Origin of the sequence: Solibacillus faecavium, from assembly GCF_014836905.1 — a bacterium.
Lineage (GTDB): Bacteria > Bacillota > Bacilli > Bacillales_A > Planococcaceae > Solibacillus > Solibacillus faecavium.
This window is the reverse complement of sequence record NZ_JACSPZ010000002.1, coordinates 57672-113262: the sequence shown is the minus strand read 5'-3', so window position 1 is coordinate 113262 and position 55591 is coordinate 57672. Positions and strand designations below refer to the sequence as shown.

Sequence of the window (55591 nt, the reverse complement as noted above, 5' to 3'; positions counted from 1 at the left end):
TCAAGTAAAGCTACACATTTAGACAAGATAATATTCGACTGGTCACTATCCTCTAACCTAATTGAATAATTGGATTGGAGAAAATGATGATAAGCATGTTTGTTGTCCAGTTCGCGATATTCTGTATCTGCATAAGCGTAGATTAAGTCTATAAATTCCTTCAATAATCGATTTTCTTGAAGAGATGGGTTGATGGGAGGTTGAAAGATGCTTGGATCCTCTAACGTCCATTTAATAATCTCTTCTAATGGCTTTTCCTTTACTACATCTAATGTTAATGCGTTATTTATTGAAGTTTCTTTGAATGTAAATTGTTTTATCAAGTTACCTTGCTGCGCTAATATTTCCATTTCTAACGGAAAATCAAAATTAATTAATACATCGTTAATTATCTTTGATAATTGGTATTTCCCACCGAACCCCCCTTTCTTTTTACCATCGCTGTAATAGACGTGTAAAAAAGTGAGCTCCTTGTCATCATGACTTTCAATAATCAGTGAAGCTTCTTCGCGATTATAATTAATTTCTATCATAAGTTCCTCCTCAGAATAGCACTATGTATATTCAATTGAATCAATTAGATATGATTATTACCATTAGACAGATTTGGTAAATTGAGTTAGATATTCTACCGGACTTATTTTTAATTTTGCCTTAATCCGTTTCATGTTCTTTTGCCCACGATTGGCCGGCTCCTCACGAATACGACGGTAGCCATAACGATCTTCGTGTTCATCATAAATCGCCTAATTTTCAGCTTTTAAATACGCGTCTCGATCTAGTCGCTCCATCTTGTTCACGATATCGTAGTACATGCTGAGTTTGATTTAGAAAGCAATCAACCGTTACTAATTTATCTTCCGGGCTTATTTTTCCCATAGAAAAAAACGCACCTCTTTGTTAGTATTTGTCTAACAAATGGGGTGCAGTTCAACTGCCATTTGGGAATATATAATTAATTCTTATAGGTTAGAACGATTTATTTAAATACTTCTACCTAATCGTTGCTTTAAGGAAATAAAGGAACTATAGAACATTAATGGCACAAGTATAAAAGTGGGAATTAACAACGGTTGTGTTAAATTTCCAATCGGTAATTGCACAAAAAAGGATAATATGTAGCTCATTATGAATAGAAAAGCAAACAAACAGATATTTAACACTATAAAATAAATTAATTTTTCTCTATTTTTTTTATAAAGAAATAGCGCTCCTATCAAAAATAGACCTATAAATAAACTTTCTAAAACAGTATTCCAATATGCTAACTGTTGGATAGCTTGTACATCTTGTAATGTTAGATTATTTATGGATTTCCATTTTTCAGATTGATGATGACGGTAATTTTCTAATAAAATATAACTCAAATAAAATAGTAGCATAGCTCCAACATAAAAATATCTGACTAAAGTGGATTTTCTATTAGTTATTTCTTTATATTTTTTTGCTTGTTCCATAGAAGCGAAAACCCCCTGTAATTCAAAACTCATTTCGGAAACTTATAACTGTATATAAATCTATTTTTGTTCCTTTAGTAATAAAAGGAGCTGTTCGTTTTGTTCAATTAGCTTATCCATTTTTTCACTTAAATCACTCGAATTATTTGCTTTAACCGCGGAATTAATTAATAACCGTCTAATAAAAAGTACAAAGGAAATAAAGAACAAAATAACTAACAGCAACACGATTACTGGAAATAAGACCATATTAACCCTCCTATTATCCATTTTTTAGCATTATACCATATAAATCAATGCACTCCCAAAGAGTCGTTAAAGAGATTTATTTAATACTGTGGAAAATAAAAGATTTTGTTTTTGAAGTTGCTTGATTAAATTCCCAATCTCCATAAATTTGAACCTGCGAAAACCCTGCTCTTTTTAGTGATTCATATATTGCTTCCTGTGTTCTAAATTTCAATTGCATCTTTTCATGAATAACTACTTCTTCCGTGTGTTTTCTTTTCACCGTTTCATAAAACGTAAACACATCATTAGCTAATCCTTCATATTGTGTCCAAATTTCAAGTGGCTCACCGTTCAACAAATCTGTTGCTAAATCAGGTGTCGTATCTTTTTCCCACTCTTCCCACACCTTTACTAATGGATTACGTGTATCGAAAATAAAATGGCCTCCAGGTTTTAACGCTCGGAAAGCATCAGCAACAACCTTTTCCCAACTTTCCTCTGTAAGAAATACTTGTGCAACATTCGCAGTCATAATGACTGTTTCATATGTATTCGTTTGTAGATTTGTACTATCACCAACAATCCATGTTACTTCACTGGAATGTTGCTTATTTTTTGCATATTCAATTGCTTCTTCATTTGGGTCAATTGCTGTAATTTGATAGCCTGCTTTTGCAAAGTGAGTTGTTAATCTCCCTGTCCCACATCCTAAATCAGCTATTGTCTTTACATTGATCTTCTTTAATAATGTTAGAAAAAATTCATCGTCTATTCCCCAACCATTTACTTGGTCATAAACTAACGGAATCATTTATTTACCTACTTTCAAAATATACTTAATACTCCAGGAATTCATTCTCCGATTAGCCATTTATAATAGTTATATTTGAGGGTAATAGCATGGCTAATCAAATGAATTTAACAGGTAAAGCAATTTTATATAGCTACCGAGAGTTAAATAAGCGGAGGATTTACCCTTATTTGAAAAATCGAGCTCATTTCTATGAAAATAAGGGTAGAAATTCCACTTATGGTACATTAACATCTCTATATTTTATGGATTTTTATGAAATAGACGGAATTTCTCCGTTTATTTTAGTGGTTTTTCGCTAAATTTTCTTAATAAGCGGAATTTCTCCGTCTATTTTGGCCGTATAAGCTGGTTGCATTTACTCTCTGCTCTACTATTTTCACGACGGCTCTACCTGTTCCTGCTTTTCTTGAAACTCCATAGATTCCCCGTACTTCATCATCTTATAACAGTATACGAAAAACATAATAACTCCAATGACCGCTACTATGCCTGCCACTAAGAATAATAATCCAATAATGAGATTTCGGGTATGTTCAGCAATATAAAGGAATGTAATCATAAACCATAAACTCCCTACTACTAGATGTTTAATCTTTTTCGTGTAGTTAACGTGCGGTGTGTCTTGAACAAAGCTAAAGAAAACCCCAAAAATATAATAATAGAAAAGAAGTTGAATTATGTTCGATATAAATACGTAAAGCAGATTTACTTCGTATGGAAAACTCTCTAATACACTATAAAGTAAAGGCATTTCTATAAGCGAAATGATGCCTGAAGCATAAGAAAGCAGGATCGCTGTCTTATTGTACTTCGACGTGGCATACTTTTGAATCGCTCTTGCAATGATTATAAAACCGATTATATCCGGTACAATATCAATCCCAAAGTTTAGGTCAATAATAATAAAAATATAGCCAATAAGTAGTTGATAGAAAAATTGTCGCACTCAGTTGTTCCCCTTTTCTACCACAAAGTCTTCAATCCACTTTTCAGGAGGAGTCTCAGCTATGTAGAGCTCAATTTCCTGAGTAAATTGCTCTCTAGACTCAAATTTCCCGTGAAGAATAGCATTCTGATACACAGAATCCCAAATGCGGTAATTTGGAGAGATCTGAATCGATAGCTTCTCGCCTTTTTGCGTATTGTATGGAAGTGTCAGCGGCTTACCCTCTTTAAATAATTTTATATCTGCTGAAGGAAATACCGTTTCCATTTCTTCTATTGTTCCAGCTTCTGTAATAGTAAATATTGTTTCTGATCCACTATCTATTGTTTCTCTACTCTGTACACTCACAAACAAGTATTCTTTCTTTTTTGTTATATTCTCGACTTTCAAAGGGAACTGCTGAATGACGCCATTAGAAAAAAATGCTGTTGCAGTTTGGTTGGATGCAGCAGTTACTGTACTGTATTTATTTTCACTCACTCTAAATTCAACCGAGTGTAAATCATAATACTGATAACTTTGTAAAAATGAATCTTTCTCTTCAATTTCTGTAAAAAAGAATGGATTCGTTTTTTCATTTCCCGGTAATAGCTTTATATCTCCCACTTGAATAGATTTCAAATCAATATCTTCGTTACGGTTTGTAACATAGCTTATTCGAATGAAGTCCTCTTCCCCTTTAAGTAAATACTGTGTTTCAGTTGGAATAATTATTGGTTCTGCAATTTTCTTATTAAGTAAAATAATGCTACTGGATATAAACACAATGAACGTTACAGCAAGCATCATCATAAAACGTTTACTCATAATTTCATCCCTCCCCAGCAAAATTATACCATATTTTGGATATTAATAACCTTTCTATAAAATATATCCCCGCAAAGTGAGCAACTCTTCGCGAGGATAATTATTTAAACAGCATGTTGGGTACGTTTTCTCAAACGAATGAATCTCTAATTCAATGTAAAAATAATATCTCTTTGAATATTTGGTTTCACTTTTACATAGTTCATTTCAATAACTGGACCGGTATTGACTAGGAGGTAAGAGTTTTCAAATTCAAAAACGAGCGAACTTAAAATATCATGATTAGTGTCTTTATAACCGTAACCAATGACTTGATTAATAGTATTGTCATTAAAACTGAATCTAGAATTTAGTATAAAATAATCGTTAGAAATAATTGGTTCTGTCGTATAGTGTAATGGCTCAGGAGTTTCCTGCTCATGAATAATTAACGTATCTTGCCCACTTGTATCTTCAAACCATTCTAATCGCCAATACCAAGTTTCCAATGTGATAGGATTTCTAAGACAAATCACAAATTCACTAGATGTAAGTTCTAATTTCTCATTAATAATTAGTTGATTTGCATAGACACCTACCATCAAACAGTTCCTGATATGTTTTTCAACTTGAAAATTTTGAATCATGAATCCTACTCCTTTTGGTTAGCGATAATTGCTTGCTATATAATCCTGAAAATACCCCTAAAAGTTACATAGTTCATAATAATAAAGCTCTTTTTCTCCATATGTAGCATCGGTTTCCAACACCCTTTCCATCGATCCTTTTACAATGCGGTTAACATGCCATCTATACTGCATTAATAAAGAAGCGACCTGGTGAAGCTTTTATTTCAAAAAAGTATTTTTCTTTCCTTTTTAAACCTTCTAATTTAACCCCTTTTCCAGGGGATATTGGAAATTCATCAATAATTACATCGCCCTTTTCATCTTTTACTCTTAGATACACATTACTATCACTATTAGCATCATTAATAATCTCCTTCTTCCAAAAAACGCTATCATATATCACATAATCTTGAGTATTAATTCCATCGGCAGAGAATCTAATACTTTGCCATTCTTCGCTGTCATCCGTTATATGTGCAATTGCTGTAACCTTTGGGAAAAAGAATTGATTAACAACCCCTACATCTTGTATTACTAGAGCACTTATTGAAGTAATTATAAAGGTCATCAAAATAGCTGTAATAACTTGAAGTCGACGCTTTTTGTTAATGAGGTTAAACGGTTTTTTCGCAACCTCTACATTTGTTTCGACTATTTGTATGGTGGGTTGCTGCATCAGTTGCATAGTTTTTTTACATTCTTGGCAATGCTCAATATGTTCTTCAATTGCAGCACCTGTTTCATCACTACAAATTCCATCTATATAGGACGGCATCAAATCCTTTATAATATTACAGTTCATCCAAATCCACCTTTTCTACTAATTTGCATTTTGCGCGATAATATGTAACCCTTGCCCAGTTTTCACTTTTCTCATAGATGTCACCTATTTCTTTAAAACTTAAATTCATAGTTATTCGAAGTAAAAAAATTTCAGAATACGGTTGTTGTAATTGCCGAATTTCTTGATGGATTTCACGTAGAGTACTTTCTTTAATCATTGCGATATCAGGCAAATCTTCTTTCGAACGTATATCTACACCTGTTTTAATTAAGTAATCAATACTCGTATGATTTCGATGCTTTGCCTTCTTTAAATAATCAAAATAGCTGTGCTTAGCAATTTGACATAACCAAACTGAAATTTTGCATTCGCCATTGTAACGATGAATCGATTTAACCGCTTGATAAAACGTTTCCTGTGTTAATTCTTCTGCTAAATCCTCACTTGATGTTAAACAAAGAAGAAAAAGTTTTACTTCATTTGCATAGGATTTATAGATTTCACTTAAATCCTCCACTGAATACCTCCCTCCAACATCCTTAAATTGAGTTCACTTATATATAGAATGAAACAAAGATTCGTTACAATTAATGCTAAATTAATTTAATGAATTTTATAATCTAATATGTATTGAAATTTCCCAAAAGCGTCGTTTCGGGACATCCTGAACATAAGCAGCTAAAATTTAACGAGGCTGATACAGAAGTAGAAATTTCTTTGTAAAAGGGAAATACTCTTATTAATGAATTGATTTGAGTGAAGAGTCGACTCCTGTCTCAAGAGAGTTAAATAAGCGGAGGATTTACCCTTATTTGAAGAATTGTGCTCGTTTCCATGAAAATAAAGGGAGAATTTCCGCTTATATACGTGAAAATCTTTAAATTCTATGTTTTTTTACTCAATAGACGGAATATCTCCGTTTATTTTGGTGGTTTTTATTTTATTTTTTTTAATAAGCGGAATTGGTCCGCCTATTTTGGTTACTTCTCCTGGTTGCCCCTGTACTAAAACCCCCATAACCTGCAAAATTATACCATAATTTAAATTTACATTAAAAAATCCCCGCGAGGTAAATTACTCTTCGCGAGGATGATCTTTTATACGGTTTGTTTCACTTGTGGCGCAACGGTTTCCCACACCTTTTCTATGCGGTCTACTGCTGCCTGATCCAATGTAAAGCCGTTTTCTGTTTTTGTCACTTGAGAATCTACTATATAGATTGGACTCGATATCGTTGTAGCTCCTAAAATGGAAAGTATCGGCTTCAATGAGTATTCCAAAGCCAATAAATGCGCAATTGATCCGCCTATAGCTACCGGAATCACCGTCTTATTTTCTAGCCCCTTTTGCGGTAATAAGTCGATGAAAGTTTTTAATATCCCTGTAAATGAGCCTTTATAAATTGGGGTTAAGAAAAATACAATATCCGCCTCCCCTACTTTGACGATTTCCTTTGCGATTTCCTTACTTGCAAAATTGGCTGTTATTAAATCCTTTGCAGGCAGTTCGTGTACTTGAATCGTCTCATATGAGATACCGTCTTTATCTAGTACTGATTCAATATATTGCTGTATTCCCGTTAATCGTGACGAAATACTATTACCGCCATTAATTAAGATTGCTTTTGTCATCTTTCACTCCTCCTAAACTTGTTGTAATGCATATCTTGATGGCACTTGCTGTAAGCCTAAATTTTCTCGTAATGTATTGCCCTCATATTCTGTACGGAAGACGCCGCGCTTTTGAAGTTCCGGAATGACCAGGTCAATAAAATCCGTAAATCCTCCTGGGAAGTATGGCGGCATTAAATTAAAGCCATCCGCCGCATCGTTATCCACCCATTCTATTAACTGATCAGCAATTTGACTAGGCGAACCGAAAATAATTCGGTGTCCACGGGAACCGGCAATTTTCAAATACAGTTCACGGATTGAAAGGTTCTCACGCTCAGCAAGCTCGATAATAAGTTGCTGACGACTGCGGTTGCCGTTAGTTGGCGGAATATCTTTTGGAAGTGGACCATCCAAATCATAGCCTGATAGATCAATACCTAGATAATCTTCCAAAAAGTCCAGGCCAATTTCCGGTGTAATTAATTGCTGCAGCTCCTCGTATTTTGCTCGTGCCTTTTCCTCTGTTTCAGCTACATAAACCGAAACACCCGGCATGATTTTTATATCTTCACGGTCACGACCTGCTGCGACTGCCTTATCTTTTAGTTTTTTATAAAAGCTTTGTGCATCTGCTAATGTTTGCTGGGCTGTAAAAATAACATCGGCCTGTTTTGCGGCTAATGTTGTGCCTGCTTCTGAAGAACCTGCCTGCACTAATACTGGTCTTCCTTGCGGTGGTCGGGATGAATTTAATGGACCGCGCACCGAATAATATTCGCCTTTATGATTTAACGTGTGCAGCTTCCCTTTTTTAATATATTCGCCTGTTTCTTTATTACGTGCGAGTGCATCATCCTCATAGGAATCCCATAAGCCTTTTACTACTTCAACAAATTCATCTGCCCGCTCATATCTTAATGAATGGTCTAAATGCTTATCTTGATTGAAGTTACTTGCCTCTGCCTCATAATAGCTCGTGACAATATTCCAAGCTGCTCGCCCTCTACTTAAATGATCCAGTGAAGAAAATTTCCGTGCGATATGGAAAGGCTCATTATACGTAGTCGATGCCGTACCTGTTAAGCCTATATTTTTTGTTACCGTTGATAGAACACTTAATAATGTCAGTGGCTCAAAGCGTACTTGTTCAGCCGGATGTGACAGTTCATTAAAAGATAGGCCGTCACTCAAAAACAGCATATCAAGTTTTCCTTGCTCTGCTTTTATAGCTACTTCTTTAAAAAACTCTACATTCTCACTAGCATCTGTCTGGGCATCCGGGTGACGCCAAGAAGCGATATGATGACCCGTTCCCATAAGAAATACACCTAGTTTTATTTGCTTTTTCGTCATGATGATCCCCCTATACTACTTGCTTTTCGCGTTCAGCCAAAATTTCATGCACAAGTGGAATTACTTTTTCACCAATGTCGGTAATGACCTCTAAATGAGGGAATCCACGAAGTAATACTTTATCAAACCCTAAATCTACAAATTCCACGATACGCTCTGCAACTTGCTTTGGCGTTCCGACTAAGGAAATCGAATTCCCTGATAATACTTGTGTTAAGCCGGCCCAAATATTTGGTGCAATGACAAAGTTATTATCCTTTGCCTCCAGCATTAGCTGATGCAGACGGTTCACGCCAACTGCCCCATTTTTTAATGTGTTTTCATGTTTTGCGGCTAAAACTTCTGGCTCGATTTGACTTATAATTTTATTGGCATTTTTAAATGCTTCTTCTTCCGTTTCACCTAAAACGACCTGGAATGACACACTGTATGATAAATTGCGGTTTTTCTCTTTTGCGAGTTTGACAACCGACTCCAGCTCTTCTTTTGTCGTTTCCAATGTTTCCCCCCACAGCATGTAGACATCCGCTACATCTGTAGCGACTTCTTTTGCAATTGGTGAGGAGCCCCCAAAGAAAATCGGTGGTGCTTCTTTTACCGGTAACGGCAAGTTCGCACCTTTTAATGTGTAAAACTCACCATCATAATCAAACGTCTCTCCATTGAATAAACGTTTTAAAATTTCGATATACTCACGCGTACGCTTGTAGCGATCCGTGTGTGATAAAAAGTCGCCGTCATTTTCCAGTTCCTTTGGTGCCCCACCTGTTACGACGTTTACGAAAACGCGATTATTCGTCCAGTAGTTAACTGATGCGAACTGCTTCGCTAATTGAGTTGGAGCTGTTGAACCGGGACGTACTGCAAATAGGAAATTTAATGTTTTCGTATGGGCAGTTAAATGCGAAGCTGCGACTAAAGAATCGACGCAATTTCCGCCAATTGGTAACAGTAATGTCGAGAACCCGGCTTTTTCTGCAGCTTGAGCGATCTGTGTAATATACTCTACAGAAGGTTCACGATCTGAATCTACGCCAACGCCAGACCATGTTTGCTGGCCTTTATTCGAAACTTGATTCCCTATATACTTACTATCTCCGGAAGTTGGTGCCATTGTAATGAACTCTACATTTGCCATGTTATTTCCTCCTTATTGTACAGCCGGTGCGCTTGGTACTACTTCTTCAGCCGGCAGTTCCTTTGAAATTTGAATTTCACCTGAATTTACCTGTTCTACAACCTGTGCAAATGATTGGTTTGCTGCGATATTAATAAACGAAATCTGTTCTTCCTGCGCTTTTTTATAAGAAAGTTCACAAAACGTTTCAGGCGGTGCGATAAATGTTGTTGCCCCTTGTTCAATGGCTTTACGTAATGTGGCACCGCGTCGACCTTCTGTTAAATCGAGTGCCGGGTTACGAAAATCTTCTATAGAATGGTCTTTTTGAATAATACGTAAAATCGTTCCTTCCACGATTGGTGTTACAATACCTTCATCATTCACTACTACTGCAATTGTCATATTCAAATCCCCCTATTATTTTGTAATGTGCGCGACTTCGGCAGCCTTTTGTAGGCTTTGTGCCAAGTCTGCTTTAATATCTTCAATGTCCTCTAAACCGATGGATAAACGGATTAACCCAGGTGTAACACCACTTGCAAGCTGCTGCTCAGCCGTTAATCGGGAATGTGATGTACTTGCCGGATGAATGACAAGTGATTTTGAATCACCTACATTTGCCACATGTGAAAGGAGCTGTACATTGTTGATAAATGTTTTTGCCGCCTCTAACCCGCCTTTAATGCCGAAGCTGAAAATTGAACCTGCACCTTTTGGTAAATATTTTGCTACTAAGTTTTGCGGGTCATTTCCTTGTAATGTCGGATAATTTACCCATTCCACTAATTCATGCTGTGCTAAATACTCGGCTACTGCCTGTGCATTCACTACATGCTGGCGTACGCGAACAGCCAAAGATTCAAGACCTTGAATAAATAGCCATGCATTGAACGGTGACAATGTTGCCCCTAAATCATGACCTAATTCAAAACGTGCTTTCGCGATAAACGCTTTTTCACCGGCTGCTTCAACAAATGAACGGTTATCAATTAATTCATTTGGTCGTACAAACGTTGGAAAGCGCGTCTCTTTCCATTCAAATTTACCTGAATCAATAATTGCTCCACCTAGAGAAGTTCCGTGTCCACCAATAAATTTTGTTGTTGAATGAACAACGATATCTGCGCCAAATTCGATTGGCTTTGATAAATAAGGTGTAGCAAATGTATTGTCAACAATCAGTGGCACGTCATGGCGATGTGCAACTTGTGCCAATCCCTCTATGTCAGCGATTTCTAAGCTTGGATTCCCGATTGTTTCCGTAAATACGGCACGTGTCTTTTCGTTGATTGCAGCTTCAACTTGCTGTAAATCAGATCCTTCTACAAAACGTACTGTCACTCCAAAACGAGGCAATGTTTTGGAAAATAAAGTATAAGTACCACCATAAAGCGCATTTGTTGCAACAATTTCCTCACCCGCCTGTGCCAAAGTTAATACGGCAATTAATATAGCCGCCTGACCTGACGAAACAGCAAACCCTCCAACTCCCCCTTCAAGTGCAGCGAGACGCTCTTCAAAAACGGCATTCGTTGGATTCGCATTGCGGGAATATAAATAGCCGCTGCCTTGTAGTTTAAAAAGGCTTGCCGCATGCTCTGTATCATCAAATACATAAGAAGTCGTCTGATATAGAGGAACGGCACGTGATCTTGTTACTGGATCTACTGTTTGCCCTGTATGTAAGGCAATGGTTTCTTGATTAAAAAATGTCATAGTTGATGCTCTCCTTTAGTAAAGAAAATTTTTAGTTAACGTAAGCAATTCCTGTTCACTTAGTTCACCCTTGACGGTGTGTACAACTTTTCCGTCTTTCACAAATAAAGTTGTTGGTAATGTTAATATTTCATAGACTTCTTTTAGTTCTCCATTCCGATCCAACAAAATAGGAAACGATAGATTAAATTGTGCTAAATACCGGTTAACTAGTTTCGTTGGTTCCTCCACATTCACCGCAAACAACTCGATATTTTGTGCTTGCAGTGTTGCGTAAGCTGCTTCAAACGCCGGCATTTCCCGCTCACATGGAGGACAATACGTTGCCCAGAAATTGAGAATGTAGCTTCCCTCTGAAGGAATGGTGACTTGTTGACCAGTAGGCGTCAGAAGTTCAATATGATCGATTTTTGCTTCTGCATGACCGCTCGTTACGTTTGATAAAATGGCGTAACTGAGCCCGATAATTAGTACAATAACAAGGGCTAGCTGTGTAGCTTTTTTCATTTCAGCGTAACCTCCACTTCAGGCATTTCATGTAATTCTCCGTAGCTGACATGCGAGATGATTTTATAGGTACCTTGACCATCAAAGCTCGTTTCAATTGAATAAAGTCCCTCGCCTTCATTTGTAGGCGTTACGGTTCCAATCGAAGTACCATCCGGATTGATCAATTCAAACTCAATTTCTACCCCGCTGCTAATCGATTCGTTATTGAGTGTTACATGTGAAGTGATTTTCACTGGCTCAAAGGCTTCCACTTCTTGTTCTGATGCCTTTATCGTCACTTCAATTGTTTCAGCAGACGGTGCGCTACAGCCGGCAAGCAGTAATACGAGTAAATAAAGTAATTTCTTCACTTACTATCCGCCTTTATATTCGTCCAAAACAGCAGACGTTTTTTAATCTTTTCAAAGGCGATCATAACCGTGACGATAATAATACTGTTAAATATAATGCCGGCTAACACATAGTGGTATTGTGAAAAATCACTGTAGTATTGAATGAAGAACCCCATTCCCGATGAAGCACCGAACATTTCAGCAATCGTTAATATGAGGAAGCTCATTGCCAATGACGTACTTGCCCCGCTTAAAATATGAGGTGCACTCGCTGGTAAAACGACTTTCAATAAAAATGTTGGACCTTTTAAACCAAGTGATTTTGCATTATCCAAATAATGCTTTTCTATTAAAAGAACTCCGTGAATCGTTCCTAAGAAAACGGGCCAAAATGCGCCAATAAAAATAAGAGACATCGATGCTGTTTGAAACGTCGGTAAAATCGCGATGACATATGGAATAAACAATGTCGGAGGAATCGGGCTTAATGCATGGAAATATGGCATTAACACTTCTCGCGATCTTCTGTTTAATCCGAAGAACAGCCCCCCTACAACTCCTATGATTAATGCTCCAAAAAAGCCTGGAATGAGCAGCTTCATCGAACTCACAACACCGTTCAAAAGTTCGCCGATTTTTACACTAAATGACTGGATAACCGTTATTGGCTGTGGGAATATAACCGGATTAATCCACGTTGCATATTTTGTGACGATTGCCCAAACCGCAATGAATATAATTCCTATCAAAATAGTAAGATTATAGCGTTTAAAAAATGTGAGCATTCACTCTCACTCCCTACTTAAATGTTTTGTTCATTGAAACGAACTAATTGCTCTTTATAATAAGAATCATCCGGATACTGTTCGATTAATTCACTTAATGCTTTTTCATAAAGATCGATATTGACATAGTCATTCACATCAATGTCGTCAACATTTTCTACATAGCCAATTTCCTTCATTTGTTCCCACATTTGAACGACTTTTTCTTTACTAGGATCTGAAGAATAATGGGAATGTGATTCATTAACAATTTTATTAATTACCTCTTCATCAACATTCATATATTCTTTCGCAGCGGTAATGGCAGCTTCAGGATCTTCAATTTTTTTACGCTCTGCACGGATTATTGCTTTTAAAAATCGCTTATACGCTTCGCCATCGTCTTCAGCCAATAATTCTGAACGAGTTACAACACGGCAGCAAACATGACCTTCCTGTAAGTCATTGCTCCAAGCAACTGCTTCTAGCCCCATCTCAACACCCTGTGCATAAAATGAGTTGGCAGATATGGCAACATCCACTTTCCCGGATGCTACAGCTTCAAGCAGCATACTACCTGTTTTAAATTCGATTATTTCCAAGTCTGTTTTCCAGTCAATACCTGCATCTTCAAGCGCTGATCGGAACACTATATCCGAAGTGAAAATTCGGATTGTACCTACTTTTTTTCCTTTATAGCTTTCAAGAGATGTATACTGTCCGGCATTTTCCTTTTTCGTTAAAATCGGATGACCGCCTTCCAAATGTCCTCCAATAATCGAAAAATCGGAGCCATTGGCGATAAATGTTAAGGGACCTGCAGTACCAAATGTTAAGCCAACATCAATTTTCCCAGCCTGCAAAGCATTTAGCCCATCTGCTGAATTCGCAAAGCCTACCCGATTCACCTCGATGTTTTCCTCTTCAAAATAACCTTCCTGGTGAGCTATATCGACTAACACTCCACCCGCAGATTGACTTAATCCAACAGTAATTTCATAATCATTCGACGCCTTGCCTTGTGAAATTTGCTTTTCATCCCCGCAGGCACCAAGTATCCCTGCCGTTATTGCTAAAGATGCCAGCCATTTCAGTTTACTTTTTTGCATTATCCATCCTCCTAAATTCCTGCTCCATCAGTTATTTCTGTTTTTAAACTGTTAATGATTTGCTCATTCATTTCGTTTAATAATGATTCCCGGAATGCCCGGAATTGCGGGTCCTCAAAGAGTTTTTGACGATTTGTTCCTTTTTTCTGAACCGGTACTTCGATGCTTTTTGTAACTGCACCGTTTTTTCCAGGGGCAAAAATGATAATTCTGTCCGCTAAGTAAATCGCTTCATCGACATCATGTGTTACAAAAACTACTGTGCGCTTTTGCTCAGCACTAATTTGAACGATTAAATCCTGAAGCTTTATACGGGTTACCGGATCCAGTGCCCCGAATGGTTCATCCATTAACAGCAGATCTGAGCCGAAGCTTAAAGCTCTTGCAATAGCTGCACGCTGCTTCATGCCGCCTGACATTTGACCAGGATATTTTTTAATGGCATGCCCTAAATTAACGAGTGTTAAATATTGTTCTGCAATATGCGCGAGCTCTTTTTTCGGCATTTTCTTATTGCGCTGTTTTAAGGCAAGCATGACATTGGATTGTGCAGTCAACCAAGGGAATAACGAGTAATCCTGAAATACTACACCACAATCTGGGTGCGTTTGCCTTACTGATTTTTCATTAATTTCAATGTCACCATGGGAAAACGGCTCCAGGCCAGCAATCATCCGAAGTAATGTGCTCTTCCCGCATCCGGAAGGTCCCATAAATACAAGGAATTCACCTTCTTTTACTTCGAGCTGAATATTATTGAGTATTTTTGTCTTGTCATCATAGCTAAAATCAATATTATGCACTTTAATTTTTGTTTTCTTCTGAGTCTGTTCCAAAATTGGTAATTCCGGTTCTTGAACTGTGCGCTCTAATAGTTGAACCATTAAATCACTCTCCCAGTAAAAATTTTTTACCTAATGCTTGAAGCGATGTATCGACTGGAACATGCAATGTCATCGTTCGAAGGTTGCGCCAATAGCGATCAAATCCATAATGACTCGCTGTAGACCGGCTTCCCATCACTTCAAATATTTTGGAAGTAATATCTAACCCAACCTGCGTAGTAAATATTTTCGCTGTCTGTAGGGCATTATCCAGTTCACTTCGGTCATCTGCTGTTATCGTTTCAGGATGATCCCATAGCTGCTGCAGTAATTGATCCGCTTTTTTTACAACCAAATTCGCTGCTTCAATCTGTACATAAAACTGTCCGTAGTGATGTTGAATGATTGGATCTTCAATTGCAGAAGTCTGTGTCATTGTACGCGGTCTTGTTTGTTCTCTTGTATAAGAAAGAGCTGATTTCAATGCACCTTCTGCAATACCAAGATACACATGGTTTAATACAAATGTTGCAATATTTAGGCGGAGCTGCGAAAACTCGCTTGCATAAAAACCGCGTTGCAATACTTCTGAAGGAAGCACTTCCACCTGCTGAAATTGTATGGACCCACTATCAGTTTGCCGTTGCCCCATATTATCCCAGTCTCCATTTATTTCTACACCTATCCGATTACTCGGAATAACGGCCAACAAAGGTTCATTTTGGCCATCCAGTAAAGCCGATACTAATAAAATATCCGAATCGACACTGCCTGAACAAAATGGTTTAATCCCGTTTAATACATAACCAGTCGGAGTTCTTTCAGCTTTTAGCTTAATATCTACTGGATTGAAAGCATTTCCCCAAAAGTAATTATGCTTAGCTGTCTCTCTGTAATAGTGATCCTTTTGCTGCGTAGTTCCACATAAATGCGGTGTAACTAGATTAATAAAATGGTAACCAAACACATGTGCAAGCGAGCTATCTACACGGGCGAAAGTTCTTATAACATTAAATACATCATGCCAATTACCACCTAAACCACCGTATTCAGTCGGAATTATAAGTTTTAAAAGCCCGCTTTCTCGTATTAAATCCCGCTCGTGCTTTGCATTACCCCCATCTTTATCCCGTTTCACTGCAGTTTTCGCAAACTGAGTGGCGAGTTGAAGGGCTATCTCTTCAAAGTGTGCAACTGCTGTCATCATACCTGCTCCTTTAAATAAGTAATAGAATTTTCTTGCAATTCAGTAATCTTAATTCGTAAGTTTACAGAGGCATTTACCCAAAGTCAATAGCGAATTTAAACAATTCATACAGGAATAATATGTTTTTAGCGAATCAGTGTATTAAAACGCTTTACAATGTAATTTTTAACAGTTATTTAATTTTAATGGTGCTTTGCATGCCAATCGCTCTTCATCTGCAGAATTATTTTATTACCGGCAAATTTACTCGAGTAACCCAATCATGTATAAACCTTTCTTGATGTGAGTTCAAATGAGGCAGATTATTTCGTGAAAAGAACCGATGCTCGTGACTTTCCTCCGTGCTTTGAAGTAACTCACCAGAAAAACAATTTGAATAAAAAATGATCTGCACACTAAAAACTTTATCGCCATTTTGATATTGTGAGAATCCCTCTTCACCTGAATAAAGACCAAACAACTTTAATTGCTCGACTTTTAACCCTGTTTCTTCTAAAGTTTCACGCATAGCAGTTTCATAAAAAGTTTCCCCTGGTTCCATAACGCCACCCGGAATTCCCCAAACATCATGATCTTTTCGATGTTGTAATAAAATCTGATTATCTTTTTCAATAATAATGCCGCAGCCTACAGTCATAAGCATTTCATTTCCTATTAGCTTCCGCATTTTTTGTATGTAATTCATAATTCCCTCCTTGAGTCTCTTTCTTATTAAGTTGGAAGATGCATTCTATAGTTACCGAGAAAGAGTTGAAGTTGTGTTCGATATTCTAATCAAGCGGTAATTAAATCTTACCTATAAATATTCCTATATTTTACCATATGGTAATCAATAAAATAGGCACTATTATTGGTATTTAATGGTATAATTTTGTAATCACATTTAAAGGAGAGAGGAATATGACAGTCATTACTTTTACGATCATCAAAGAATCGGAGGGTATGTTGGTTTAAAATAGTTTTGTCACTTATTCTCCGATTTGAGAGTTAACATTACTCGATAAATTCGGAGGTCATTAAATTGAACATTAAAACTGCTTACTATGTAATGACGAGTTCTCGCTCGTTTTGTATTCAAATTGTTTTTACACTAAATGCTATTTACTATGTATCGCAAGCAGGTCTAAATCCATTGCAGTTAGTATTACTTGGAACAATTATGGAGTTGGCCATTCTTTTTTTTGAAATACCTACTGGTTTAGTTGCTGATATTTTTGGACGTAAAAAATCACTAATTATTGGGACTTTCATTATCGGGTCAGCTCATCTTTTAGAAGGTAGTATTCCTTCATTTTGGGCAATTGCGATGGGTGCTGCTTTATGGGGCATTGGATGGACGTTTATTAGTGGCGCAGAAACGGCTTGGATTGCAGATGAATTAGAAAATAAAGAACTTGATATTACTTTATTAAAAGGAGCGAAATTCAGCTCGCTAGGTAGTTTCTTGGGCATCATTATGAGTGTGCTGATCGCTATTGTTTTTACAGTGCAAATAGCCATATTACTTGCGGGTGGCTTCCTTATTTTAATTGCGATTATTTCGATAAAAGTTATACCCGAAACAAAATTTATAAGTATAGTGAGTGAGGACTCTTCTAGTATTCAACAAATGAATGGAGCGCTAAAAGACAGTCTTTCACTAATTAAAGGAAATAAAATATTAATTAGTCTTGCGGCAATTACGTTATTTACCGGTTTTGCTAGTGAGGGTTTTGACCGACTTTGGGGTCCTCATTTTATTGAAGGCTTTGAAATGAATGAAGAACATGCAATTTATTGGTTTGGTGCTTTTTATGCAGTTGCTTTTTTACTAAATATTGGCTTACTTAAAATTATAGAAACATATGTAAAAGAGCGTTTTGCCATTATTTTAGTGTTACTTAATAGCTTGCTTATAATTGCGATGGTATACTTCGCAATTACTGAACTGTTTTTAGTAGCGGCAATTTTATACTGGGTAATCGCATCACTTAGAGCAGTGAACTATCCATTAATAAGTGTCATGACGAACAAACAACTACATTCACAAGGTCGAGCAACTACGCTTTCGTTGTACGGTCAATTGGATGCGTTTGGCCAAGTAGCTGGTGGACCATTAGTTGGCATAATTGCACTTTATACATCGCTGCAAGGTGGAATTATCACCTCTGCTCTTTTAATTATGCCTACATTATATTTTTTATGGAAATTAAGAAAAATCGCTTAATCACCTATGAATGATTATTAATACAGAACTTTTTAAACTATTACAGAGAGTTAAATAAGCGGAGGATTTCCCCTTATTTAAAAAAATATGTTCGTTTCACTGAAAATACGGGTAGAAATTCCGCTTATGTACACTAATACCAGTACCTTTGATGTTTATTCTAATCAATAGACGGAATTCCTCCCCTTATTTTGGTGCTTTTTTAATTTATTTACTTAATAAGCGGAATTTCTCCTTCTATTTTTAACAAGGGTTAGTCCTAATAAAAACAATTAATATTTTTCAATCTTAATTGTCATTTTTACTTTCTCTTCGCCCGTTGTTTCTCTTTCAGAAATATTTTTAATCGAATCTTCAACTAGTTGTTGAATTTCCGTACCATCAATATTAGTATCCTTCGGGAAACCTACTGATACTGTATATCCATCAGCACCACCAATTTTATTACATCCAACTAACAAGATTTAACAAAGAACACTTAAAAAAGTCACGAAATGCTGCTTCACCAGCGTTTCGTGACTTTCCTGTTCCTCTTATGTAATCCCTGTTACTGCATTACTTGATAATAAAAATAAATATTATAGATTGCTGGGACAAGCAGCGCAAAAGCGAGCGATAATACAGCGCCCCACTTGTTATAATTTAAAAGCTGCTCGTTGCCGCTTCTCATATGCTGTAAAAAAGAAAGCGTAAAATATAGACAGCTTATTAAGAAAATCGGCGTCACAAAGGATATCCATATTGCCGAATTAAATTGATTCATCATTTCCATAAAATCACCTCATTTTCCAGTATACTGTAAGTAGCACTAAATGTGACTACAAAATAAAAAAGCGCACACCTTTTCATAACGGGTTCGGAATCGGAACACGGGGGAAAAACATTAAATAGCATACAAATTGGGGACGCAACTCGCATATGAATTGGCGTCTTTGTTTTTGTTGCTATATCAACGTTATGACTTGAAATTTGGGTGAATCTGTATAGCAATTAGCAAGGTAATTCACAACACCGCATAATATTAGGTGCTGTTGCGAATTACAGTGCTAATTCTGATGCTAATAAGCAAGTTAATTGGATGTCGGGAAATCACTTTGAAATTAACTGAATACATTGAAGGGAACAAATTATTTTATGATAAAATAGAGATATACGAAGTCGGCTTGCTCAACAAACGGAGTCAGATTATGTGGGAGTTTTTTGATAGAACGAAAGTCAAATTTCACCAGGAGGTGCTCATTTGGAATCGAATAAACGATACACTTGGAAGAGCTATGTCTTTTTAATCACAAGTGTTTTAAGCGCTATATTTATGCTTTTATTGGACCTGATTTTGACTGCGACAGGTGGAAAATTCACAGGGGCTTGGCTTTTGTTAATATTATTGAGCTTAGTCGTTTCAGTGGTAATAGGCATCATTGCTTTATTCTCAAAATCGGAAGGGAAAATTATACCTATAATAGCAAGTGTTTTGACTGTAATTAACGTGAGCATAGTGGTTTTTTTCCTATGGTTCGGTGCTAATTTTGCAACTAGTTTATAATACAGTTAACGGACGGGATTGTTAAAGAAGTCACTATAATAGAATATGGCAAGTAAAAACGCACAGACAACCCTGTGCGTTTTTTAATTTTCAGCATTTTCTCCCCATCAACCGAACCCGTTAACCTTTCATGATGTGCACCGCAAAAATAATGTTAATTCGATTTTAAAAAACTCGGATCCATATAGGCTGGATTTGGGTATTTGTAGAAGCCTTCACCTGTTGAAATGCCCATTTTGCCTTGATCAATCATTTCACGTTTTATTTTGTCGGCAACAAATTTTGCAGCCGGGTCATGCTCTGCACGCATTAAATTCAGGTTATATGGTGTTTCCATTCCAACGATATCATAAATGGCAAATGGTCCACGAGGTGAGCCCGTTGAAATCATCCAGTTTTTATCGATTGTATGCGGATCGGCATTATCCTTTACCCAAAGCTCCATTGCCGCAGATAAAAATGGAACTAGTAATGTGTTTAGAATGTAGCCAGGCTGCTCTTTTTTCAGCACAAACGGAATCATGCCGATTGCACGGGCGAAATCCGCCACCTGCTCCACGTACTTTGTATCTGTTCCCGGGTGTCCCATTATTTCGGCAGTATTGTTTTGCCAAATGGAGTTGGCAAAGTGCAATGCAAGGAATTTTTCAGGACGACCTGTATACGCTGCAAATTGGCTTGGCAAAAAAGTAGAAGAATTTGAAGCAAATACTGTTTTCTCAGGCGCTACTTTCCCAAGATTTTCATAAAAACTCTGTTTAATTTCGATGCGCTCTGGTACTGCTTCTACTACGATGTCCGCATCTTTTGTTGCCTCCGCTAAATCAGTGAAAAACTTCAGACTGCTGAATGCTTTTTCAGCACGGTTAGTATCATTAAAATACTCACCATATGTTGTTTTTAATGTTGCCATACGCCCTTTTGCTGCCTCAATAGCTCCAGAATTTATATCATAAACACTTACATTAAAGCCGAAAAATGCGGACTGAAATGCTATTTGACTCCCTAAAACACCACTACCTGCAATCGTTACATTATTAAAATGCATAAAAACCGCTCCTTTTAGTAAAATCATTTCTAATATTCAAGAATAATTTATCTATTTTAAGGCGAGTTAACGGTATTATATACATATAAAGAAATGTTAATTTAAGGAGAATTGATGGAGGGATTATTTGAAGAAATATGGATTAAGCTTAGGAGTCATGTTCGTTGTAGGCTTTACAGTTTTTTTATTTTACTTTAAACAGCCGACTTCCATTATGGAATCGCTTCCTGCGGTTATTGTCGGTGAAGAATTTGAAAATGCTGCACTCTTTGAAAGAGAAACTATTAATTTAAACCAAGAACAAAAAAAGCAGCTGCTTGAGCTACTTGACGAAGAAAATTATCGAAAAAAATTAATTCCTAACTTGCCAAATACTAAAAAAGAAATTGTTTTTGACCTGTATCTCACAGGGGCCGATCGTTCATTTTTTCTATATATTGATTCAATAAAGGAAGTCATTCTTATTGAAAATAATGGGAGGCTAGAACCATTTACTATTATAGATGCTCGTGACCTATTAGCCTTTGTGGAAAGTTTAAAATAACGGGGGGTTGTCAAACGATATGACGCCCCTCCCCTAGTTTTCAAATAAATTATTGAATATCCACATGCAAAAGTTCAGTGAATAGGAAATCTTCATAGTCATCAAAAATAAAGGTCCATGGCATTGAAGTATTTGGAGGAATATTCAGTTTTGGAATGGTGAATGCTTTTGCAAAAACACCCTTAGCTGTTGTGCAGGTAACTTCTCTATTTTGAAAATTTAGCACTTCTTCACTTCTATTATGAATGAGTACTGTTAGGAGCAGCTGCTGCCGATGATTTAATGCTTTTCGTACGAAGCAGCACGAAATCTCATCCGTTTCTTCATCTTTAGAATGATGAAATAATTGTTCGATACTGAGGCGGTCTTGTTTTGCAATCGTTTTATCCCATGCCGCTTCAAATTGTAGTTTTTGTACGATAATAACCTCTCCTTCCCGTTTTTTCAGCAAATAAGCTAGAATACAACCATTCTTACAACATCCGTGTTACAGTAGAGTAGAATCTTAAAAGATAGAAGGCGAAAAAATGATTGAAATAAAAAATTCCCCAATTAGTGAGGGAGAATATACTCGCGGTGTTTTTGCGCAAGAAGCAATACCGGAAGGCACTTTATTCCACCAGGCTCCTGTCCTAAGTTACCCGAATGAGCAGCATAAACATATTGAAAAAACCAGTCTTGCAGATTATGCATTTGAGTTCGGTGTAGGCCGATCTGCGATATTATTAGGCTACGGGATGTTATTTAATCATTCTTATACGCCAAATGCTACGTATGAAATAAACTTTGAAAATGAAACATTCGATTTTTTTGCCTACAAAGATATTAAAGCTGGCGAAGAAATTTTTATTAATTATAATGGTGATATCGATGATAATGATCCATTATGGTTTAATAAAGAAGAAGAATAAGTATGGTATCGAGAACTGTCTAAAGGTAACTTTAAACAGTTCTTTTTTCAATTTTCTTTAAAAAATCTAAAATATCTTCTGCTAGCAAATCACGTTCTTTTCCTAATGAAATAAGATGTCCACTATTTTTATATAGCTTTTTGCAGACAATATTTCCGTTAACCCTCTGTTCGATTAAATCAATGCTCTTATGAAATACCCCTTCATCCAACCCGCCCTTTGCTAAAAACAACGGCTGCTTCATCGCGTGTACTTCCTTTCCGGACTGGACGATAAATTGCTGAAAGGCAATGAATTTTTCGATAGGTCTTGGAAAGTGTTGACTCATAAACTCCTGTATTTCATGTTCCGTGCTTCCATTATTTTTTAAATACCGCTTTGAAAAATGGGCCGCCCTTTTTTCTAGCTCTGCCGCTGGACGTTCCAATATAGGCGAGGAAATAATGCAAACTGCTTTAATTTGCGGAAATTCATTGGCCAAGCGAATACTTAACACACCACCTAAAGACTGACCAATCAAATAGATTGTTTCATATTTTTGCTCAATTAGATACTTAACAGCCTCTCTACTGCCGGCTGCTACTTTTTCAATGGAACTTGCAAATAGATGCTCAGGTGTAGCACCGTGTCCTGCCAGGTTTGGTGCATAGCATGTATAACCTTCCTCATGAAGCTCTTTTGCTAAATACTGCATTTCCTTCGCATTACTTGTATAACTATGTAAAAGTAAAACCGCTTTTTCGTTGCCCCGTAAAAAGATATTTTCAACCAACTGCATCGTAATCTCCTTTATGAATAGTTCAAATTATTATAGCATAGCACCCATCTATTACTTATCTTATTTGGATTAATAGGTTTTCAAAACCGAAATGATGAAAATGTTTCATGTTTCAGCTACAATGATGGGTGAGTGAAAAAAACTTGAAAGGAGAATCATTATAATATGAAAACAATATTATTATCGATTCTAGCTGCACTAGTTTTATTCGTTCCAAATGCTGCAGCACATACTTATTTGGATACGACAAAACCGGAAAATGGCGAAGTTGTTGTAGAACCGCTGCAATCTATTTCGCTTACATATGCCGGTAAAATCGAACAAGGTAGCACATTTAAAGTCATTACAGCTAATGGCGAGCAAATGGAAACTAGCAATATGACTTTAGTAGATGGTGTGTTAACTGGTAGTTTTGATAACCCTTTACCGAATGGTGATTATACAGTTCAGTGGAACAGTATAAGTGAAGACGGACATCCATTATCAGGAGAGTTTTCTTTTACTGTCAATGCACCTGAAACAGAGGAAGCTGAAGAGAACGTTGAGCAGGCTGAAGTAGAAGATTCGGCACAAGTTGATGTATCTGAATCTGAACCCGTAAGTGTAGAGGATGATAAAAATAATATGCCGTTGCTGGTCGTTGGCGGTATGTTACTAGCTATTATTTTCATTAGTATAATAATACTTTTAGCACGGAAAAAGACTAAATGATAGCTATAACGATTTTTAGCCAATTTCTGCTCTATATAGGCTTATCGATTTTAATGGGGACATTTATTCTAAGCTGTATCCCCACTTCGTTACGTCCGCAAGTTTATATTTCAAAAAAATGGTTAATGATCAGTACGATTGCTTTACCTATTGTATCGTTTGTTCCTAATTTACAATTGCTTACAATATTGACGCCGCAATTCGGATTTTTCGCCTCAATATGGATGCTCCTATCAAAATTTAAAGTCGGACATTCATGGCTTGCCATTGTTGGCTTCACGATTATTTTACTATTAATCGTTCGAATGTATGTAAAACATGAGTCGAAGCTTAGTGCTGTGATGGGAATTTTAGTCCTTATCGCAATTATGGCTGCAATTGGCTATATTAGTCACGCAGGGTCGATGTCAGGCATTGTTGGTTCCATTTTCGACTTTGTTCATTTGCTTGCTGTAAGTGTTTGGCTCGGTATTTTAATCATGATTAGCTTCTTCTCAAAAGACGCGGCAAATTGGGAAGCTTATTTAAAATGGTTTTCACCGGTCGCACTTGTGTCTCTTACAGCAATTGCATTAAGCGGTGTGATGATGACTGAAGCGATTGTTCCTGGCTATATAACAAGCTGGTCAAGCAATTACGGGCAATTTTTATTTATTAAACATGCATTGCTTGTACCCCTTACCGTAATCATTTTGGCCAATGCGCTATTAATTAAACTGAATATAAAAAAGCCGTTATTTGAGCCTCGTACGTGGGTCATAATGGAGACTACTTTATTGATCATTATTTTGTTCATTACAGCGCTATTCAGTGAACAACAGCCACCAAGCTTTACTGTACAGGAAATTTCACCATTTTTTGAGCTTTTTTATAGTAGCTCGGTTGAGACAGGCATGCGGGCATATTTGCAAATGACTGGAATCGGCTTAGGCTTTTTCTTACTTACCGTCCTATTTATTGGGCTGGTCATTGTAAGCTATATTAAACAGCTTCCTATTATAATTTCAGCAGCTATGACTTTCGCTGTTGGTTTATGTTTTTATATGGGCTTTATGTCGATTGTGTTTTTTAAATGATTTACAACTGAAATATATATGGCAATATCGAAATGTGCTAGGATAATCCCCTCAACTTCAAAAACCGTACAAATTTTACGATGAGTAAAGTTTGTACGGTTTTATTATTGTGTCTCCTTAGTAGCCGTTGTTCTCCGTTACGGCGGACGCTTTCCTGGGGGCACGAGGCCAACACGATGTTGGTCACAAAAGCGTTGCCACAGGACGTGGCGTTTTTAGCTTTTGTTCCCTGCGCTCTCCCACGTGCTCCTGCGATTACTCGTCGCAAAAAAAATTTTGCTTGTCTCCTGGGAGTCGCCGCCTTCTCTCCGAACAACTTCATTTCTTCTATAAAAAATAAATCTATAAACATTTCAAGCATAAAAAAAGGACATTCTTTGTAGAAATTTGAGTATCTCACTTCTAAATTCTAACGAAAGAAATGTCCCTATTTTATCTAGTTCACTATTCTTAAGCAAACTTCTTATTACGCATATAACGAATGAGCGATGCAATAATTAATATGATCGTTAATGCGATCGTTCCGTATTGCATTGTAGTGTCGTCTGTTTTGACAGCGATACCGATTAATGCCCAAACAATTACTAAAACAAAGAAAATATCATGGGAAAGTGCAACTGCCAAATAACCGAGGATGACTGCAACTGCTACAAGTACAATAGAACCGGCTACTTCCGAAATACCAAGGTCCACATTGTAATATTTTAATACATAGCTCATATTGGCAATTGTCGCAACTGAGATCCACGCTAAATAAAATGAAAATGGAAAGCGTTCAGATAAGGCTTTTTCTTGATTGTTGTACTGTAAATAAATCGCAATGAGTGTGAACAGTAATAAAAACATAACAATAATAGATAAAATGAATTGCTCATAATGCCAGCTAAATAACCAAGCAATATTAAATACACAACTTAAAATAAATAAAAAGCCTACTTTTGATTTAAAACGGTTTTCTTTCACCTTTTTGTAAATTGCAATTAACCAAATTACTAATAATAGATAAATGAGTGACCAAATCGAAAATACATAGCCAGCTGGTGTAAAGAGTACATCCAGCCTATTCGAAATTTCAGCTGCTGTCACCCCGTTTATTGGTAGTGTATTGGATAATGCATTGACGACAATTACGGCAATCAAGGCAATCCACATGACAATATATAACCCCATAAAGTCTCACCCTTTTTCTATAAGATTAGGTATCTATACCCTACCTATTAAAAAAGTATGCGACCGTTCCAGGCATTATAAATAATCCACCTTTAAAATATAAAAAATCGATTAAATGCCTAAGTAGCAATTAATCGATTTTTAGGATTTACTGTTTTTCTAATGCAAGTTTCATACCAAATCCGATTAACACTGCACCAGTTAACCCTTCAATAGCTGATTGTGTAGATGGTTTTTTCATAAAATTACGTATTTTGTTTAATAAGAATACATAAACAGCAAACCATACAAACGTAAGTACAATATAAATAATACCCATTGTTAAGAAAGGCCAAAATGGCTCACTGCCTGCTGCTAAAAATTGAGGTAAAAATGTTAGGAAAAATACCGCCACCTTAGGATTTGTAATATTCGTTACCAACCCTTGCCTAAAATAGGAATTCCCCTTTGCTTCGATCGTCGGAACTTCATCGATCTCTGTTTTTTTCACACGCATAGCAAGCAATGTTTTTATCCCCAAATAGCATAGATAAGCGGCACCTACATACTTTAACACAGTAAATGCTATAGCAGATTTAACGATAAGGGCTGATAATCCGGCAACCGCAGCAACTGTATGAACAGTTAAGCCTACACATGATCCGAGCATCGTCTGAAAGCCGCCCTTTTGTCCATTGACGATTGTATTTTTCGTTACAATGGCTGTATCAGGGCCCGGCAAAATAATTAACAGCACACATGCAATAATAAAGAATACGATATTCTCCATTTCCTCACCTTCGTTTTCTAAATTTTTAGTTATTTTAACATAATTAAGACGAAGGAAGCTACATACATTTTATTTTTGTTGGCTCATCACTATAGCATATAAGGGAATATTTTACCGTTATTTGAATGATGTAGATTATTTTAAGGATAAATAAAGGAACGTTTTACCGTTATTTTAAATAAAATCATGAAATTTCATGTTTTTTAGGTCAATAACGGAATTCCGTTCCCTTATTTCCGTTATTTTTTATGTTATTTTAAAAATAACGGAAATTCATTCCTCTATTTTTTTCATTAAGCAATTTATTTATTTGTCAGTAAGCTGATTTTGTCAGCAGCCTCATCTATTATGACATCTGCATTTACCTGTCCATTGTAGGAAATATACATTACGGCATTTTCTTTTACGAAAATAAATTCTTTAACTTTATCTCCTTCATGAATTAGAAGTTGGTCAAATTTTTTATGTGTTGTTTCAGTAAAAATATTTTTATCATTGCTTTCATAATTACTTTCTTTCATTAAATCTTTTACTAAAGGATCCACAAGGAATTGAAAACGTAGCTGATAAATATTTGAGAATATTATTGGTGCGTATGAGTTATTTGGATCAGTCCATTCCCCTGTTTTTTCTTCACCATTCTCAACAGTCTCATATATGATTGGGGCAAAAGCACTCCAATTAACGCTAACATAGTTACCCCATTCCTTTCTTACTAAATTCGGATTATCTTCAATCGACTCCAGTCTGACAATCGGTAATGACGTATCCTCCCTCGGTAACGTCAAATGATCCATTTTAGTTATTTGGTAAATCGGGATAATTATAGCAATTATTGCAATTACGATATTAAATATATAGGTAATTTTATTATATAAAAAAGAGAGTTCCCAAGGTTTATGGTGATCGATCAATTCACCTTCTATTAATTTTTTACGTACCCGAGTAATTCCCCACCAGCTTTTAAAACCAGATATTATATATAAGGAATTAATTACAGCTAAAATTAATGTAACTTCTAAGCCCCCGTCAATTAAAAGCAATATTTTGGTATTATCAAGGAACCAAAATCTGTATAATATGAAATGTATTAATGCTACCCCTCCTACTGTTACAAGTAGATTCAGCAGCATTTTTCTCTGAAGTGATTTTAATACAGCCATATATTCTACCGAATGGAATTCTACCTCTTTCGTCTTTCTTTCAGTCGGGGCTGAAAAAATATGGAAGTATCGGTCACTCGCTATATAATCCCAGCCATTTTCCTTATATAAATCGATTTTGTCATTTGAAATATATTTATCCTTCGCCAGTTCCAATCGGTATTCCATTTGCTTTCGTTCGCCTTTTTTAAACTTAGCAAAATGGGTACCAATATCATATATATGGAGGCCTTGTTCGGACATATCCGAAAACCAACTCTCATGTTCTCCGACTTTCCAAAAATCAGCAGGTCTTAACTTGCGTACAGTTTTCGTCATTCTTTCAACCTCCTTCTTCTGGATCTGTTCTACTTAAATAATTGACCGATTACTTTAGGTATCATCTGTATCATTTCAACAATTGAAAATGAATTCTCGACTTTATCAAACTTTTCTTCAGAATGATCTTTAATAGGCAGTGGCTTAACTGTATCGCCCTGTATTGGTTCATAATCATCTTGAAACTGAATTCGAATCGATTTTGCTTCGTTCATATCGGCTTTATCCATTACTTGAAAGTGAATGTGCGCTTCCGACGAATTGCCTGAATTCCCACATTGACCAAGCAGTTGCCCTTCTTTTACTGTATCCCCGGGTTTTACAACGATTGAATCTTTCTTAAAATGAGCAATCATACTGTACTCCTTATTAGGGTGGGCAATGACAATATAATTTCCTGCAGTATTCTCTTCATCCATTTCCCCAGGTACATTATCTTTTATGTCTGAGACAACTGTTATTACTTCCCCTGCATATGGAGCTACAACATCTGCATTAAAGGCATAGTAATTAGCATTCAATGTCGGTGAATCCGTATAGCTTCTGCCAGCTTTCATGATAATTAGATCATAGGCATACCGCTGCTGTTCATATGGATAGTGGTAATTGACGAATTCATTCGTACCGCCCCAAAATACAAACCATTCCTGTTCAATGGGCATACGATATTTATTTTTCGTAAGTTTCTGATCCGTTTCAGGAAATGTAACATATGGCTTTAAATAAAGACTTTGAATGACATTTTCCACATCAAATGCAACGACGATTGCTTTTTTCTTCTGATTATCTAGCCAGACAAATTGAGTGATGTCATCGTATTGAAATTGATGGGCAATTTCATAATGTGTTACACCTTTATTGTATTCCTTCCCAACTTCAATAAAATCATCAACAGATATTAAAGTGTGGAAATCCGCAGTAGTAGCGTTATAAATTGTTTTAAATTCATTATTAATAAAATATGTACCGAACGAAAGTGGATCCTGTATAGACATAACAATCCCTCCTAAAAGTTCTTTATACGTTTACGTTTCAAGTCCAGCTTTCGTTTCAAAAATTTGGATATTCTTCATCTATTTTTCAGCAGACGTTGCTAATTTTTGGGCAATATTTTCTATAATTAGATCAAACTCTGCATAACCGATGTATCGTACGTACATGACTACGTCACCTTTAGCAGCAACTATTTTTTTCATACCATTTTCCTCATATACCATTAGTTTATCGAGTGTGGCATGTTTTCTTTCTATATATAAATCCATTTCCTTTTCATACGAATGCCACTTTATTAAATCGGATATTAAAGGCTCTACTAAAGATTGAAAGGTTAGTTTATAAACTTTCGAAGTGATAGTAGGAGAATATGTACTACCGTCATCTAACCATACCTTATCTTCAACGATACCACTTTCATCTACCTCATACTGTACAGGTGCAAAAATCCCCCAATTCGTCGAGTAGCGGTTTGCCCAATCCACTTCATCGATATAATATTCATCACGTTTAAGTAAAGGATTCTGTTCAATATCAGCCAAACGGACAATCGGTAAGCCTATATCCTCTTGTGGCAGAGTATAAGTATCCATCTTTATTAATTGCATCACTGGCAATATAGTACTGACAAGCGCTACTCCAAAAAATATAAACGGAAGAACAGAATTTTTATGCAAACTATTTTGCCATGGGGCATGATGGTTTATTGCTTTTCCTTCCTTTAAATCTCTTTTTAATGAACGGATTGCCCTTGCTGCACCTATAGAGTAATACACATAGTAAAGAAGGATGATACCCATGATACTTTGCTGAATCATACGACCTTCTACTAATCGTAAAACTGGTGTTCCATCCAAAAACCAAGTAGCGCTCAGCAGACCGATTGATAATGGTACTATCAATGACATTGCGATTAAATTAACGAGAAGAATTTTACTTAATTGCTGTAACGTATAAGCCTGTTCCGCCGGGTCTGTATGTATTTCGGGTGCATTGCTCTCTTCCGGCGATGAGAAGACATGAAAATATTGATAGCTTGTTACATGTTCCCAGCCATTCTCTTCATACAAATCTATTTGTTCATACGAAATGGATTTTTTCTTCGTTACTTCCATGCGATACTCAATCCGATTCGGCTCCCCTTTTTTAAAATGAATAAAATGAGTCCCTATTTTATGAAGGTGCAGCCCCATTAAAGACATATCGGAGAAATAGCTTTCATGCTCACCGATGCGCCAGTATTCAGATGGTCGAATTTTACGTACAATTTTACTCATCGTTTCCCTCCTCTAAAATGCGGCTGTCATAAATTAAAGACTTCAACCTCTCGTACTCCACACGTAATGCCTGCTCGCCCTCTTTCGTAATTTCATACGTTTTTCTTCGTCCATCATCCTTTGCCAGAACAATTAAACCGTCCTTTTGCATACGTGAAAGAACTCCGTATAATGTGCCTGGTCCCATTTTTAACCGTCCGCGCGATACATCTGTAATTGATTGCATTAATTGGTATCCGTGGTTTGGACGTATTAACGCTAATAAGACGTAATACATTGCCTCTGTCATCGGTCCACCATTATAGGACATGTTCATCACTCCTTTTTATTATGTGTCGCGATATATCGTATAACATAATAGTAAAGTATGCAGAAATACTTGTAAACTTTATTTTTAAATGTAACTTTCAGGGGGTTAACTCCGTCTAACAATTATGGAGGGATTATTATATGAAAAAAATAATGTTACTCGTTTTATCACTGACTATTACATCAACGCTACTTTTTGGTTGCCAAACAAATGAAAGCAGTACAATAAACAGTGGTGGAAATAAACTTAAACAGCAGTCAGAGGTAGAAGAGGTTCCAACAATAAAGATCAATGGGCAAATTAAAGAAATTAGTATTTCAAAAACTAATGGAAGCAACAAAATTGTTCTTGAAGATAGTTCTATTGAGACGTTAAAAACTATAATTATGAGTGGTATAAAAGTAAATGGCATAGCGGATATGACTAATCCAGAATATTATATGAACATTATTTATGAGGACGGAAATATACAGTATTTTCATCTATGGATACATGAAAAAGGTGAAACAAGCACTTTGATGAACACCGAAGATACCCATACAGCTTATACAGTTGGCAAAGAAATGACGGAAAAATTAATTGAGTTTATTAAATAGCATACTTTCAAGACAGCCCAAATAAAAAGAGCTTTGTACAAAACAAAAAATACCGATCTCCCAATAGGAAAGATCGGTATTTTTCTGCTACTGCCAGAATTGTTCTCCGTTACGAGGACATGGCCCTTAATAAGGGATTTCTTCTATTCAATGAGATCTCTACTTTTGCCCCACCCTCAATGTTTTACATTACCATATTTATTTTCTTTTACTCTTTCCGGATTTTTCGTTTCCATGTTTAAAGTTACCCGTAATTTTCGCTAACAATAACTGTACTTCTAATATATTATCTTCAACTGCTTTAATTCTTGCTATAAGACGTTCTGCCTCCTTATCCTTTACAATTTTAATTTGCTTACCTTTAAAGTTAATTGCTACTGTTCCATTTTTAGTTATTTGATAAGTGAATGGCTCTTCTTTTAATCTATTTCGTTTATCTATATCGCTCACAACACCATCTCCTTAATCACTATTTTTTATATTCTACTGTTGATTTGATAATGGAAATTTCAACAAAATATTTTTAATGTATGCTGCTCCGGTTGCTACCATTATTGATACGGCAATAATTACTACCCCTGCAACTGCCATGATTGGCGGGAATGCATTTGCCGTATCAAGTATAATAAATCCTGCTACGTACAAAGCGATAATTATGAATGCACAATATTTAATATAATTTAACCCTTTTATAATGCTGCTTGAAAATAATGATTTGCGTTCAATCACATAAATCATACTCACTGACTCATAAAGCGCATAAAAAAATGGGATTGCTGTTGCGTATAATCCAAGTAAAATAGGATATTGCAAGTAGGCGACTTCCGGATGAACAGTAGCTGCTTCCTGGGCAAGGATAGGTAAAAGATATACACATAAAAACAATACGATTATGCCAATCACTACAATACCTAAACTTAAAAGAATAGAATTAATTCTCTTCATAGTGTCCTCCTTATTTTCCAATGTTTTTCATTTAAACGAATTATCTTGATGAAGGTTTCCGTAATCAAATTGTTCCCCTTCTCTTTTTAAAATGTTTTTTACTGTCATTTCAATTAGAGGAGGAGTGAATCAAGCCACTATATTGCATCCCGTTTTGTTTCTTCAGGTAAGTGCCAATGTAATTCATACACATAGCGCTTAATCAATTCAAACAAATTTTTATCAAACTTTACTATAAATGATCGAACTTAATCATTAATTATAAGTTAAAAGCGAAGTAGCTCCTTGTTTAAGGTACTACTTCGCTTTTATTTTTGGAAATCCATATTATATGTATTTTTTTAACGTTCCTAATTTTTATAATTCGGAAGCATACTTGTTTAACTCTTTACTCATAGATTCAATCTTAGTCATAATGTTTGAAATTTCGTCAGTAGAGGATGCTTGTTCACGTCCAACAACCACAACCTCTTGAATAGAAGCTGTAATCTCATTCACGGAATTTTGGATGTTCGTTAGTGTTTGTCTTATTTTTTCTGTTGAAGAAACGGTTTCAAAAGAAAGTTTTCTTATTTCATTAGCAACTACTGTGAAGCCAAGACCTTTATCCCCTGCCCTTGCTGCTTCAATAGCGGCATTTAACCCTAAAAGGTTTGTTTGATCAGCAACTCTCTTAATGAAATTTAATACTTCATCTGTATTTTTCACTTCTTCCATTGCATGAGTGGATTGTTCTAACAATTTATCACTGATTTTTGAGAGACCTTCTGAGCTATCTGTGATCGATACAACACGGTTATTAGCTTTTTCAAGTGATTGTACAATCTCATCTGAAATCGCTCTAAGTTGTTTTTCATTTTGTTTTTGTAATTGAATCGCTAGTGCTCCAATTACCTGACCATTATCTAATATAGGTGCAGCTATGCCGGTAAAAGGAAGTCCAAAGAACTCCGGTGGAACTTCATCCTGTATTAATTTGTTGTTTTTAATACAATCTGCTAGAGGTTCTTGTGGATTTATTTTAGTACCTGGTCTCGCTCCTATATCTATTTTTCGCCCTGGAAAGTAAGCGATCCATTCTTCTGTCTCAGTTAATCCGATAGCTAAGTCTGGTAACATCGAATGGAATAAAGGTAAGACATCTAAATAGTTTTGTAACGTCGGATGAATAGCTGTGTTTGAATTGAGTTTATACATTGTTGTTCTCCTTTGAGTAATTGCTAATTTTCATCTTGTCAATGCTTTTGAAAAACACGCTGCTTGTAATTATTGTATTTCTTTAAATAACATAACACGGTTTTAAAATATACGCTACATAGGTCCTATAAAATAATATTCTGGGTGAATGCGCTGACGTTATTTAAATTTTACTTTATAGAGCTTTAATAAAACGCTTATTTCATCGAAAATGTATTCAGGAATATCATCATTTAATAATCCCTCCCTTCCCTTACACTTATTACAACCCATTATTTAAGAATTATATACTTTTTACGGTATAAGAACACGCACCCAAAGCGTTTTTTGGTAAATTTCATAAAAGATTGTTAAAAACGATGGTTCTATAACTAAACCAGACTATGTATTAATATGTAGCATACGAGTGTTAATAAAATAAAAAAGCTACTCTTTTATTGAAAAATAGCCTTCGTTAGTGAAGTAGAAATAATGAGCGTGTTCAATAATTGCGCCCGCTTTTTTGAATAAGGGTGGCATCAGATTATACATTTACAATGTTAAGCAAAGAAAAACTATCAAACGACGGTTTGGTAAGGTTATACTTCAACTAACGAGCGCTTAGTTTATTAAGGAAAATTTGGAGATTGGAGGCAGAAAATGAAAAGGACAGTAATTGGCGGTTTTATAATGTTAGGAGGATTATTTACTACATTAACTATAATTGTAGTGGCAGCATTATATATTCCCAGCATGACTAGTTGGTCTGGATCACAGTTGTGGTATGCAATTTTTGGAGGAAAACAATATGGGAATGAAGTTGTTCAAAGTTTATTCCTAGGTCTCCCATTTGTTGTAGGATTGTTGTTGTCGATTATGGGGCTAGTAATACTAGTAATAGAGTATTTTACAGGTCTTTTTTTAAGTGAGTTTTTTACTAACAGGTGCTTTAGTGCAAGAAACATTTCAAAATGTGCCCAAACACCGCTTTGGAAAAACTTAAACGTAACTTATCCGTAGAAATAACAAACAACATTTTATTTTAGGAGGTGTGAAAATGACAGAACGGCAGTGTTTAGAATGCGGTAGTGCAGCAATAGGGGAAGCTAGATGGGCTGGATTTTGAGGTACTTTGCAACCAGCTAAAAAACTTGATTGGAAAGGTGGCTCTAAGATACTTGTTAGGGTTTGTACGGAATGTGGTCACATATCTATGAAAGCAGAAAAACCTCATATATTTAAATAGTACTTAATATTCCAGTCAAATTTCCGATTATCCATAATCGGGTACGATTGTTTAATAAGCGTCTCTGTTCTTATTCAATTAATCCACTCTTTAATGCAATAAGGATTTATAAAGTATACAAAACAAATCTAATAAACGTTCCAAAAAATGACACTCAGGGAACTTATAGTAACAAAGTAATTTACTTTGTTACTATTTTTAAGTCTGCACCTATAATTTTAGTAGCTTCGTAAATTACTCCATTATCATAGTTTTTAATATCAAAATACCCATTATAGCTATTCCAGAATTTTGATTGATTAGAATATTTTTTTAAATTATTTAATATTTCTTCGAATAAAGTTTGAGCTTGTTTCTCTGTTAGCGTTCCTTCGACCATAATTCTAAATTTAATATCTTTTTTACCATCAAATGAAGTAGCTACCGTATCCACTTCAGATAATTGTTTAAAATGTTCCTCTGTTTTTGTCAATGTGTCTAAAATATCCATTTCGGATTTTTCACTGCAACCACTAATTATCAATAAAACTACTACGCACAACAAAATATTAATTATTCTCATAGCTATAGTCCCCCTTGTTTAAGTATATTATAGTTTTAAATGCGGTTTATTGGTTTATTGTTTTAATTCTAATATTGAATAACAATGCAATAGTATTGAAAATAACGTTCCCCAATGACACTTTGGTAACCAACACCTCCATTCAATTAGGTAAGGGGCATTTTGTGTTAATGTAAATTGAGGATAAAATATATACATGGGAGATTTTTATGAAACAAACGATTGCTTACGGGGCTTATTTTCTCATCGCAGCCACGGTCACTTATTTTGTTGATTTTTTTTTATTTTTTTTGATTAGTGGCATTTTATTTGATGCTGCCGATGCACCACCAGGAGATATTTCAGACAATGGTAAATTACTATTAAGCGTAGGAATGCCTGTCATCTATGCCTTTATTCTTTTTGCACTATATTATCTATATAGCAATATTCTTAAGAGCTTCAATATTCACCTAATGCTAAGTGTTGGCGTTTTATTCCACATAATGGTTGCCCTTTACCTCATTTGGAATGCAGTACCATATGCCTTTTAAACGATGGCTTTAAAAATACATACATTCTGTGCTGTTGATTAAATGTACTTAAAATAGCGTGTGTTTAGTTCAACAAAGACTAATAATATATACAAAATAAAACTAAATAACGTCCCAAATAAAAGTTTGGTGTCAAAACAAAAATCGGTTAATGTTGTTGTAGCAGCATTTACCGATCTTTTATTGGAACATTGGTTATTCGAAATTTTGTGCAAGTCAATGAAACGTTACTAAAGCAGCTTTTATACTTGCTTAACATGGTGCCTTATTATTTTTGAATATCTACAATAATATCCTCAAGTTCTATTATTTCCTTTATAGAATTGCTATTATTCATAAAATACATAGCGCCATTTTCATCAATTCCGTCAGCCATCTTCAATTTGAAGAGTGGGGTAAATATTAAAGTTTCAGCATCCGGATGCAGTTTTTCAAAGGTAAAGACAAATTCCGTATGTTCATAGTCGTGTCCTATACCGCCGGTTAACGTTGATTTATACGTATTACCTAAATTATCCTTTACTTTTAAACCGGAAGAATAAGTATCCCATTTTTCTTTTAAATTCTCGTTTTTCATTGTTTCCCGGTAATTGACGATAAAGGAAAACGGTGTGTATATGATTTCATTCAATTTAATACCTAAATCATCTTTTTTTGATGCAGGAGCTTCCACGATTTGGATTTTAGGCTCAGTCGCCTTAGCATATATTTCAAAATCCCAACTCCCCTGAATCATTTCCTTTTTATCCTGACTGGAAATACTACTAATGTGAAACTCAAAATTCGCCTCCTGTAAATAATTAGATAAGTTCAAGATCGCTGTTGTTAAGCCAGCGTATTGATTTGGCCCGACTTTTTCAATCCTATGTTTCGTCCTAAAGAGGCTGTAATCCCGGCCATCCACCTTAAAAGTAGTCTCAATTTCCGGGGATTCACCTAAATCCCTGTCCGTTTCAATATAATAGCCAACTAAAAACTTTTTACTATCGAATAAACTTTCATTTACCGTAATCGTTGTCCCATTGCTTTCTGCTACAAGATGTTGTTGATCCGCGAATTCCTCATAGCCTGATATTCTTTTATCCTGGGTCGAGAAAAGCTTGATAATACTGTTCAAAATTGGAATTTCCTGAGCGAATGTTGTGTAGGATAGACCTATAATTGATGCAGTGCCGATTCCCAATGACAAGCAGACAGCTGCAGCTCCCTTCATCCACTTTCTCGATGTTGTTTTGGATGTCTGAATTCTCAGGTCCCTTTTAAATTGTGCTTTTTCAAGTTCTGTTACCTCTGCTTCTTCAAACTCAGTTATATCGATTTCAATATCATTGAAGTGTTTAAACAGATTTTTCAATGGGCATACCCCCTAAATCTTTTTTTAGTTTTTTCCTGCCATGGTAAAGCCGGTTATCAATAGCCGATTTTGTCATCTGTAATTGATGGGCAATTTTTTCTGTATCAAAATCTAGCAGGTACCTCATTATAAAAATTTTCTGATCGACAGGCTTTAATGTTGAGATGATTGCCTGAATGTTCTCCTGTTCTTCCAGATAGGTGCTTTCATATTTCAAGGAGTCAGATGGCGTAAGCTCTATATCCAAAGTGGGGCTTTCTTTTTTCTTCATTTCCATGCGGTAATAATCGATTGCTTTATATTTGGCTATCACGCATACCCATTTTTGAAAGTCAGCTGCATCTCCGTTAAACTTTTTCGCGTTTTTCCAGATAGATAATAAAATATCGTTACAACACTCCTTTATGATGTCATTAATGTCAAGAGGACCTAAAATTTTTAATACAACACCTTTTATTAATGGAAGATAGTGATCGATTACGTAATCAAGAGCGTTTTCTTTGCCGCCTTGAAGATATTTTATAAAATTATATTCATTAATCTTCATTTCTTTCTCCTTTATCTAGTATTGCTACTGCGAAAGCCTTTACATTATATATAACGTTGAATTGCATCTTTTTTTCACAAAAAACCAAAAAAGTTTAAATATAGAAATAATTATCAACTTCGTCTCAAAGAGAACATATCTTTACAAGGGTGTCACCTTTGGGAATTTTAAAATGCTACCAAAGCGTTTTATGGTATAAAATATTGTTATTAAACGATGGTCCTATAACTAAATCAGACTATGTATTTATACGTAGCATACGCATGTTAATAAAATAAAAAAAGCTACTCTTTTATTGAAGAATAGCCTTCGTTAGTGAAGTAGAAAAATGAGCTTGTTCAATAATTTCGCCCGATTGTTGATTAAAGGCACAGTAAGTTCAAAATCTTTTTAGTGATTTTCTTCCTTAATATTCTTTTTACTATTTTGCTGTTTAATCATGCTTATTGTTAACGTGGATAGAACAATAAACATGATAATAGTATAAGTACCTACAATTAAACTATTTACTCCACTATAATAAAGTGCAGGCAAAACTAGGCTTGAAAAGCTGCTTAAAACAACAATAGGTATCTCGTTTTTCTGATTTCTTGCCATATTATCATCACTCCGTTACGCCATTTTATACAAATTTAACTGTATTTCAATATCCCTAAAACCTACGTGATTTACAAAATACTTTACGAAGAAAGCTTCTAATTCAACAAGCCTGCTCCGTTAGTTTAATTACAATTCTATTTTATTTTATATTACCATAATTTTCTATTTTTATATAAATCTTTTCTTCAACAATAAGGCCCTATAAAGGAAAAATGGCGACCTTCTTATTGAAAAATCGCGCCCAATTATGGAATACCAGCAAGTTTCTAAAGCTAGTTTAGTTCAACAAGATAAAAGAGAACTACTGCGTTAAAAATAAAAAGCAGCTAAGATTTCCTCTAATTCTTAGCTACTGAATTGAACATTCCCTAAGATCGGGGACGTAGAGAGGCACTAAGCGAATCTTATTCACTTAGTGCCTCTTCGCTTTATATAAAACTAAATTTCACAGTAAAATAAATGAGTGATAGTAATATTTGTAAAAATATTTATAAAAAAAGTCACCAAACTATATTTTCAAGTGTGTTATAAGTGAAGAAAGGAGTTGATACGCTTTGCAACAATTTATTTCTACGACTGAAATAGAGATAAATATAGATCGAATTATAGATACATACGGAAATATGTTATTTCGGATATGCCTAGTTATTTTATGCAACGAATCCGATGCTGAAGATGCAGTGCAAGATACATTTATAAAATATTTATCGAAGGCGCCTACTTTTAACGATACCGAACACGAAAAAGCTTGGTTCATTACGGTAGCAACGAATCGCTGTAAAAATATGCGACGATACAATATTATTCGTAGACACCTAGATATTAATGACTTGCAGCTTTATTGTAAAAATGAAGAAAATTACGGTTTACTTGAAGCTCTTATGAAACTGCCTCACAAGCAAAAGGTCGTATTATTACTCCACTATGTAGAAGGCTATAAGGTTGAGGAAATAGCGAAAATACTTACCATTACAGTAGCAGCAGTTAAAAAGCGATTACAACGAGGTAGAGAGCTTCTTCGCCAAAGTTATCAAGAGGAGGAACAATGATGGATGAACGTAAAATAAAAGATGCTGTTAACTCAATTGAAATGTCTAAGGTAATAGAAAATCGGTTGAAAAAGAAGTGCTATGACCAAAAACGAGAAAAGTCACGTTACATCAATTTTAAAAAGTGGGGTTCAGTCGCAAGTGTGTCCGGCATTCTTTTACTACTTCTGTTCAACTTGCCGTTTACAAATTATAATGGTAATTCTCAATTAGTCAATTTTACGATTACGGCTTATGCGGCGGACAGCACAGGTCATCAACTTTTGAAAGAAAAAACGACATTCGATTTAGGGGTGTTAGATCGTTTAGATGCTATAACTTATATAATTGAGGACGGAGATAAGTTAGTTTTTACCGATGTTTCACTTCAAGTTTCCGGAGATAATATCGACGTTATTTCATATGAAATAAATAATGGAACTTTTATAGAGGATGTCATCTTGTCTAAGGAAGAAGTAGCCAACAAGGATCAGCTAGTACTAGAAAAAATTAATTATATAATGAATGAACCTAATTCAGAGATATTCTATGCTATAAAAGACATTGGTAATACCTTTACCGTTAAATATAGCGAGCAGCAGCAATATAAATACTCACTCGCGATTCCTTCTCACAATTCGATAAAAGAGGACGTATTAATTAGCGTAACTGTAACTTATACAGACGGCACTTCTGAAGAACAGGATATTGTTGTAAATCAAGAATCGGATTCTATTTCATTAATACTTAATCAATAATAAATGAGAATTCAATCCCTTTCCGTCCAAATCATTGTTGTTTTTTATACATCAATAATTAAAAATAACGTTCCCAAATCAGAATTTTGGAGCGAAATTTGCGAAAAGTTGTACAGGAGGTTTGTTATGAATAGAAAAATGGGCACTTCTATATTTGTTTATTTCTGTTTTTTTATGTGGTTATACTTTGCCATATATGAATCCTCAATCGATAACTGGTGGACAGTACTTGAAATAACACAGGAGACTGATCATATTGTGGATATCGAGGTGTCATTAGTAAAGTTGTTGATCGGGACGATTATATTTACTATCAGTGGTTTCCTAATCAATTTATTGTTGTCTAACCTTCCAATAAAAGATTGAAAAAGCATACAGAATTATTCTAAATAACGTTTCCAAATCAAATTTGCGTATGCACGAAAAAGGCTTTCCGAAAAGATACGATTTCGGAAAGCCTTTTTAATCATTATGCCTTGGTATGACACATGACAATATCTAAAACATCTTATTTAAATTCGCCATTTCTATAGCAGACATTGCACTGTCATATCCTTTATTCCCCGCTTTTGTCCCTGCGCGTTCAATTGCCTGCTCGATATTTTCAGTTGTGACAATTCCGAAAATAACCGGTACCCCAGTATCCAAACCCGCTTTGGCAATGCCTTTAGCTGCTTCATTGCATACGTAATCATAATGTGTTGTTGATCCGCGAATGACTGTACCTAACCCGATTACTGCATCATACTTATTGGCTTCTGCCATTTTCTTTGCGATAAAGGGTACTTCAAATGCCCCTGGTACCCAGGCAGTATCAATATTATCTTCATTTACACCGTGTCTTTTTAATCCATCAATTGCACCGCTTAATAATTTATCATTAATAAATTCATTGAACCGGCCGACAACGATTCCGATTTTTAAATCTGTACCTACTAATTGTGCTTCAAATGTTTTACCCATTTTATCTGCTCCTTCTTATACAACCATTGTGTTTATTTTTATATATTGAACTAAATCTTCTATCGTAATAAATTTCAGCTGATGTTTTAGTGCGAGTTTTTCAAGCTGTGGCATCCGCGCCATTGAACCATCTTCATTCATAATTTCGCAGATGACCGCCACTTCCATCGACCCGCATAATTTTGCAAGATCTACCCCTGCCTCTGTATGACCACAGCGCTCTATTACGCCTCCTTGTTTTGCAATGAGCGGAAAAACATGTCCAGGACGGTGGAAATCTTCCGGCTTCGCTGCTGGATCAAGTAATGCCAATATCGTTGCTGAACGTTCAAATGCACTGATTCCTGTCGTTGTGTGAATATGATCGATACTAATCGTAAAAGCCGTTTGATATGTATCTGTATTACTTTGGACCATTGGATGAAGACATAGTTTTTCAGCGATGGCTGGAGATATAGGTGTACATATTAACCCTCTCCCATGAAGGGCCATAAAGTTAATATTTTCCGGTGTTGCAAATTCCCCCAGCACGAGAAAGTCACCCTCGTTTTCTCGATTTTCATCATCGGCAACAATAATAATTTCACCATTTTTTAATGCTTGAATTGCTTCATCAATCGTATTCATCTTTTTCCACTCCTTTAAAACCCTGTACGTTGCAGAAAATCCTGTGTAATCGTACTTGCCGTTTGATTTTGTAAATGCTTTTTCACATATTTCCCGATCAAATCTGTTTCAATATTCACAACATCCCCGGCCTTTTTATAGCCCAACACAGTTTGTTCGTATGTATGAGGGATTAAGGAAATGGTAACGAGTGTATCTGTCATATTAAAAATCGTTAAGCTTATGCCATCGACTGTAATAGAACCTCTTTCGATACACTGTGCAATTAAATTACGGTCCATCGCTAAATCTACATAAACCGCGTTTGCAACTGGTCTTTTCCGCTGTATGATTGCGACACCATCAACATGGCCAGATACAATATGTCCGCCAAAACGGCCGTTCGCCAGCATTGCCCGTTCCAAATTGACATGCATGCCTACAGTCAATTGTTGCATACTTGTTGCTTTAACAGTTTCAGGCATCACATCCGCCAAAAATGAATTGGACGTAAATTGTTTCACCGTTAAACAAACTCCATTCACCGCAATGCTGTCCCCGAGCTTTACATCTTCTAAAATTTTACTTGCGCGAATGGCTAATTCCATCGTTTGTGTGGACTGACTAATCTGCTCCACAGTTCCTAACTCTTCAATAATTCCTGTAAACATCCTACTCACCTCTTTTTAAAAGTAAAAAAAGAACCCCGATTGAATTCGGAGTTCGATGAGAGGAAAATTTAGCAGCATCAAATAAGCCTTTTGACTACATTTTTCAAAAAACTGATGATATTGCTTCCTTCTCCCATCCAGACTATACTGTCGGCTTTGGACTCGCACCAAATCCTGCACACAAAAGTGGCTCACGGGCTTAGAGATTTACTCATCACCGTCGATTGGGAATTTCACCCGACCCCGAAGGAAATTCATATAAAATGATCAATAAAAAAATCCCGTCACGTAGGTGCGACGGGAAAAGTGTATAGCAAAAAAGCACATTTTATATCAAATTTTCAAAAATGCGTTGCTATTCCTTCTCCTATCCAGACTATACTGTCGGCTTTGGACTTGCACCAAATCCTGCACGCAAAAAGCGGCTCACGGGCTTAGAGTTAAACTCATCACCGTCGATTGGGAATTTCACCCGACCCCGAAGGAAATTATTTTATTTGAAAATTATTGTAACATAGATTATTTAGAATACTAATAGTCATTTCGGACCTTCTTGCTTCCATAACTATCATTCCATTTACCTCTACTAACTTGCTATTCCGTTAATTAAAATGAAACTTTTAAGGTGAGCATCCGTATATAAAAATATCCAGAATATTTAAAAACTAGGGAAAGAAAAGGTGTCTATAATGAAAAATATTGTCAATATAGCATATTCGTATCATAACTCAAATAAAGGCCTAACAAGGATATGGACTACTTTACCGATGGATCACCATGACGTGACTTGTACGCATTCCCCTGAAGAAAAAGTAATTGATGACGGGAACAATGAACTCTTTTATTTTACTTTAAAGGAAAATGAACGGTTTCAAATGAATTATTCCGTCGATACGTATAAACAAAATGAACAAAAAATGCTTACGGATAAAGAAAAGGCATTTTATTTGCGCAGCGGTACACTCGTTGTTGTGGATGAACAGATGAGAAATCTAGCACATGAAATAACAGCTGGGGCTGAAACGACAATGGAAAAAGCGAGGGCAATTTTCCATTATGTAGTCAGTCATTTTAAATATATGTACCCGCCTAAAGGGAGAGGCATCAAGTCTTTTTTAGAGGCGAAGCAAGGTGATTGCGGCGAGTATTCGTTTATGTTTTCTTCCCTTTGCCGTTCTATTGGTATCCCGTGCCGATCCCTTGTAGGCAGTTGGGCAAACAGCAAGATGAATGCACATGTGTGGAACGAATTTTTTGATGAACAAACGGGCTGGATTCCGGTCGATTGCAGTATGGCATATATTCAAAAGAAGAAAAAAACCCAATTTTTATTCAGTAATGTCCGAACATTAAAATGGACCGCATACTTCGGGCAATTAGAACAGCAGCGAGTTGTTTTTTCCTATGATGCAGAGTTGTATCTTTCCCCTAAATATAATGATTTGGATAAACAAACTATAGTCGATTCGAAATATCCACCCATTGTGCCTTTTCAAATTGACGGTCAGCCATTTTATTGGGGCTACGAGGCAGTAGAAGGATGTGTACCATACATGCAGCCGATTTACGTGCAGTTTGACCAGGAGAATTTATCGATAAAACCTAATAAAAATCCACATAATTATTTAGGTCAATGGAAAATTACAGAAACCGGCGCTCTAGGGTTCTTTTCAAAATTAAAAAGCTTTTCCTATTTCATTTTCTTTATTTCCATCATATTTAGCTTTCTGTTAAGTAGTCCTTTCTTTTCTGCATTAACAGCTGGTTCGGTTATTGTTATATGTATTTCATTTATAGCCAGAAGAGAAAGAGCCTTATTTTACACGGTTGTTGCACTGTACTTTTTATTGCCTTTACTTTCTAATATATCAAAGTTAGTTTAATTGCAGTATTGTAAATAACCTCTCTACCTATTTTCTTAATTTTCATTCAATTTTTCAGGAAATAAAATAATCCATTTTATTACAATTGGGTTTATAATTGATTCGTCACCATAAGTTGGGGATGACAAATGGCGCTTCGCGATAGCGCAAGCGGCTTGATCAGGTGTTTTTTACTTCACTTTATAACGAGGGCAAAATTTTGGGATTGGTGGGTCTCGCAATTAGCGATGTCTTGCCGCAGCCCACCAAACAAGTGGAATTTCATTAGAAAAGCAACCCCCTGTTATGGTGATGAGCCTTATAAATTGTAATTATATTTGATATATATGGAGGATTCTATGGCAAAAAAACCACAGTCGAATAAAAATTCTATTTTACTTGAGCTGCTATTTTATGCAGCATTACCCTATATTATTTGGAATTTTGGTAGGGAACCTTTAGGGGATTATGTTGCGATGCTGCTTTCAACCGTTCCTGGTATTGTTTATACCCTATACCGGTTTATCGTGGATAGACAATTTAATATAACGGGGTTATTTATTTTAAGCTCGATGCTAATTGGTACAACGGTGGATTTACTATCAGGTTCAGCAGAGCAAATGATTATTAACGGGATTTATTTAGGACTTTTTTATACATTTATATACTTTATTTTGTTCGTTGTGAAGCGTCCTTTTACATTATATATCGCGGTTGATTTTGCGTATTTGCAGGGCTATGACCGAAAAGACAGCAGAACTTTATTTTTTCAAAAGGGCATTTTCCAATGGTTCCAAATCATCCAAACGGTGTTTATTATTCGGGGTCTCTTTATGGCAGGTTTAACTGCATTTCTGCTAAATAAATATGGTATCGATGGATATGGGGATATGCTTATCTATAAAAAAGTAGCGGGTTGGATATTTTCCATTATCGTAATGGGACTTTTCTTTAATATTAATAACGTTATACAAAAACATACAAAACAATCTGAGGAAAACAAGCAACCGGAGACAGAAAGTTCGGAAGTAGTAACGGAATCCGTATAGCAAAACGAGGAGTGAAAAAAATTGAGTCATTCTACAAAGGTAAGTGAATGTCCAAAATGCAGTTCGACGGAATTAGGAAAAGGCCAGCACAGTGGTCATAGTGTCATGTCCCCCATCAATAAATTAGGGTTTGGGTCCATTATTGAATACATTATTTGTACGGAGTGCGGATTTATAATTGAAGGCTATGTGAAAAAGCCGGAGCGGTTTAAGGACACGTATTAATCTATAATCAGTCTGATAAGCTCAAAATGTATAACCTCGGTCTAGTTTAGGACGGGGTTATACATTTTCAATTCAATCAAAAACCCACTCAAATAATTTAGCAATCAAGTATAGTGGTGCACCAACGATTATTGCGCCAGCAAAAAAATAACAAATATATTTAAAAATATCAAATATAGCTCCAGCCATATCATCGATAAATTTAAGCATTCTCATCCCTCCTTTGAATTGGAATGAACCGCTAAGTACGTATTGCTATAAAAAAGCATATGCATTCTCTTTATATTCCATAGTTTTTTAAATTCTTCGATTGGAACTTTCCGATTATAGCTCTTGTGTTCACCTTCACTATTCACCAGATGCTTTAAAGACTCTGAAAGGTAAATATACTCCTTGTCGTAGCCTACAACCGGGACAAAATGCAAGTTATTGAAATCTTTATGTACTTTAATAAAAGCTATTACAGGGGTACCTTTACTAACTTCGTATTTTAATGTGTCGATATTCCCTTTAAAATAATTTGTTTTAAAGCCTTTTTTTCTTAACACCGTACGAATTCCCTTAGGATATACATTGCCGGCCATCGTTTTACTTGGAAAATGTGTGTATAACGCTTCCCCCTCCGCCTCCAAACCAAAATGGCGCAGAATATATGCTGTTGAAAAAGCCGCACATTCCGTATTGTTTTGGAAATCTATCCGATTATTTTGTTGAATCAGATAGTTGGCGGGATAAGCTGTTTTACGTAAAACGGGAATAGGAAATGTCATTAAATATGTATTAATAAGTGTGGATATAACGATCCATAAAATGACTGTATTAACTATAAATATAGTACTTCCCCCTTAGCATAGAGTAAAAAATCCTCGCTACTAGTAGGAGGATTTTGAATTAGTTATATATGACTTCAATCAATTTCTTCATTAAATATTTCGCCTTGATTCCCTTCATGCTGGATGATTAAGCGAGATGTTTTATGAACATAAATAGATCGGTAATTTTCACGGTCCGCTTGAATCGTAATGACACGCTTATCATCATTGTCACTTACTGTATTGAAATTATATTGGTCGGCTTCAATTTCTTCTAGGATATACTGGTATTCTGGTAAATTTGCATAATCCCCATGCAACTCAAATTGCGCTTCAATTACTTCCTTTTCAGCATCGGCGCTATTTCCGCATGCAGATAAAATAGTAGCTGCACTAAATACGATTAACATTTTTTTATACATCAAATTCACCCTTTTAAATTTATCTCTGTTTCATACTAACAAACATATATGTTATGTATCTAGGAAAGAGGCTTATATGATTGGACTTTAACGAAAAAAATGTTCATTATTTCGCTATATAATTTGCAAAACTCTTTCCCAAAACCTCAAAATTCGTTCCGGCTCCTCTAGTTCAGAAAAGATCCATTCCTTTTCCTGTTCAAGTAGATGGCACATATAGCGTGCCGCTTCTTTATGAGTATTGATGCCAATATGGTTCATAATGTTGTGCATCTGTTCTACCTTGTCCCCCGGTATGGCAGACTCCAATGTTTTCAAGCCTAATATAGCTTTTTCAGGACAGTAGTGATGCAACAAAATGGTACCGATGTTGTCGAACGACAGGTGAAGCAGGTGACAACACCATAAATCATTTCCGCGCTTAGCGCTTTGGTTATACTGATATAAAAACCAAATCGCATCATCCACTGCTTCGATAAACTGAGCAGGTGAAACTTGAAGAGATGGCTCGTAATCACTCAAATAATGCTGGGGGTCATAAAGTATTTTAATATGATCTTTTTCATTAAGCGTTTTTGAAGTAACCGTATACAAGTCGATGTGGATGAAGTCCTCATACACCCCTAATATTTGTGGCGCTACTATAAAAATATCATCCCAAAAAATAAGTTCTTTATAAGCTTTTAAATGCTCCAGGCGATCTGGCAAAAAACTCGTTACATCGTCTTCCTCTACTAGGCAATATAAGTCGATGTCTGAGAAGGAATCATGTTCATTTCGCGCGATCGATCCTTTTAAAAACACAGCCTTCACTAAAGGGTTTTCCTTTAAACTTGCAAGCAGTACTTGTACAACCTCGTCCAAATGCATATAAAATACCTCCTTATCATAGCAGACTAGATTGGGATTCATTGATCGTATCTACAATATGTATAACTTCATCTAAATCATCGATTATATAAGGTGTTGTTACTGAACCAAAGTACGGATCTCTTTTCCAAATAGTTTTCATGCCCACACGCTGAGCCCCTTCTATATCGTTTACTGGATGGTCCCCTACATATATACTTTCTTCAGGATGAACATTAAGTTGCTTCAGTGCCCTATAAAATATTTCAGGCTGCGGCTTTTTCATTTTCTCCCACTCTGACACTAAAATATCATCAAAATAGTGTGCAATACCTAGTGCATGGATATTATCCATTTGAAATTGCCCGAAACCATTTGTAATGATTGCTAATCGGATATTTCTCTGTTTCAGTTCATCAAGCATTTCATGCAAATGGGCAAAAGGGATACAGTGGGAATGGAAATGAGCTATATAATCTTGAAGCGAAACTTCCCAAGAGATTTCTATACTGAATTCTTGTACGAGCTGCTGGTACACTTTATCCTTCCATACATAACCTCTTTGTTCCAGTTCAATAAATCGGTTTAAATAATCTAGCCGATTAATAGAATGTAGTTGGTGATAGAAACGGTCATATTGATTCGCTATGAATTGCTTAACCGATGCATCTCTGTTTAATAGTGTACCGTCCAAATCAAATATCACTGCTTTGATCATTTACATTCCCCCTATCGATTTGGCGTGAATAACTGTTCCAGCTAGGAAATTGTTTAAAATCCAGAAAGCTGAATAATGAAAAGGCGCTGTTATCTGTTGTATCTATTTCAATAGAGACCTTCTTTATTCCTTCACGCTGTAACAGTTCCATTTGTGTTTTGAAAAGAGCTGTCAGTTTCCATTCATCATCGGTGTTTCCTTGAAACCCAATCCATCCGACTTCATAATAATTGCCTAATTTATGCAACAAAATATACGCCTCTACTTGTGCTCCTTCAAATACAACATAGCTATACTCTAGATCAGGTTCATCATCAACCAATATTTCTCCCCACTGTTGCCACGTATATGTTTGTACAGGATTATGTAAATGTGTGTTCTCATAGTTTTCCTTTAATTGCGTAAGAAAGGCTTGTTTCTTCTCCTCGTTTTGCAGGACATTATTTAGAGATTCATATTGTTTAAAGGTTGGAACAGTCAGCATTCGCTGTAATAAAGCCCGTACTTCTAAATCAGGCATATACGTTTTCCTAAATAGCTTAAATCCTTGCTTTTCCATAAAAGAAATAGCATCTTTTTTCTCATCCCAACATGAAAAGATAAGCTGCTTCTGCGGATATATATCTTTGATTAATTGCTCATATAGAGCTCTCGGCCAATTTGTCTCTGTACAGGCTGAAGTTGTATAGACTCTTACATATTTGGCTTCAGGATGAAAGCTGTTTAACCAACTTAGCGAGAGCCCCACGATTTCATCATCTTTTTCTAGAATAAATAATTCATGAAATGCCTTTTTTTCAATACGAGGCTTTACCTCTTCCAATTGAAGCCTTAATTCATCCATTAATGTAGATAGACCAATATCCTGCTCTTGTTTGATTTGCCACATATTTTATCACATCATTTCCTGATAAATCTGGTGTTAGGAGATCGATAGTTTTTCTAGTACTTTCCCAGCACTTTCCCACTCATAAACTAGCTCATCAATTACTTTGCCGCCTATTTTGATTTGGACTTCCTTTACTAGTTGAGCGCCGTAATATTCATAAAAATGGCGGGTTTTATTATCCTTTAGCACTTCCACAAATATCTTTTCATAACCGTTTTGAGTGAAATAGATAAATAGCTCTTTCATAAGCATTTTCCCGATGCCGTAACCTTGCATATCGGCAAACAGGTAAATAGAAGTTAAATCTGCTGCATTCTCATTTTGATTTTCATCTCTTTTCCCTGCAGTAGCAAAGCCAACAATGTGCCCATCACTATTTTCGGCAACAACTATGTAATTATCGGGAGCTGCCATATTTCTCTTCCACAGTTCTTCTCTTTGTTCATAAGATAGCCCATCCAAATATTCATCCGGAATAATTCCTTTATATGTCGTCCGCCAACTATCGACATGGACTTTAGCGATCCCCGCAGCATCCTTTAACTGAGCCTGCCTAATTTGCATACAAAACCCCTCCTGTTTACATTTAGTTTACCTTATATTGGGATTATATTTTTAAAATTTTCGTAATTTATTTGTGGAAAAATTGGATTTACTTTTATAATGGATAAAGCTGGTATTTAAAATTAGTTCGGGGGAAAAACACTTGAGAAAAATCACCTTATCCAAATGGGGAAACCGTAGAAGTTGAATGTCTTAGTTGTGCAATAACAAGCGGGTTAGTTGAACCTGAAGGCGGTGTGGTTGTTGAAACACCGTATTTTCATGCTCATCAAGATGTAGCTTATCCAATTAGAGGATTAATAATTTTAGCTTCTAAAAGACATATTAAATGTTTAGATGAATTAACCGAGGTGGAAAGATTAGATTACATAAATATTTTAGCAAGGATAAGAAAAGCACAAAGAGACGTTTTAGGAATCGAATATGTCTATTATTTTTATAACGAAGACACTACCCACCATTTCCATACTTGGATGGTGCCGAGATATGAATGGATGTATGAATTCGGACGTTCAGTAGAGTCAGTTCGGCCAGTATTACTTCACGCTAGAAATAAAATGAATGATAAAGGAAATGTTGAAAAAGTTATGGAAGCAATCCGCAATCTTACCGAGGAGTTAAATAAATAATTCAACTGCCTGATACTTTTCATTCATCCACGAGCGAAAATTTTTTCTAATATCATATCGAAATGTTCTAATAAATTTTAAAATGTGCTAATAAAACTGGGGTTTTCTAATATATTCTTGAGTTCTTCTAATATCCTGCGAAATTTACTAATAAAGCAACCTGATTTGCTAATAAGTTGCTCCGATATGCTAATAAAATGAAAAATCTGCTAATATCTCAGATCGCCGCTGAAATGGGCTCGGTTATTTCGAATATATCTCCCTGTTTTTCTAATAAAATAAAAAATCTGCTAATAACCCCGGCCCAACCTCACACCCGCTTCAAAACCACAAAAAAACTCACTAAAAGCATTTCCCCCTTTAGTGAGCTCAAACTTAAACCTGTTATTATTTTAATCGTTCATTAATTAATGCTTCCATATCGCTAGCAATTGTCTCATATTGTACGCCGTCAGTTCCCTGACCTGTACCGGAATAGTTTTTGACGGCTACTCCTTTTTCATCGACTAGGAAAAATGTATCGGCGTGGATGACTTGATTATCGGTTACGCTTGCTCTAACCGGGGTTTTGAATGAATTGATTGCGAGCTGCTCGATAAATTTCTGGTCGTATCCCGTAAGCATATGCCATTTCGATTCATTTAACGGGTTATGGCGGCTTAAGTATTCCGTTAAGCGCTCTGGTGTATCGTAGTCAGGGTCTACGGAGAAGGCGACAATTTTATATTGCTCAAGCCCCTTCTTTTCGATTTCATCCTGTACTAGTTTCATATTTTGAGTCATTGGTGAACAAATTGTTGTGCAGCTTGTAAAGATAAACATTGCAAGCCATGGTTCCCCTTTTAAACTATCAAGTGTCACTTCTTCATTGCGGTGATCGGTCATTGTAAAATCGGAAATTTCGAAACTTGTTGTTGGCTTAAATTGATAATTACTGCAAGCAGAAAGTACTGTAGCGATTACGAGTACAAATGCGAGTATTATGTTTTTCTTTTTCATTTATCTCTCTCCACTTCCCAAACATTACCTTCATCTTATCGAATGTTGTCCACATTCTCAATAGTTATCATGCGAAAGGTTATGTGTCAAAATTGTGAAACCGCGCTTCACAACTAATTGCGTTCTACCGGATTACTAAGTGAGACGAGTGCTGTATGAATCGCTTCAAGCTTCGTTTCAATTCGATATAACAAATAAAATGAAATAAAGATTGGAAACGTTACTTCCTGAATGATTGCTATCCACTGGTCCATCCTAATCCCTCCTTCGACTATATAAAAAGCCGGTAAAGCATTGCACTTCACCGGCCTTCCTTTTAGTTAATCAAGTCAATCGCTGTTACATGACGCTCAACAATTCTTGCAGACTTTTTCACGTTGAATAAAAACCCTTCTTTTGAGAATGCTGCCTGGTCAATAATTGCTTGCATTGCTGCATTTACTTCAGCTTCCGTTAAATTTGGTTTTGGATCATTGATATTAATCGTCATTGTGCTTCCAGCAGCATTTGCAAATGTTAATTGTAATACTTGTGCCATACGCTCACCTCCTGTCCATTATTTTTGGTTCGTTAGGCCGTTACACTTTCTTTTTGTGTCTTCACAGATTCGATATAATCATAATCTGTTAATCCGACGATTGTTGTTGCCACAGTGTGAAGTTGCTGTGCTGTTGCATTCATCGCCACATTTCGGAAAGTTGAGCTTTTAATTACTGGCTCATTAAATTCATCTAGGCCCGTTTGGTAGAATACCGTCAATGTTGCAGAAAGGAATCCGAATTCGTTCATGTTTATCACCTCCTTGCCCTATATATGTCACGATTTTTTGAAAAAAGGGACAATGACGATGAAAAAATTTACAAAACCTTATATAATAGACATATTGAGTAAAATTGAGGTGAATATTGTGGGCTTAGAAGGCTGGTTTTTATGGTTTATATTATTTTGGGTTGTCGTGTTAGTTTCGCTTATGGGGATCGGCGGCTTCTTTATGTTCCGCAAATTTTTAAAGGCGCTCCCAAAACAGGATGGGAAATCAGATTTGGACTGGCAAGCCATTTATTTAGATAAAACGATCCATTTATGGGGACATGAAGAAAAAGAGTTACTCTCTGAACTTGTAAGTCCTGTACCTGAGCTGTTTCGTCAAGTAGCTAAGGAAAAAATTGCTGGGAAAATCGGGGAAATTGCTATAGAGGAACATGCTACGAAAATTGATTTGGATTTAATTATCCGTGGTTATATTATCGCCTCCCCTAAACGCGACCATAAATTTCTGCGTAAAAAACTGAAGGAAATGGAAATTGATACAACGCACTATGACCATTTATTTGAGGCATAATGCGTAAAAAGGCTGCTCATGAAAGTAAATAACTTTCATGGACAGCCTTTATTTATGCGATGATTTGAGACTTTTCAAGCTTCTTATACTTGATGAGCATACCAATACGCCACGGTAAAATCATGGAGAACGCCAAAATGAAAAACATTCCCGCAAGCTCGCCTACATCAAAGCTTTCTGCAAATATTAATTTTAAAATAATCCGTAAAACCAATAATCCCACTAATATAAAAGGAAACGCCTTTGATTGCTTCATATAGACTGCGTTATCCCGGATTTCAAATTTCGACGTTAGTATTAACACTACCGAAAACAGTAAGCCCAGTGCAGCCGCTTCTGCTATTTGAAGAGGTGCTACTCGAAATTCCTCAAAAATAAACATCAATGCTCCTGTTGACATGGCAAATGGAGGGATGAGTATTTTTTTAGTGGATACCGGCTTTTTTTGTGCGCGCAGTCGTATTACCATGACAAACGAACCCATGATGACGGCCATAATCGTCGAACCAATTAATAAATAGTGAGAAGGTATACTGTCAAACATCATATTCCTCCTCTTATGTTGACAAATAAGTATTACGTTAAGTTGAGAACATTTGATGCGACCTCTTTTAATTGCTCAGGCTGAAAAGGCTTTGTAATAAAATCTTTGGCACCACTTTCAATGGCGGTTTTAATTTTAGTTTGCTGACCAAGTGCCGTAATCATAATGATATTGGCATCTGAATGTTTAGCCTTTATCCGTTGCACCGCTTCAATGCCTGTCATAACCGGCATTGTAATATCCATCGTTACGAGGTCAGGCAATAGCTGATCATATAATAGAACTGCTTCTTTTCCGTTGGCAGCCTCTCCCACCACTTCAAAGCCGAAATCCTTAAATATATTTCCGATTGTAACACGCATGAAAAGCGCATCATCTACAACTAATACAGTCGGCATTTAACGATCACATCACTTTCAATAGTATAGCATGGTATTAAAAAGCATGGAACTATTAGAACCCTGTAAATCCGCCGAAAATTGGCGAGAAAATTGTAATAATATATGTCATACCATCGAAGAACAATAGAATTCCGACAGCAATCATAATATAACCGCCAACTTTAATAATTTTTTGGCTATGAGTACGTATCCAGTTCATTCGTGTGATGAAGAACGATAATGTAAAGAACGGAATGGCAAAACCTAAGTAATAGGCAATCATATACCAAATAGCAGAGTCAGGGTTCGTCCCACCAAGTGTGATAATCGCCATTAATATTGGCCCTGTACATGGTGTCCAACCTGCTGCAAATGCTAAGCCGATTAACAACGAGCCTAAATATCCTGAAGGACGATTTTTAAATTGAAATTTACGGTCCTTCATTAAAAAATTGACCTGTAATAAGCCGACAATCATTAAACCGAACGCAACAATTAAAATCGCTCCGACTTGACGCAATAAATCCTGATACTGGAAGAAGAAGTCTCTTGCTAGAGACGTTCCAAACCCTATTGCAATGAATATGATGGAAAATCCGAGCAGGAAAAATAAAGTATGTAAAATGGCGCGTCTTTGCATCATTCCCTTTTCGGTTTTGAGCTCATCGAGGGTCATGCCGGTAATGTATGACAAAAACGCTGGGTAAAGCGGTAAGGTGCATGGTGAGATAAAACTTAGAAATCCAGCACCAAACGCTAAGAAGATATTTAAATCTGTATTCATGCTGCATTCAATCTCCTTCACATTGATGCCTCAATCGTACCAAATTTTTCAATACATTACTCACTTTTTTAATGTGAATTTTTTTTGACAGCCGTGTGAGGTATATGTGAAACGAAGAAACGAAGTAATTTACCTTCTATCGAATCATATCTATAATCAGTAAACTTGAATAAATAACCGATGTAAATAGTACTACAATGAAGATTGTAATCGTCTGGAATTTAATCGACCAGCGCCATACACATTCCTTTGGATAGACCTTTTTCCATCGAAGTGCCGCTTTAAAATTGATAAACCAGCAATGTAATGTCACTACCAACGAAGGTAAAGTATATAAACCAATCAAGATCATCACTTGCTGAAAAGGTGTCGTCGTATATTTTCCGTAACTAATTACGAAATATGGAAGGACAAACCAAAAAACGGATGTAAATAATAATACGATAGCTACTACTAAATGAAGCCATAAATATTCACTATGGACTTGCTTGTAATATTTTAAAGCTGCTTCCACAATCATCACCTGTCCTGTTCTTTTTCATTTACTATTCCCACTAATATAGGCAAATGAAACGAGAAAAGTGATTGATTTTTTTAATGATGTGAAAAATTACCTTCTTACATAGGTGTGAAAGTTGAAAAAAACTAAAATGCGGACGTTAATTCGTATAAATCTCTGTTCGAACGTAAATTCCATTCCGGTTCAAATCGGTTAATTATAGCGTTTTTTAGGCTATTCATTTCCTTTTCGTTGTCCATAGGATAAATAGCAAAATGGACATCATTATCTGGTAACATTAACGTAATATTTGCATTCACATGACAATGTGTCGCTGTGCCGTCTCTGAAGCAGCCTTTCGCATATATGTTCCCGATATGCTGATTAAAGCGTTCTTTAAATGTTCGTGCGCAAACCCCACAAAATT

At 35.9% G+C, this 55591-nt stretch carries 76 protein-coding genes and 2 riboswitches (2 of these 78 only partly in view); of the genes, 18 read left to right on the top strand and 58 right to left on the bottom strand.

Translation table 11 applies throughout. The features are described from left to right. The 4 genes from H9635_RS04075 to H9635_RS04060 form a co-directional block, all read right to left on the bottom strand. Positions 1–533 carry the 5' portion of a hypothetical protein gene (locus tag H9635_RS04075; protein ID WP_191698878.1) on the bottom strand. 67 nt of this gene lie to the left of the window's left edge, so only the first 533 of its 600 coding nucleotides appear in the window; the start codon lies at positions 531–533; its stop codon lies off the left edge, out of view. Between the two features lie 450 nt (positions 534–983). After that, complete coding sequence (locus H9635_RS04070) at positions 984–1457, bottom strand: hypothetical protein (protein ID WP_191698877.1); 474 nt, start codon at positions 1455–1457, stop codon at positions 984–986. A gap of 60 nt (positions 1458–1517) precedes the next feature. Further along, positions 1518–1706, bottom strand: coding sequence for a DUF4083 family protein (locus H9635_RS04065; protein WP_191698876.1), 189 nt, complete (start codon positions 1704–1706; stop codon positions 1518–1520). Between the two features lie 76 nt (positions 1707–1782). Then, entirely contained in the window at positions 1783–2499 is a 717-nt protein-coding gene (locus H9635_RS04060; RefSeq protein WP_191698875.1) for a class I SAM-dependent methyltransferase, read from the bottom strand. Positions 2500–2588: 89 nt separating this feature from the next. Here H9635_RS04060 and H9635_RS04055 point away from each other — a divergent pair, with 89 nt between their 5' ends. Next, the gene (locus H9635_RS04055) at positions 2589–2801 is read left to right on the top strand and encodes a hypothetical protein (protein ID WP_191698874.1); all 213 of its coding nucleotides are present in this window, start codon (positions 2589–2591) and stop codon (positions 2799–2801) included. A 77-nt stretch (positions 2802–2878) separates the two neighbouring features. Here H9635_RS04055 and H9635_RS04050 read toward each other — a convergent pair whose 3' ends face one another. The 17 genes from H9635_RS04050 to H9635_RS03970 form a co-directional block, all read right to left on the bottom strand. Continuing rightward, positions 2879–3448 (bottom strand): hypothetical protein, encoded by a 570-nt coding sequence (locus H9635_RS04050; RefSeq protein ID WP_191698873.1) that lies wholly within the window; start codon positions 3446–3448, stop codon positions 2879–2881. Beyond that, positions 3449–4255 (bottom strand): hypothetical protein, encoded by an 807-nt coding sequence (locus tag H9635_RS04045; RefSeq protein ID WP_191698872.1) that lies wholly within the window; start codon positions 4253–4255, stop codon positions 3449–3451. Positions 4256–4401: 146 nt separating this feature from the next. Further along, positions 4402–4881: a hypothetical protein gene (locus H9635_RS04040; RefSeq protein ID WP_191698871.1), complete on the bottom strand. Its 480-nt coding sequence runs from the start codon at positions 4879–4881 to the stop codon at positions 4402–4404. Positions 4882–5044: 163 nt separating this feature from the next. After that, positions 5045–5665: a zf-HC2 domain-containing protein gene (locus H9635_RS04035; RefSeq protein ID WP_191698870.1), complete on the bottom strand. Its 621-nt coding sequence runs from the start codon at positions 5663–5665 to the stop codon at positions 5045–5047. After that, positions 5655–6164, bottom strand: a complete 510-nt coding sequence (locus tag H9635_RS04030) for an RNA polymerase sigma factor (protein WP_191698869.1) — start codon at positions 6162–6164, stop codon at positions 5655–5657. Before H9635_RS04030 ends, H9635_RS04035 begins: the two co-directional genes overlap by 11 nt. Positions 6165–6744: 580 nt before the next feature. Further along, positions 6745–7278, bottom strand: a complete 534-nt coding sequence (ssuE, locus tag H9635_RS04025; RefSeq protein ID WP_191698868.1) for an NADPH-dependent FMN reductase — start codon at positions 7276–7278, stop codon at positions 6745–6747. Between the two features lie 12 nt (positions 7279–7290). Next, positions 7291–8619, bottom strand: a complete 1329-nt coding sequence (locus H9635_RS04020) for an LLM class flavin-dependent oxidoreductase (RefSeq protein WP_318245183.1) — start codon at positions 8617–8619, stop codon at positions 7291–7293. A gap of 4 nt (positions 8620–8623) precedes the next feature. Continuing rightward, positions 8624–9751: an LLM class flavin-dependent oxidoreductase gene (locus H9635_RS04015; RefSeq protein ID WP_191698866.1), complete on the bottom strand. Its 1128-nt coding sequence runs from the start codon at positions 9749–9751 to the stop codon at positions 8624–8626. A 12-nt stretch (positions 9752–9763) separates the two neighbouring features. Then, positions 9764–10135: a chemotaxis protein CheY gene (locus H9635_RS04010; protein WP_191698865.1), complete on the bottom strand. Its 372-nt coding sequence runs from the start codon at positions 10133–10135 to the stop codon at positions 9764–9766. Positions 10136–10150: 15 nt separating this feature from the next. Further along, entirely contained in the window at positions 10151–11449 is a 1299-nt protein-coding gene (locus tag H9635_RS04005; RefSeq protein ID WP_191698864.1) for an O-acetylhomoserine aminocarboxypropyltransferase/cysteine synthase family protein, read from the bottom strand. Between the two features lie 15 nt (positions 11450–11464). Next, complete coding sequence (locus H9635_RS04000) at positions 11465–11956, bottom strand: redoxin domain-containing protein (RefSeq protein WP_191698863.1); 492 nt, start codon at positions 11954–11956, stop codon at positions 11465–11467. Beyond that, positions 11953–12309, bottom strand: coding sequence for a FixH family protein (locus H9635_RS03995; RefSeq protein WP_191698862.1), 357 nt, complete (start codon positions 12307–12309; stop codon positions 11953–11955). Before H9635_RS03995 ends, H9635_RS04000 begins: the two co-directional genes overlap by 4 nt. Then, complete coding sequence (locus H9635_RS03990; protein WP_191698861.1) at positions 12306–13076, bottom strand: ABC transporter permease; 771 nt, start codon at positions 13074–13076, stop codon at positions 12306–12308. Before H9635_RS03990 ends, H9635_RS03995 begins: the two co-directional genes overlap by 4 nt. Before the next feature lie 17 nt (positions 13077–13093). Then, a complete protein-coding gene (locus tag H9635_RS03985; RefSeq protein WP_191698860.1) occupies positions 13094–14164 on the bottom strand; it encodes an ABC transporter substrate-binding protein in 1071 nt (356 codons plus the stop codon). Between the two features lie 11 nt (positions 14165–14175). Further along, complete coding sequence (locus H9635_RS03980; protein ID WP_191698859.1) at positions 14176–15048, bottom strand: ABC transporter ATP-binding protein; 873 nt, start codon at positions 15046–15048, stop codon at positions 14176–14178. Positions 15049–15052: 4 nt separating this feature from the next. Next, a complete protein-coding gene (locus tag H9635_RS03975; RefSeq protein ID WP_191698858.1) occupies positions 15053–16192 on the bottom strand; it encodes an acyl-CoA dehydrogenase family protein in 1140 nt (379 codons plus the stop codon). 226 nt (positions 16193–16418) lie between these two features. After that, a complete protein-coding gene (locus H9635_RS03970) occupies positions 16419–16862 on the bottom strand; it encodes an NUDIX hydrolase (protein ID WP_225231112.1) in 444 nt (147 codons plus the stop codon). Positions 16863–17216: 354 nt separating this feature from the next. Between H9635_RS03970 and H9635_RS03965 the strand changes: the two genes are divergently transcribed. After that, positions 17217–18401, top strand: coding sequence for an MFS transporter (locus H9635_RS03965; RefSeq protein ID WP_191698856.1), 1185 nt, complete (start codon positions 17217–17219; stop codon positions 18399–18401). Between the two features lie 272 nt (positions 18402–18673). On the opposite strand, the gene H9635_RS03960 is transcribed toward H9635_RS03965, so the two are convergent. Continuing rightward, entirely contained in the window at positions 18674–18862 is a 189-nt protein-coding gene (locus tag H9635_RS03960; RefSeq protein ID WP_225231111.1) for a hypothetical protein, read from the bottom strand. A gap of 86 nt (positions 18863–18948) precedes the next feature. Further along, positions 18949–19173 carry a hypothetical protein gene (locus H9635_RS03955; protein ID WP_225231110.1) on the bottom strand — a complete coding sequence of 75 codons (225 nt, stop codon included), beginning with the start codon at positions 19171–19173 and terminating at the stop codon, positions 18949–18951. 468 nt (positions 19174–19641) lie between these two features. Between H9635_RS03955 and H9635_RS03950 the strand changes: the two genes are divergently transcribed. Continuing rightward, positions 19642–19944 carry a hypothetical protein gene (locus H9635_RS03950; protein ID WP_191698855.1) on the top strand — a complete coding sequence of 101 codons (303 nt, stop codon included), beginning with the start codon at positions 19642–19644 and terminating at the stop codon, positions 19942–19944. A 154-nt stretch (positions 19945–20098) separates the two neighbouring features. Here the strand turns inward: H9635_RS03950 and H9635_RS03945 are convergent, their stop codons facing one another. Continuing rightward, positions 20099–20992 (bottom strand): 3-hydroxyacyl-CoA dehydrogenase, encoded by an 894-nt coding sequence (locus H9635_RS03945; RefSeq protein ID WP_191698854.1) that lies wholly within the window; start codon positions 20990–20992, stop codon positions 20099–20101. A 127-nt stretch (positions 20993–21119) separates the two neighbouring features. Between H9635_RS03945 and H9635_RS03940 the strand changes: the two genes are divergently transcribed. Beyond that, positions 21120–21536: a hypothetical protein gene (locus H9635_RS03940; protein ID WP_191698853.1), complete on the top strand. Its 417-nt coding sequence runs from the start codon at positions 21120–21122 to the stop codon at positions 21534–21536. 49 nt (positions 21537–21585) lie between these two features. On the opposite strand, the gene H9635_RS03935 is transcribed toward H9635_RS03940, so the two are convergent. Next, complete coding sequence (locus H9635_RS03935) at positions 21586–21987, bottom strand: SLAP domain-containing protein (RefSeq protein ID WP_225231109.1); 402 nt, start codon at positions 21985–21987, stop codon at positions 21586–21588. A gap of 76 nt (positions 21988–22063) precedes the next feature. Between H9635_RS03935 and H9635_RS03930 the strand changes: the two genes are divergently transcribed. Continuing rightward, the gene (locus H9635_RS03930; RefSeq protein ID WP_191698852.1) at positions 22064–22447 is read left to right on the top strand and encodes an SET domain-containing protein; all 384 of its coding nucleotides are present in this window, start codon (positions 22064–22066) and stop codon (positions 22445–22447) included. Between the two features lie 31 nt (positions 22448–22478). On the opposite strand, the gene H9635_RS03925 is transcribed toward H9635_RS03930, so the two are convergent. Then, positions 22479–23225 (bottom strand): alpha/beta hydrolase, encoded by a 747-nt coding sequence (locus H9635_RS03925; protein WP_191698851.1) that lies wholly within the window; start codon positions 23223–23225, stop codon positions 22479–22481. Between the two features lie 165 nt (positions 23226–23390). Here H9635_RS03925 and H9635_RS03920 point away from each other — a divergent pair, with 165 nt between their 5' ends. Together H9635_RS03920 and H9635_RS03915 are read left to right on the top strand one after the other, a co-directional pair. Then, positions 23391–23936, top strand: coding sequence for a copper resistance CopC family protein (locus tag H9635_RS03920; protein WP_191698850.1), 546 nt, complete (start codon positions 23391–23393; stop codon positions 23934–23936). After that, on the top strand, positions 23933–25012 hold the full coding sequence (locus tag H9635_RS03915) for a copper resistance D family protein (protein WP_191698849.1): 1080 nt from the start codon (positions 23933–23935) through the stop codon (positions 25010–25012). Before H9635_RS03920 ends, H9635_RS03915 begins: the two co-directional genes overlap by 4 nt. Before the next feature lie 450 nt (positions 25013–25462). On the opposite strand, the gene H9635_RS03910 is transcribed toward H9635_RS03915, so the two are convergent. The 6 genes from H9635_RS03910 to H9635_RS03885 all read right to left on the bottom strand — a co-directional run bounded on the left by H9635_RS03910 (position 25463) and on the right by H9635_RS03885 (position 31012). Continuing rightward, positions 25463–26182 (bottom strand): TspO/MBR family protein, encoded by a 720-nt coding sequence (locus H9635_RS03910; RefSeq protein WP_191698848.1) that lies wholly within the window; start codon positions 26180–26182, stop codon positions 25463–25465. A 148-nt stretch (positions 26183–26330) separates the two neighbouring features. Next, the gene (locus tag H9635_RS03905; protein WP_191698847.1) at positions 26331–26951 is read right to left on the bottom strand and encodes a LysE family translocator; all 621 of its coding nucleotides are present in this window, start codon (positions 26949–26951) and stop codon (positions 26331–26333) included. Between the two features lie 302 nt (positions 26952–27253). Continuing rightward, the gene (locus H9635_RS03900; protein ID WP_191698846.1) at positions 27254–28432 is read right to left on the bottom strand and encodes a DUF2812 domain-containing protein; all 1179 of its coding nucleotides are present in this window, start codon (positions 28430–28432) and stop codon (positions 27254–27256) included. 29 nt (positions 28433–28461) lie between these two features. After that, positions 28462–29427, bottom strand: a complete 966-nt coding sequence (locus H9635_RS03895; protein WP_191698845.1) for a M23 family metallopeptidase — start codon at positions 29425–29427, stop codon at positions 28462–28464. 78 nt (positions 29428–29505) lie between these two features. Then, positions 29506–30702, bottom strand: coding sequence for a DUF2812 domain-containing protein (locus H9635_RS03890; RefSeq protein WP_191698844.1), 1197 nt, complete (start codon positions 30700–30702; stop codon positions 29506–29508). Next, a complete protein-coding gene (locus H9635_RS03885; RefSeq protein WP_191698843.1) occupies positions 30695–31012 on the bottom strand; it encodes a PadR family transcriptional regulator in 318 nt (105 codons plus the stop codon). The genes H9635_RS03890 and H9635_RS03885 overlap by 8 nt, the downstream gene beginning before the upstream one ends. A gap of 140 nt (positions 31013–31152) precedes the next feature. Here H9635_RS03885 and H9635_RS03880 point away from each other — a divergent pair, with 140 nt between their 5' ends. Continuing rightward, the gene (locus H9635_RS03880) at positions 31153–31608 is read left to right on the top strand and encodes a hypothetical protein (protein WP_191698842.1); all 456 of its coding nucleotides are present in this window, start codon (positions 31153–31155) and stop codon (positions 31606–31608) included. Between the two features lie 198 nt (positions 31609–31806). Here H9635_RS03880 and H9635_RS03875 read toward each other — a convergent pair whose 3' ends face one another. The 3 genes from H9635_RS03875 to H9635_RS03865 form a co-directional block, all read right to left on the bottom strand. Further along, positions 31807–32058, bottom strand: coding sequence for a hypothetical protein (locus tag H9635_RS03875; RefSeq protein ID WP_191698841.1), 252 nt, complete (start codon positions 32056–32058; stop codon positions 31807–31809). 33 nt (positions 32059–32091) lie between these two features. After that, positions 32092–32553 carry a DUF2975 domain-containing protein gene (locus H9635_RS03870; protein ID WP_191698840.1) on the bottom strand — a complete coding sequence of 154 codons (462 nt, stop codon included), beginning with the start codon at positions 32551–32553 and terminating at the stop codon, positions 32092–32094. Between the two features lie 357 nt (positions 32554–32910). Then, on the bottom strand, positions 32911–33750 hold the full coding sequence (locus tag H9635_RS03865) for a methyl-accepting chemotaxis protein (protein WP_191698839.1): 840 nt from the start codon (positions 33748–33750) through the stop codon (positions 32911–32913). Positions 33751–34389: 639 nt separating this feature from the next. Here H9635_RS03865 and H9635_RS03860 point away from each other — a divergent pair. Next, positions 34390–34749 carry a hypothetical protein gene (locus H9635_RS03860; RefSeq protein ID WP_191698838.1) on the top strand — a complete coding sequence of 120 codons (360 nt, stop codon included), beginning with the start codon at positions 34390–34392 and terminating at the stop codon, positions 34747–34749. A 407-nt stretch (positions 34750–35156) separates the two neighbouring features. On the opposite strand, the gene H9635_RS03855 is transcribed toward H9635_RS03860, so the two are convergent. Next, on the bottom strand, positions 35157–35537 hold the full coding sequence (locus H9635_RS03855; protein ID WP_191698837.1) for an IolE/MocC family protein: 381 nt from the start codon (positions 35535–35537) through the stop codon (positions 35157–35159). Between the two features lie 209 nt (positions 35538–35746). Here H9635_RS03855 and H9635_RS03850 point away from each other — a divergent pair, with 209 nt between their 5' ends. Further along, positions 35747–36070, top strand: coding sequence for a hypothetical protein (locus H9635_RS03850; protein WP_191698836.1), 324 nt, complete (start codon positions 35747–35749; stop codon positions 36068–36070). Between the two features lie 268 nt (positions 36071–36338). Here the strand turns inward: H9635_RS03850 and H9635_RS03845 are convergent, their stop codons facing one another. From H9635_RS03845 to H9635_RS03835, 3 genes are all read right to left on the bottom strand, one after another. After that, entirely contained in the window at positions 36339–37424 is a 1086-nt protein-coding gene (locus tag H9635_RS03845) for a DUF4179 domain-containing protein (protein WP_191698835.1), read from the bottom strand. Beyond that, positions 37408–37971 (bottom strand): sigma-70 family RNA polymerase sigma factor, encoded by a 564-nt coding sequence (locus tag H9635_RS03840; RefSeq protein ID WP_191698834.1) that lies wholly within the window; start codon positions 37969–37971, stop codon positions 37408–37410. Before H9635_RS03840 ends, H9635_RS03845 begins: the two co-directional genes overlap by 17 nt. Positions 37972–38361: 390 nt before the next feature. After that, positions 38362–38568 carry a hypothetical protein gene (locus H9635_RS03835; RefSeq protein ID WP_191698833.1) on the bottom strand — a complete coding sequence of 69 codons (207 nt, stop codon included), beginning with the start codon at positions 38566–38568 and terminating at the stop codon, positions 38362–38364. A gap of 557 nt (positions 38569–39125) precedes the next feature. Here H9635_RS03835 and H9635_RS03830 point away from each other — a divergent pair. From H9635_RS03830 to H9635_RS03820, 3 genes are all read left to right on the top strand, one after another. Next, positions 39126–39620, top strand: a complete 495-nt coding sequence (locus H9635_RS03830; RefSeq protein ID WP_225231108.1) for an RNA polymerase sigma factor — start codon at positions 39126–39128, stop codon at positions 39618–39620. Continuing rightward, positions 39620–40357, top strand: coding sequence for a hypothetical protein (locus H9635_RS03825; RefSeq protein WP_225231107.1), 738 nt, complete (start codon positions 39620–39622; stop codon positions 40355–40357). Before H9635_RS03830 ends, H9635_RS03825 begins: the two co-directional genes overlap by 1 nt. 126 nt (positions 40358–40483) lie before the next feature. Then, complete coding sequence (locus H9635_RS03820) at positions 40484–40723, top strand: hypothetical protein (protein WP_191698831.1); 240 nt, start codon at positions 40484–40486, stop codon at positions 40721–40723. A 132-nt stretch (positions 40724–40855) separates the two neighbouring features. Here H9635_RS03820 and ribH read toward each other — a convergent pair whose 3' ends face one another. The 3 genes from ribH to ribE are packed head-to-tail and all read right to left on the bottom strand — an operon-like array spanning position 40856 to position 42597. Next, positions 40856–41320 carry a 6,7-dimethyl-8-ribityllumazine synthase gene (ribH, locus tag H9635_RS03815; protein WP_191698830.1) on the bottom strand — a complete coding sequence of 155 codons (465 nt, stop codon included), beginning with the start codon at positions 41318–41320 and terminating at the stop codon, positions 40856–40858. 15 nt (positions 41321–41335) lie between these two features. Continuing rightward, positions 41336–41947 carry a 3,4-dihydroxy-2-butanone-4-phosphate synthase gene (gene ribB / locus H9635_RS03810; RefSeq protein WP_191698829.1) on the bottom strand — a complete coding sequence of 204 codons (612 nt, stop codon included), beginning with the start codon at positions 41945–41947 and terminating at the stop codon, positions 41336–41338. A gap of 14 nt (positions 41948–41961) precedes the next feature. Next, complete coding sequence (ribE, locus tag H9635_RS03805; RefSeq protein ID WP_191698828.1) at positions 41962–42597, bottom strand: riboflavin synthase; 636 nt, start codon at positions 42595–42597, stop codon at positions 41962–41964. Between the two features lie 121 nt (positions 42598–42718). Beyond that, a riboswitch (FMN riboswitch) is annotated at positions 42719–42852 on the bottom strand. Positions 42853–42952: 100 nt separating this feature from the next. Continuing rightward, a riboswitch (FMN riboswitch) is annotated at positions 42953–43087 on the bottom strand. Between the two features lie 199 nt (positions 43088–43286). Here ribE and H9635_RS03800 point away from each other — a divergent pair. From H9635_RS03800 to H9635_RS03790, 3 genes are all read left to right on the top strand, one after another. Beyond that, the gene (locus H9635_RS03800; protein WP_191698827.1) at positions 43287–44480 is read left to right on the top strand and encodes a transglutaminase-like domain-containing protein; all 1194 of its coding nucleotides are present in this window, start codon (positions 43287–43289) and stop codon (positions 44478–44480) included. A gap of 338 nt (positions 44481–44818) precedes the next feature. Next, positions 44819–45508 (top strand): VC0807 family protein, encoded by a 690-nt coding sequence (locus tag H9635_RS03795; protein ID WP_191698826.1) that lies wholly within the window; start codon positions 44819–44821, stop codon positions 45506–45508. A 21-nt stretch (positions 45509–45529) separates the two neighbouring features. Beyond that, positions 45530–45733, top strand: coding sequence for a transcription initiation factor TFIIIB (locus H9635_RS03790; protein WP_191698825.1), 204 nt, complete (start codon positions 45530–45532; stop codon positions 45731–45733). A 72-nt stretch (positions 45734–45805) separates the two neighbouring features. On the opposite strand, the gene H9635_RS03785 is transcribed toward H9635_RS03790, so the two are convergent. The 7 genes from H9635_RS03785 to H9635_RS03755 all read right to left on the bottom strand — a co-directional run bounded on the left by H9635_RS03785 (position 45806) and on the right by H9635_RS03755 (position 49987). Further along, positions 45806–45943, bottom strand: a complete 138-nt coding sequence (locus tag H9635_RS03785) for a hypothetical protein (protein WP_191698824.1) — start codon at positions 45941–45943, stop codon at positions 45806–45808. A 2-nt stretch (positions 45944–45945) separates the two neighbouring features. Beyond that, positions 45946–46503, bottom strand: a complete 558-nt coding sequence (locus H9635_RS03780; RefSeq protein ID WP_225231106.1) for a cysteine peptidase family C39 domain-containing protein — start codon at positions 46501–46503, stop codon at positions 45946–45948. Positions 46504–46640: 137 nt separating this feature from the next. Continuing rightward, positions 46641–46955 (bottom strand): hypothetical protein, encoded by a 315-nt coding sequence (locus H9635_RS03775; RefSeq protein WP_191698823.1) that lies wholly within the window; start codon positions 46953–46955, stop codon positions 46641–46643. Between the two features lie 126 nt (positions 46956–47081). Then, positions 47082–47837, bottom strand: coding sequence for a nucleotidyltransferase domain-containing protein (locus H9635_RS03770; RefSeq protein ID WP_191698822.1), 756 nt, complete (start codon positions 47835–47837; stop codon positions 47082–47084). A 16-nt stretch (positions 47838–47853) separates the two neighbouring features. Further along, positions 47854–48534, bottom strand: a complete 681-nt coding sequence (locus tag H9635_RS03765) for an HAD family hydrolase (protein WP_191698821.1) — start codon at positions 48532–48534, stop codon at positions 47854–47856. Beyond that, a complete protein-coding gene (locus tag H9635_RS03760) occupies positions 48512–49423 on the bottom strand; it encodes a hypothetical protein (RefSeq protein ID WP_191698820.1) in 912 nt (303 codons plus the stop codon). Before H9635_RS03760 ends, H9635_RS03765 begins: the two co-directional genes overlap by 23 nt. 33 nt (positions 49424–49456) lie before the next feature. Continuing rightward, positions 49457–49987 (bottom strand): GNAT family N-acetyltransferase, encoded by a 531-nt coding sequence (locus tag H9635_RS03755; protein WP_191698819.1) that lies wholly within the window; start codon positions 49985–49987, stop codon positions 49457–49459. A gap of 236 nt (positions 49988–50223) precedes the next feature. On the opposite strand from H9635_RS03755, the gene H9635_RS03750 reads away from it, so the two are divergent. Beyond that, on the top strand, positions 50224–50616 hold the full coding sequence (locus H9635_RS03750; RefSeq protein WP_404828823.1) for an HIT family protein: 393 nt from the start codon (positions 50224–50226) through the stop codon (positions 50614–50616). 387 nt (positions 50617–51003) lie between these two features. On the opposite strand, the gene H9635_RS03745 is transcribed toward H9635_RS03750, so the two are convergent. The 4 genes from H9635_RS03745 to H9635_RS03730 all read right to left on the bottom strand — a co-directional run bounded on the left by H9635_RS03745 (position 51004) and on the right by H9635_RS03730 (position 52404). Beyond that, the gene (locus tag H9635_RS03745; RefSeq protein ID WP_191698818.1) at positions 51004–51615 is read right to left on the bottom strand and encodes an SCO family protein; all 612 of its coding nucleotides are present in this window, start codon (positions 51613–51615) and stop codon (positions 51004–51006) included. A 113-nt stretch (positions 51616–51728) separates the two neighbouring features. After that, positions 51729–51869: a YvrJ family protein gene (locus H9635_RS03740; protein WP_191698817.1), complete on the bottom strand. Its 141-nt coding sequence runs from the start codon at positions 51867–51869 to the stop codon at positions 51729–51731. Positions 51870–51931: 62 nt separating this feature from the next. Then, a complete protein-coding gene (locus tag H9635_RS03735) occupies positions 51932–52153 on the bottom strand; it encodes a DUF2922 domain-containing protein (RefSeq protein ID WP_191698816.1) in 222 nt (73 codons plus the stop codon). 32 nt (positions 52154–52185) lie between these two features. Beyond that, the gene (locus tag H9635_RS03730; RefSeq protein WP_191698815.1) at positions 52186–52404 is read right to left on the bottom strand and encodes a DUF1659 domain-containing protein; all 219 of its coding nucleotides are present in this window, start codon (positions 52402–52404) and stop codon (positions 52186–52188) included. Positions 52405–52522: 118 nt separating this feature from the next. Between H9635_RS03730 and H9635_RS03725 the strand changes: the two genes are divergently transcribed. Beyond that, positions 52523–52957 (top strand): DUF2621 domain-containing protein, encoded by a 435-nt coding sequence (locus H9635_RS03725; protein WP_191699408.1) that lies wholly within the window; start codon positions 52523–52525, stop codon positions 52955–52957. A 52-nt stretch (positions 52958–53009) separates the two neighbouring features. Here the strand turns inward: H9635_RS03725 and H9635_RS03720 are convergent, their stop codons facing one another. The 5 genes from H9635_RS03720 to H9635_RS03700 form a co-directional block, all read right to left on the bottom strand. Further along, entirely contained in the window at positions 53010–53501 is a 492-nt protein-coding gene (locus tag H9635_RS03720; RefSeq protein ID WP_191698814.1) for a CcdC family protein, read from the bottom strand. 32 nt (positions 53502–53533) lie between these two features. Beyond that, positions 53534–53899, bottom strand: a complete 366-nt coding sequence (locus H9635_RS03715; protein WP_191698813.1) for a response regulator — start codon at positions 53897–53899, stop codon at positions 53534–53536. Between the two features lie 55 nt (positions 53900–53954). Next, positions 53955–54665 carry a cytochrome c biogenesis CcdA family protein gene (locus tag H9635_RS03710; protein ID WP_191698812.1) on the bottom strand — a complete coding sequence of 237 codons (711 nt, stop codon included), beginning with the start codon at positions 54663–54665 and terminating at the stop codon, positions 53955–53957. Positions 54666–54801: 136 nt separating this feature from the next. Further along, on the bottom strand, positions 54802–55185 hold the full coding sequence (locus H9635_RS03705) for a hypothetical protein (protein ID WP_225231104.1): 384 nt from the start codon (positions 55183–55185) through the stop codon (positions 54802–54804). 125 nt (positions 55186–55310) lie between these two features. Continuing rightward, positions 55311–55591, bottom strand: the final stretch of a protein-coding gene (locus tag H9635_RS03700) for a GIY-YIG nuclease family protein (protein WP_191698810.1). Its footprint extends 352 nt past the window's final position; 281 of the gene's 633 nt are visible here — the last part of the coding sequence; the start codon falls outside the window, past its right edge; its stop codon occupies positions 55311–55313.

Bases quoted from the DNA above. Each gene is read 5' to 3' on its own strand.
- H9635_RS04070 (WP_191698877.1), bottom strand. From the start codon at position 1,457: ATGGAACAAGCAAAAAAATATAAAGAAATAACTAATAGAAAATCCACT.
- H9635_RS04065 (WP_191698876.1), bottom strand. From the start codon at position 1,706: ATGGTCTTATTTCCAGTAATCGTGTTGCTGTTAGTTATTTTGTTCTTT.
- H9635_RS04060 (WP_191698875.1), bottom strand. From the start codon at position 2,499: ATGATTCCGTTAGTTTATGACCAAGTAAATGGTTGGGGAATAGACGAT.
- H9635_RS04055 (WP_191698874.1), top strand. From the start codon at position 2,589: ATGGCTAATCAAATGAATTTAACAGGTAAAGCAATTTTATATAGCTAC.
- H9635_RS04045 (WP_191698872.1), bottom strand. From the start codon at position 4,255: ATGAGTAAACGTTTTATGATGATGCTTGCTGTAACGTTCATTGTGTTT.
- H9635_RS04040 (WP_191698871.1), bottom strand. From the start codon at position 4,881: ATGATTCAAAATTTTCAAGTTGAAAAACATATCAGGAACTGTTTGATG.
- H9635_RS04035 (WP_191698870.1), bottom strand. From the start codon at position 5,665: ATGAACTGTAATATTATAAAGGATTTGATGCCGTCCTATATAGATGGA.
- ssuE (WP_191698868.1), bottom strand. From the start codon at position 7,278: ATGACAAAAGCAATCTTAATTAATGGCGGTAATAGTATTTCGTCACGA.
- H9635_RS04015 (WP_191698866.1), bottom strand. From the start codon at position 9,751: ATGGCAAATGTAGAGTTCATTACAATGGCACCAACTTCCGGAGATAGT.
- H9635_RS04010 (WP_191698865.1), bottom strand. From the start codon at position 10,135: ATGACAATTGCAGTAGTAGTGAATGATGAAGGTATTGTAACACCAATC.
- H9635_RS04005 (WP_191698864.1), bottom strand. From the start codon at position 11,449: ATGACATTTTTTAATCAAGAAACCATTGCCTTACATACAGGGCAAACA.
- H9635_RS04000 (WP_191698863.1), bottom strand. From the start codon at position 11,956: ATGAAAAAAGCTACACAGCTAGCCCTTGTTATTGTACTAATTATCGGG.
- H9635_RS03990 (WP_191698861.1), bottom strand. From the start codon at position 13,076: ATGCTCACATTTTTTAAACGCTATAATCTTACTATTTTGATAGGAATT.
- H9635_RS03985 (WP_191698860.1), bottom strand. From the start codon at position 14,164: ATGCAAAAAAGTAAACTGAAATGGCTGGCATCTTTAGCAATAACGGCA.
- H9635_RS03980 (WP_191698859.1), bottom strand. From the start codon at position 15,048: ATGGTTCAACTATTAGAGCGCACAGTTCAAGAACCGGAATTACCAATT.
- H9635_RS03975 (WP_191698858.1), bottom strand. From the start codon at position 16,192: ATGACAGCAGTTGCACACTTTGAAGAGATAGCCCTTCAACTCGCCACT.
- H9635_RS03970 (WP_225231112.1), bottom strand. From the start codon at position 16,862: ATGCGGAAGCTAATAGGAAATGAAATGCTTATGACTGTAGGCTGCGGC.
- H9635_RS03955 (WP_225231110.1), bottom strand. From the start codon at position 19,173: ATGGAAATGATGAATCAATTTAATTCGGCAATATGGATATCCTTTGTG.
- H9635_RS03945 (WP_191698854.1), bottom strand. From the start codon at position 20,992: ATGCATTTTAATAATGTAACGATTGCAGGTAGTGGTGTTTTAGGGAGT.
- H9635_RS03930 (WP_191698852.1), top strand. From the start codon at position 22,064: ATGATTGAAATAAAAAATTCCCCAATTAGTGAGGGAGAATATACTCGC.
- H9635_RS03925 (WP_191698851.1), bottom strand. From the start codon at position 23,225: ATGCAGTTGGTTGAAAATATCTTTTTACGGGGCAACGAAAAAGCGGTT.
- H9635_RS03920 (WP_191698850.1), top strand. From the start codon at position 23,391: ATGAAAACAATATTATTATCGATTCTAGCTGCACTAGTTTTATTCGTT.
- H9635_RS03915 (WP_191698849.1), top strand. From the start codon at position 23,933: ATGATAGCTATAACGATTTTTAGCCAATTTCTGCTCTATATAGGCTTA.
- H9635_RS03910 (WP_191698848.1), bottom strand. From the start codon at position 26,182: ATGGGGTTATATATTGTCATGTGGATTGCCTTGATTGCCGTAATTGTC.
- H9635_RS03905 (WP_191698847.1), bottom strand. From the start codon at position 26,951: ATGGAGAATATCGTATTCTTTATTATTGCATGTGTGCTGTTAATTATT.
- H9635_RS03900 (WP_191698846.1), bottom strand. From the start codon at position 28,432: ATGACGAAAACTGTACGCAAGTTAAGACCTGCTGATTTTTGGAAAGTC.
- H9635_RS03895 (WP_191698845.1), bottom strand. From the start codon at position 29,427: ATGTCTATACAGGATCCACTTTCGTTCGGTACATATTTTATTAATAAT.
- H9635_RS03890 (WP_191698844.1), bottom strand. From the start codon at position 30,702: ATGAGTAAAATTGTACGTAAAATTCGACCATCTGAATACTGGCGCATC.
- H9635_RS03885 (WP_191698843.1), bottom strand. From the start codon at position 31,012: ATGTCCTATAATGGTGGACCGATGACAGAGGCAATGTATTACGTCTTA.
- H9635_RS03880 (WP_191698842.1), top strand. From the start codon at position 31,153: ATGAAAAAAATAATGTTACTCGTTTTATCACTGACTATTACATCAACG.
- H9635_RS03870 (WP_191698840.1), bottom strand. From the start codon at position 32,553: ATGAAGAGAATTAATTCTATTCTTTTAAGTTTAGGTATTGTAGTGATT.
- H9635_RS03865 (WP_191698839.1), bottom strand. From the start codon at position 33,750: ATGTATAAACTCAATTCAAACACAGCTATTCATCCGACGTTACAAAAC.
- H9635_RS03860 (WP_191698838.1), top strand. From the start codon at position 34,390: ATGAAAAGGACAGTAATTGGCGGTTTTATAATGTTAGGAGGATTATTT.
- H9635_RS03855 (WP_191698837.1), bottom strand. From the start codon at position 35,537: ATGAGAATAATTAATATTTTGTTGTGCGTAGTAGTTTTATTGATAATT.
- H9635_RS03850 (WP_191698836.1), top strand. From the start codon at position 35,747: ATGAAACAAACGATTGCTTACGGGGCTTATTTTCTCATCGCAGCCACG.
- H9635_RS03840 (WP_191698834.1), bottom strand. From the start codon at position 37,971: ATGAAGATTAATGAATATAATTTTATAAAATATCTTCAAGGCGGCAAA.
- H9635_RS03835 (WP_191698833.1), bottom strand. From the start codon at position 38,568: ATGGCAAGAAATCAGAAAAACGAGATACCTATTGTTGTTTTAAGCAGC.
- H9635_RS03825 (WP_225231107.1), top strand. From the start codon at position 39,620: ATGGATGAACGTAAAATAAAAGATGCTGTTAACTCAATTGAAATGTCT.
- H9635_RS03820 (WP_191698831.1), top strand. From the start codon at position 40,484: ATGAATAGAAAAATGGGCACTTCTATATTTGTTTATTTCTGTTTTTTT.
- ribH (WP_191698830.1), bottom strand. From the start codon at position 41,320: ATGGGTAAAACATTTGAAGCACAATTAGTAGGTACAGATTTAAAAATC.
- ribB (WP_191698829.1), bottom strand. From the start codon at position 41,947: ATGAATACGATTGATGAAGCAATTCAAGCATTAAAAAATGGTGAAATT.
- ribE (WP_191698828.1), bottom strand. From the start codon at position 42,597: ATGTTTACAGGAATTATTGAAGAGTTAGGAACTGTGGAGCAGATTAGT.
- H9635_RS03800 (WP_191698827.1), top strand. From the start codon at position 43,287: ATGAAAAATATTGTCAATATAGCATATTCGTATCATAACTCAAATAAA.
- H9635_RS03795 (WP_191698826.1), top strand. From the start codon at position 44,819: ATGGCAAAAAAACCACAGTCGAATAAAAATTCTATTTTACTTGAGCTG.
- H9635_RS03785 (WP_191698824.1), bottom strand. From the start codon at position 45,943: ATGCTTAAATTTATCGATGATATGGCTGGAGCTATATTTGATATTTTT.
- H9635_RS03780 (WP_225231106.1), bottom strand. From the start codon at position 46,503: ATGACATTTCCTATTCCCGTTTTACGTAAAACAGCTTATCCCGCCAAC.
- H9635_RS03775 (WP_191698823.1), bottom strand. From the start codon at position 46,955: ATGTTAATCGTATTTAGTGCAGCTACTATTTTATCTGCATGCGGAAAT.
- H9635_RS03770 (WP_191698822.1), bottom strand. From the start codon at position 47,837: ATGCATTTGGACGAGGTTGTACAAGTACTGCTTGCAAGTTTAAAGGAA.
- H9635_RS03765 (WP_191698821.1), bottom strand. From the start codon at position 48,534: ATGATCAAAGCAGTGATATTTGATTTGGACGGTACACTATTAAACAGA.
- H9635_RS03760 (WP_191698820.1), bottom strand. From the start codon at position 49,423: ATGTGGCAAATCAAACAAGAGCAGGATATTGGTCTATCTACATTAATG.
- H9635_RS03755 (WP_191698819.1), bottom strand. From the start codon at position 49,987: ATGCAAATTAGGCAGGCTCAGTTAAAGGATGCTGCGGGGATCGCTAAA.
- H9635_RS03745 (WP_191698818.1), bottom strand. From the start codon at position 51,615: ATGAAAAAGAAAAACATAATACTCGCATTTGTACTCGTAATCGCTACA.
- H9635_RS03740 (WP_191698817.1), bottom strand. From the start codon at position 51,869: ATGGACCAGTGGATAGCAATCATTCAGGAAGTAACGTTTCCAATCTTT.
- H9635_RS03735 (WP_191698816.1), bottom strand. From the start codon at position 52,153: ATGGCACAAGTATTACAATTAACATTTGCAAATGCTGCTGGAAGCACA.
- H9635_RS03730 (WP_191698815.1), bottom strand. From the start codon at position 52,404: ATGAACGAATTCGGATTCCTTTCTGCAACATTGACGGTATTCTACCAA.
- H9635_RS03720 (WP_191698814.1), bottom strand. From the start codon at position 53,501: ATGTTTGACAGTATACCTTCTCACTATTTATTAATTGGTTCGACGATT.
- H9635_RS03715 (WP_191698813.1), bottom strand. From the start codon at position 53,899: ATGCCGACTGTATTAGTTGTAGATGATGCGCTTTTCATGCGTGTTACA.
- H9635_RS03710 (WP_191698812.1), bottom strand. From the start codon at position 54,665: ATGAATACAGATTTAAATATCTTCTTAGCGTTTGGTGCTGGATTTCTA.
- H9635_RS03705 (WP_225231104.1), bottom strand. From the start codon at position 55,185: ATGATTGTGGAAGCAGCTTTAAAATATTACAAGCAAGTCCATAGTGAA.